Here is a 57,671-nt window from a genome sequence, read left to right as displayed (position 1 = left end):
GCGATCGATTATCTCTTAATCTCTAGCCTATCCTTCCACGATCAAAACTAACTAAATTTCTGTAATATTCGTTACATTTTTATCAGTTATCAGTTATCAGTTATCAGTTATCAGTTATCAGTTCATTCTGACTTACGACTTACGATTTACGACTTACGATTTACGACTTACGACTTACGAGCAGCTATTTGCTCCACATGTGCATCTAAAAAATGCTGCGATCGCATGACATCGTAAAGATTTGTCTCTGATTCGAGCAAGCAGGCGTGTCCGCTGTAGGGTAGGACAACTAAACGGGAATTTGGTAAAATTCCGAGCAATCGTTCGGCTTCTGTGATTGAGGGTAAAAGACGATCTTGAGCGCTGGCAATAATGAGTATTGGTTGTGTCAGTTGCTTTAACTGTGTTTCGTCTACATCAAAATCTCTGACTAAAGTAATTCGCCAGAGAACTGTTTCTGGGGGTACTGAACGAATGACTTTAAGCATTTCGCGACGATCGCTTTTAGTTACTCTCCCCAAGGAGGCAAGAAACGGTAACAATCCCACTGCCCCAAATCGGAAGAAACAAGACGGCACTAGATTTGCAAATTGCGAACCCCACGCCAAGAAAGGACGAAGTTGTACGGAAGAAGCAGGATTGACCAAAATAATGCGGCTAAATAGCTCTGGTGCTTTGACTGCTACTTTCATTGCTAGACAGCCACCGAATGACTCCCCGCACAAGTAAACTTCTCTTTGAGGATTTTTGGCAAGTTCTTTGTGAATCAGCTGAATCACTTGCGCGCTCAAAACATCCCAATCGGACACATCCTCTGGCGGAATCATCAAACAACGCACGTCAAAGGCAACTTCTAAACCTTCAGTTTGCGATCGCAATAACTGCCCCGTTCCATCCATTCCTGGTAAAAATACGAATAGCGGATACTCCGGCTGGAGTTTTTTCGGACTGAGGAAACAGGGACGGTTGGTCACTATTGGTGTTGTTGTAGGGAGTCGGGAGTCGGTAGGGGCGCGCTGCTGTGCGCCCCTACTAGGAAGTCGGGAGTCGGGGAATTTTGAATTTTGAATTTTGAATTTTGAATTTTGAATTTTGAATTGCTCCTCTGCTCCTTTATCATTCATAACTAGTAACATCCTTGACGTAACAGCGTCTCGATTTCTGTCTCGCAGCGCTCGGTCAATTCTGATACAACAGCTTTTGCTTGTTTGCCCTGATATTGTTTCACCTGCTGAGGCGTAATCCACAAGGGACGACCGACGAGAAGGGCAACGCGGCGATAAATTACCAATGGATGCCAGCCAGCGCGATCGAATAAAGGTTCTGAAGGGTCAAATACACTCAGCAGCCGTAGCGGTACGGCGGAGGTGTTAACTTCTTCTAAAGAGGCGATCGCCACTGGTAAAACTGCCAAGTCCTTGACTGGTTTATGAATCTCTCCGCCCGCAGCTGCGCGAATTGCTAAGTGAGCAAATCCGCGCTGAAACTTTTGCATCTGGTAAGGTTGACTAAATTGCACCATTGGCTTTGTCCCTTCAGGGAAGACTCCCACTACTTGCCGATGTTGCAGCAATTCAATCGCTTGATTAAAAAAGCTTTGTTGGCGATATTGGGGGGTCTCTAAAGGAAAACACCCTAATTGACCCGTGACAATCTCGCGCATGACTGGTACTTGTCCCATGTAATGATGGCAAGCAAAGCGGATTGGACGTTCCACTGCCTTCATCAATAGCGGTGCATCCATGAAGCTACGGTGATTGCTCACGACCAACACGGCACTATCGCGAGGAATACGGTCTTCGTAATAGAGAAACTGTTTGGTTCCCATCGAAGCCAGAAACCAATCGGAAATTTGCAGGGGGCTGTTTCCACTCATGCACTACATTTATATAGTTCTCTGATGAGATCGGCAGCCGGCGATCGCGCGAACGAGTTGCTGCTGTACTTAATCTATTTTTACATTTCTTTGCGAACCTGAGCGCATGTCTTTAGGAATAGGAGTGAGGAGCGAGGAGCGAGGGGAAAAGAGAGCTGAGGGAGCTGAGGTGAGTCGCGGGGCAACTACCAACTACCAACTACCAACTACCAACTACCAAATTCCGACTTATACAGTTTCTATCAGAAATTGAGCTAATTTTACAGGAATTAATTATTCGATCGCGATTGCAAGAGTCATAAATCAAGTATTTATGTAGTTGCGTTAAAAGCGATGAAAATATATAACTACCAAGGCTGATATATGATAGAGGGAGTTTTTTTAGATCCTCTGCTTAAGATTCATGAATTTTGCCGATCGCAGCAAAGACACATTCGCTGTTACAACGCCACTATATTACGTCAACGACTTACCTCATATCGGCAGTGCTTATCCAACGATGGCAGCAGATGCGCTGGCTCGGTTTGAGCGATTGTTGGGCAAGTCCGTACTCATGATTACAGGCACGGACGAACACGGGCAAAAAATTCAACGAGCGGCAGAGAGTCACGGGCGATCGCCTCAAGAATACTGCGATCGAATTTCATCTAGCTTTGTCTCTTTATGGGAGTTGTTGAATATACAATACGACCGCTTTAGTCGGACGACTGCAACTCAACATGAAGCCATAGTCAAAGAATTTTTTGGACGAGTTTGGGATGCAGGAGATATCTATAGCGATCGCCAGCAAGGATGGTATTGCGTTTCCTGCGAAGAATTTAAAGAGGAACGAGAATTATTAGAGGGAAATTACTGCCCGCTGCACCCAAATAAACAGGTAGAGTGGCGGGACGAACAAAATTACTTTTTTCGCTTGTCGCGCTACCAAGAACAACTAGAAGCACATTATCAAAAATATCCCGATTTTATTCAGCCAGTCAGCCGTCGCAACGAAGTGCTGAACTTTGTCAGTCAAGGCTTACAGGATTTTTCGATTTCGCGGGTGAATGTAGATTGGGGTTTTCCCGTTCCCGTCGCGCCAGAACAGACGCTCTATGTCTGGTTTGATGCATTGTTGGGATACGTGACGGCACTGCTCGATCCTGATAGCGAAGCAACTTTGGAAAATGCTTTAGCTCAGTGGTGGCCCATTAACATACATATTATTGGTAAAGATATTCTCCGCTTCCATGCTGTTTATTGGCCTGCGATGTTGATGTCTGCTGGTTTCCCATTACCAGGACGAGTTTTCGGACACGGCTTTTTAACCAAAGACGGGCAGAAAATGGGAAAAACGATGGGAAATACAATCGATCCCGTGGCTTTGGTGAAGCAATATGGTTCCGATGCCGTACGCTATTACTTCCTCAAAACGATTGAGTTTGGTAAAGATGGAGACTTTAGCGAAACTCGATTCATCAATACGGTCAACGCAGATTTAGCAGATAACTTAGGTAACTTGTTAAATCGCACCCTGAGCATGGTGCGTAAGTACTGCGCTGGCAAAGTACCGAGTGTAGGAGAACTAGCTGCCGAGCATCCTCTAAAGGCGATCGCTACCTCTTTAGGACAGGAAGTGAAACAATACTACGAAGTCCTAGCCTTCGATCGCGCTTGTGAAGCGATTCTCGATCTCGTCAGAGCAAGTAATAAATTTATTGATGAGCAAGCCCCGTGGAGTCTCTACAAACAAAAGAGACAGACAGAAGTGGAAGAAGTATTGTATGCTGTGTTGGAATCAGTTAGATTAGCAGCCTATTTACTAGCCCCAATTATCCCACATACTTGCACTGAAATTTACAAACAATTAGGATTTGCGGTTGATTTTAATCACAAAACTCAAACTTTCATTGCTACTCCATTCAGCAGTCACTCAAATTGGGGGATACTGAGCGATAAGCAACAATTGGGGGAGCCTAGACCAGTTTTTCAACGCATAGAATTAGCCCAAAAGGTTTAACTAATAAGTAAAGCTTACAGGGTCGATAGCTATTAATAAACATTTGAGCGATCGACCTCGTTATTTTATTTAGTTTAGTGTTAGCAGGGGCGTTTGCTAGAATCAAGGCAATAAGAACTTTCAAAAATAACAATTTTTCTTTTTTTAATAAAAGCTTGAGGTATAAAAATCATGTTGAGTAATAGAGATTTTGAAAATAGTTCGATCTTTACCCCCGAACAAGTTTTAGAAAATCGAGGTAAGGTAGCCATCTTTATTGATGGGTCAAATCTATTTTATGCAGCGTTACAGTTGGGAATTGAGATTGATTACACCAAGCTTTTATGTCGGCTAACGGCAGGATCGCGATTGTTGCGCTCGTTTTTCTATACAGGCGTAGACCGTACCAATGATAAACAGCAGGGGTTTCTGTTATGGATGCGGCGCAATGGCTACCGCGTGATTGCTAAAGATCTGGTTCAGCTACCAGATGGTTCTAAAAAAGCTAACCTAGATGTCGAGATTGCCGTTGATATGATGGCTTTAGTTGGTGCATATGATACAGCAGTATTAGTCAGCGGTGATGGAGATTTGGCTTATGCCGTAAACGCTGTCAGCTATCGTGGGGCGAGAGTTGAGGTTGTCAGCTTGCGATCGATGACCAGTGATAGTTTGATCAATGTTAGCGATCGCTATATCGATTTAGAAACGATCAAAGAAGATATTCAAAAAACACCACGTTCCGGTTATACCTATCGTCCTCTCTCCAGCCTAGATCTTGTCGAGCAACCATCCCCCGATGGTTTAGATACGATCGAAACTTCAGACACTTAACTAGGGAGCAGGGGGAAGAGAGAGTCGCCCAGCTGAGGGAGCTGAGGGAGCTGAGGGAGCAAAACAATTCAAAATTCACGCATTCAAAATTCAAAATTCTCTACACCCCACACCCTACACCCCGTTCATCACGCATCACGCTCTTGTTCGACTCCCGACTCCCTATTTTTTTGCCAAGATGGAGGCATGAAAAATAATATCTTTCATCAATTGTTCGTGTTGTATCGCTGCATGACAGCACCATTAATCGGTGTATTACTGACACTGTTACTATTTGGCTGCGAGCAGCGAACTCAGACAGCAGAAACAGTTGCTCAAGCTCCCTCCTCGCCTCCTCAGCAAGTGCAGCGTGACTTAACTTTTAATGATGTGATCTTAGAGCAGTCAGATAAGCAGGGACAATTGTTTTGGAAAGTTAAATCGAAGCAAGCAACGTATAGTAAAGATCGTAAAACCGCTCAAGTAGAAAACCCTGTTGGTCAACTGTTTCAAGACGGCAAACCCGTATACGATATTACGGCAAAAACAGGAGAGATCCAGCAAGATGGAGCAAAGTTATTGCTCAAGGGTGAAATTGTTGCTAAAGCTCCTGCATACAATTTGGTATTGCGCGGCAACGAGCTGGAGTGGCAACCAAACCAAGATTTATTAATCGTACGCGATCGCCTGACGGGAGAACATCCCCAAATGCAAACCGTTGCCAAAGAAGCTAAAGTCAGAAGCCGAGCGGGGATCGTTGAGTTTCTGGATGGAGTTCAGGCAACCGCAAAAGAATCAAACGTGCAAATGCAGACGGAACGGCTAACTTGGCAGTTTCGCGCCCAAAAGTTAATTGGCGATCGCCCGATAAAATTCGATCGCTACCAAAATAATAAAATTACCGATCGAGGGACGGCAGGTCGTGGCGAGTACGATCTGAAAACAAACATTGCTACCTTGGCGCAAAATGCTCAGATTTCTTTACTAGAGCCACCGCTACAAGTGAATGGCAATTCGCTCAAGTGGAACGTTGATACTAAAACTGTAATTGCAGACCAACCCGTGCGCGTCGTGCAGCGCCAGCAGCAAGTCACCGTAAGCGCCGATCGCGGTAGGCTAGAAACGGAAAAACAAGTTGCCTACATGAATGGCAATGTCAAAGGTGTAGGGCAAAAACAGCAGACTGTTACATCTGACGCGCTAACTTGGTACATTCCCACCCAACAAATGGAAGCAACGGGTAATGTCGTTTATCAACAATTCCAGCCGCCAGCGATTCTGAAAGGACAAAAAGCTGTAGGCAAGTTGGACGCGCAAAATTTTGTCGTTAGTGGGGGTAGGGTTTCGACACAATTCGTACCGCAACCGTAAAGCGATGACTGTAGGGGCGGGTTCACCAACAATCTCTGTACCGCACGAAATAACTCAATAAACCCGCCCTGACCAGATATAATCAGCGCGTCGTAGAGTTTTGGAGACGCACGTATGAGCAAAAAAAGCCCGCTTTCTAGCGGGCTTAAAAATACATAGCTTATGCGGATGAATCCGAACTAACTTGGAATCCCCTTGTCTTGGCAAGGGGAAATAGCATTAGAAGCGGAATGTCGTTCTCAGCGTACCTACATAAACCGTGTCGTTGTTGTCGTTATGCTCTGGATTAAAGATGACGATGACACCAGGAGTCACATCGATGTTATCGGTGAGCGGAAAGCGATAGAGTCCTTCTAAGTGATAAGAAGTATCTTGGTCGCGGCGACCGCCAAAATCATTTTTAGCTGTTCTTGGTGGCTGACCGAAGACTAAACCAAGTACGCTACCTTCTTTACCTACATCTTGTAAAGACAGAGTTGCCGCCCAGTTCCAGATGTCGGCAGTTTGTGAAGGGCTGTCTTCATTCAGCGCTACTGTATAACCGCCCCAGCCACCAACAGTAAAGCCGCCCAACTTAACGTTGGCTTGTACGGCGTACTGGTTGGTAGATGTTGACGCACCGCTGAAGGGGTTGTTAGAAAAGACACTACCAGTCGCGCCAGAAACGCTAATACCGTTAGAAGTCGTAATGTCGCTGACGGTGGAGTTGTCGTAGGTGTGAACGTAGGTCGCACCGATCGCAATGTTATCGTTAGGACGGAAGGCAATCTGTCCCAGAGCGGCATAATCACCGTTAAACAAACCAAAAGAATTTGTCGGATCGTTAGCATTCCGAGCTAAATAGCTTGCAGAAGCGCTAATTACACCTTTGGGATTAATGTTAACTGTTAAACCAGCACCATCACCTGCACGGTAAATGGGGTTGAAACGTCCGAACCGAGAAATAGCACCGCGACCGCTGCTTTCTAGTAGGGGGTTGAAGGTGAAAACGTTATCGTTGAACTCCCCGTTGTCAAAGTCAACTTTAATATCAGCAATTTCGCCGAGCGCGAACTTGTAATAGAAATCGTCAAGGACAACATCGTTACCTTCATCGCCATCGAAGCCCAGACGAGTCATATTCGTACCCGTCAGACCCGTGCCAAATGGTACAACGTTGCGAGCTTGCAGACGAGTTCTCAACTCATCTTTTCCGGTAAAGCTGGTGTTAAACGTCAGACGAGCGCGGTCTGCCAAAACAGTATTGACATCGTTGTCATCACCTGTAGGTTCGCCACTACCAGTTGCAGCCGCCTCGTTACCACCGAATACGTCAGAAACGGCAACAATCACTTCCCCACTCAGTTTTGTTGTGGTAGAGAACTGATTTGCTTCTAGTTCTGCCGTCCGCGCTTCTAGAGCATCAACGCGACCGCGCAGGGTAGCTAGTTCCGCCGAAAATTCTTCCTGTAGCCGCTGTAACGTTGCCAGGTCTTCTTTGTTGACCATATCGGCAGAAGCGGTCGCAATCAGTTCGTTCACGCGGTCTAAACAAGCGTTTAAACCTGCGGCAAACTCATAACGGGTCAAGGCACGATTGCCGCGATATGTTCCATCGGGATAACCAGCAATACAACCGTAGCGCTCGACTAAAGACTGCAACGCTTGAAAAGCCCAGTCGGTAGGCTGTACGTCAGATAACTGAGAAACGGATGTGACTTGGGCTAGAGTTTCTGGAGCTTTCTCTTCAGATAACTGGGTAACAGATGTTTGCTGTACTTCTTCCAGAGGTAGGGGTTCAGCAGCTTGAGTCCGAGTCGCTACAAACAGGGTTGCTGTTAGTAAAAGGGGACTTAGTTTGAGAGTATTCCAAATAAGTTTCGACATATATCTTCTCACTCACACCAATGCATAGTTGCTGTTGTCAACTCAAGAGAGATTTCAGCTATCGATCGCTCTTGGCTATCTATAATATTCTCACCAATTCACTGAAATTGGAACCGTGTATGCACTATCGTAAATTCACCGTAATTTCACTGCGATCGCCTCCTACTAGTTGACTAAATTAGAAGCGGATGAGAACCGGAATTAAACTTTTGCTGTTCCAATTGGTAAGCGTAGAATAATCCGCCGTTGGTGTCTTGTTAACAGCTCTTCTTCCTCGAATTGCTGTAGCATCCGCGTTACCGATACCCTAGTAGTATTTATAACTTCGGCTATTTCTTGATGGGTAACAGCAACGTCTATTAATCTTCCCAGATCGACATCGCGACCGAATTTTTGACCTAGCCAGATTAAAAACTGCCACAATCTATGTGAAACGGGTTTGCGGTGAATAATGCTCAGCAATTCCTCTGTTTGGCAAACGTGAGACATCATTGCCTCTACAGTCAAATGCCATAACTCAGGGGGAATTATAGTTGTTTCAACGCTGGTCAAACACTCAATTTGGTAGGGAATGACTCGCGATAAAGGTTGACCGACTAGATCTCCTGCTCCCCAGTAACCCAGAGTAATTAACGTGCCGCTTTCGCTCCAAGTGACAGTGCGCACGGCTCCGCGCTCAATCCGCCATAAAATATTTGGACGAGAGGGAATCAGATCGTGGCGAGCAAAGAGTCGTTGGGATGACTGAGGAACAAGGCTAGGAGTTGTAGTAGAGATTGTCATAAGACGAGAGGATCGGGGAGACTTGGGGACAAGGGGGACAAGGGGGAACTCGCTCTTCCCCGCGACCGTTCGGCAAAGCCGTTCCCGAAGGGTAGGGAGTGGGAAGAAGGGGGACAAGGGGGACAAGGGGGACAAGGGGGAGAGAAAACTGCTCTCCACTGCTTCATCCTGCTGAGGTTAGTGAGGAAATTTCTGTGGCTTGATCTTGTTGTGGTGTATGACAGAGGAGATTTATAGCTATTGCAAAGACTGATTGTCCGATTCCAAATTGCAATCGCATTGAGAAAAATAAAACTATTAGATGGTAGATCGGGCAAGATTTGCGATCGCGCTTGCCTTTGGCTAAACCATCGCCAAGACAACAATGGGAAAAATGACAGCGTGAAACTTGGCACTTCTGAAGCCATATTTTCAAGTGCAACCGCACTCGCTTTCCCTAGCAAAGACATTAGGGGATTTTGGCACTTGAGCTTCATCAGTCACATGCTCGCTCTTACCTACAACATCTCACCACTAAGCTCTATGGCTAAACGTCTCTAATTACTAAACTTTTATTATTACTACTTGTTAGCTAGATATTAAAACCCTTAGTTTAAGAAGTCAGTAAGTTTTCATTAAAAAGCGACTAGAAGTCTGAGTCAAAACTCAGCATTGATTAGTAATTGGTAATTGGTAGTTGGTAGTTGGTAGTTGAGTGGTGCGTGGTACGCGGTGCGTCGTGTGTGGCGCGTAAGAAGAGATTGCTGACAACTAGTCACTAGTCACTGGTCACTGCTAAGAGCGTTGTCCGGTAACGATGTAAGCGACTCGCTGACCGACGTTGGTAGCGTGGTCTGCCATCCTTTCTAAGTGACGAATTACCAAAGCTAACAACAACCAAGGTTCTAAAACTCCTTGGATATCTCTTTCTGTTGCTAGAGTGTGATAAAGATTTTCGTATGAGTCGTCTACAGCGTCGTCTAATTGCTTGACTGCTAACCCTGCTTGTGCATCTAGATCCGCTAGCGCCATCAAGCTAGCTGCTAACATAGCTTGGGCATGGTGAGACATAATCTCGATCTGGGGGATGCATTTGTGAGGAGGATAGGGAAATAGCTTGATCGCAATTTCTCCTAAGTCCTCAGCATAGTCTCCAATTCTTTCTAGGTCTCGTACGAGCTGCATAAAGGCACTTAGTAAGCGCAAATCCTTCGCTACTGGTGCTTCTAAAGTTAGCAGCGCCGCGCACTCAATCTCAACGTGGCGATAAAATTGGTCAATTTGCTTGTCGAGCAGCGGTAGTTCCTCGGCTGCTGATAGGTTACGGGCAAACAGTGCTTGATGACTGAGGCGAAATGAGTTTTCTACCAAAGCTCCCATGCGCAAAATATCTCGCTCTAGACGTTTGAGGCGACGCTCAAAGTGAGTGCGGCTAGGTTGGTGAGGTTGGAAAGGAACAGCATCTACGTTGAGCAATTCTGACACCGTAGTATAAAGGTAGGATTTTATTATTAGTTATAAATCTTGTTAACTGTATCTGTCACTGGCAGGAAAAGCAGATTGTGACGTAAATTACTAACTATATTCACTAGATATAAGCATCTACATTTACTATTATAAGCATCTGCTCTGTCGTCAATGAGTTGGCAACTCAACTTGCAGCCAAGCACCTTTAGTTTCAGGATGGTTCATGGCTTTTACCGTGCCACCATGTGCAGAGACAATTTGTTTGACGATCGCTAAGCCCAAACCACTACCATGAGTTGTAAAAGTAGAAATTTTCTTTGAGTCGGGTATTGTTTGTCTAGCTCTAGCTAGATCCCCACGATAAAGGCGTTCAAATACGTAAGGTAAATCGGTCGGTGGAAAGCCACAGCCAGAGTCAATAATATTTATCTGCACGTAATTAAGTTTAGTCTCTGAATTAATTAGCTCGACATTAACCCAAATCGTGCCTTGAAAAGGGCTAAATTTGATACTGTTATCGAGTAAATTTAATAACACTTGCGTTAGACGAGACTTGTCTGCCTCGATCCACAAAGTTTCTGCACCAGAATAGGATAAACGGATTTGCTGTCGCTGTGCTAAAGGTTCTATAGTGTGCCATACGGAATCAATCAGCGATCGCAATTCCACTGGTTTGCGGCTGAGCTGACGGCTGGGATCTAACTCCAGTTGGCTTAATTCCAGCCAATTTTGCACTAAACTAATCAATCGTTCCACTTCAGGCAAGAGGCGATCGACCCAAAGTTTATATGGTGGTTCGAGTTGTTGCTGTAAGGCTTCTACCACCAATAAAATTGAAGTCAATGGCGTTTTGAGTTCGTGTGCTAAATCGGAAACCCAGCGATCGCGAGTCCGCGCTAAATCGAGCAAAGGCTGGCGATTTTCCAAAAATACCCCCACCTGTCCGTTATGCAGAGGTAAGGTGGCTGCGTTCACTGTCAGCGCTCTCAATTCACTCAGCGCTGCGGCATCTGCACTCGTTCGATGAAACAACCACTCTTTAACCTGTGGCTGCTGTCTTTCTCGCGTTTGCTCGATTAACTGATCCAATTCGTAGGAACGCACCCACTCCAATAGTAAGCGCACTTGTCCTGGTTCCCATTTTTGCAAGCCTAGCAACTGCTGTGCCTGTTGGTTGCACCACAACAGCTGATTTTCTTCGTCTACTTGCAAGTATCCTACAGGAGCGACTCGCATCAGCTGCTCCCAGGTTTGAAGTTTAGCTTGCAACTCTTCCCGTTGCTGTCGCGCCGAAACAATTTCGTGCCGCAACCGAGGGATCGCTCCCAGGGAAGTTGCCATCTCACTATCATTAGATACTGTTCGCAGTAAACGCTGCAATCTAGCTTGCAATTGGGTATACTGCCACAACCACAAGCAAATTCCTATCCCTAGTCCCAGCAAAAACGCCAGCAGTACCATTAGAAAGGTGCAGGATCGAAAGTGAGTTAACTATCACTTTAACCCCTCCTTTCAGTTATCAGTTATCAGTTATCAGGGAGCAGAGGAAGTTGGGGGAGCAAAAAACAACCGTCAACTGTCAACCGTCAACTGTCAATGACCAATGACCAATATCCTATCCAAATCGATAGCCAAACCCCCGCACCGTCACCAAGTATTCTGGGTGGCTGGGGTCTTTTTCGAGTTTTTCCCGCAACCAACGAATGTGAACGTCTACAGTTTTGCTGTCTCCAACAAAATCTGCTCCCCAGACTTGATCGAGCAATTGCTCTCGCGACCAGACGCGGCGCGGATAAGTCATGAAGAGTTCTAGCAAGCGGAATTCTTTAGGGGAAAGGCTGACTTCTTGCGCTCTGACGGTCACGCGACACTCTTGCGGATAAAGGGTGACATCTTTAAATTGTAGAATCGGGACTTGTGGTAATACACCTATGCGCTGGCGGCGTAACAACGCACGACACCGCGCGACTAACTCCCGCATACTAAAAGGCTTAGTCAGATAGTCGTCTGCGCCAACTTCCAAACCCAAGACGCGATCGGTTTCGCTGCCTTTGGCGCTCAAAATCAAGATTGGGACTTGATTTCCTTGGTGGCGGAGCAAGCGACAGATATCTAAACCATTGATCTGAGGCAGCATTAGGTCTAAAATTACCAGATCGAAGGGAAAGTCTCCGAAGGTAGGTTCGCTACTCTGAAGTAAGGTCAGAGCTGTACGTCCGTCAGCAGCAGTAGCGATCGCAAAACCTTCCGCCTCCAAAGCCATTACGAGCATTTCCCGAATCAGGTTTTCGTCTTCTACCACCAGAATGCGGCTCATGTGCCCGATTTCCACCTTGGGGGAACTGTTGGTCAATTCGCGAGTAAACATCGTTTTTGTCGATCTGTTCTTGCACCATTATTATCCAATCGGAAGACATCCGAAATCCTTTCAACTGCAAATTCCCGGAAATCTATAGAACTCCAGATCTTGACAGTCTGCATTCACTACAGATATATTTTTTACAGTACACCTGTACTATAAACGGGCAGATTGCAGTTAGCGTTTAGCTTTGAGTTAATTGCTAAGCGCTATTTGCCAGTTCTTACAGTCATTTCAGCAATTTTACTGCTTTGCGATCGCCTTAAGGAAGGCTAGCTTAGGATCTATGTCCTAAGGTATAGCCACAGGTATTCGTTTTAACTTAAATCTCCCTTAAATTTAATTGCAGGAGTTGCAATATGAATCAATTCGCAGCAAAAGACAGCACAGATCGTTTGTCTGCATTTCAACGCATTCTGGCTGAAAGAAAGGATATGGCATTAAAAATTGCCACTAAACAAGAGGAGGCAGATAAAGAAAAGAATAAACAAATTCTGCAAACTGCTTCTAGCTATACAGTAGATAATATTGTAAAAGGCTTAGCCGAACTGCAACTAGAGTTTGGCGGAATTGTTAACGGACTATCTGAAAAATTATCCAAAGAAACTTCTAAGTTAGACGAACTCAAACGTGCAATTGAAGTAGAAGCTCAGAATTTACAAGAATTACAACAAATTAGAGTTGTTACCGATACTCTGTATATTTTAAATCAAGAGCATCAAGAGCAATTAAAATTAATTGAGCAAAACGCAACAATTCAACAGGAAAACTTAGAAAAAGAAATAACGCAAACGCGAAAGATTTGGCAGCAAGAACAAGCAGACTTTGAAACAAAGCTTCAAGAACAAAACGAATTGTTAACTAAAGAACGACAGCGAGAAGTAGAAGAATATCAATATCGACTCGAACAGACACAAAAAATTAACGCTGATACCTACCAATTGACAAAGCGTACGCTAGAAAGAGAAACACAAGAAACAACGCAATCTAAAGAAAAAGATTGGGCAGAACGGGAGAAAGTTTTAACCGAACAACAGTCATTGCTTGGAGAATACCAAAAGCAAATTGCTGCTTTCCCTACGGAATTGGAAGAAGTAGTTAAAAAAGCAAGAGAAGAAGCGATTAAAGATGTCGATCGGGATGCAAAAGTTAAAGCCGATCTATTTGAGAAAGAATGGCAAGCAGCAAAACAGAGTTACGAATTACAAGTGCAGTCTTTAGAGCAAGTTATTACTAAACAAATCGAGCAAATTGAAAACCTAACAACTCAAATGCAAGCCGCACAGCAACAAGCTCAAGAACTAGCATTGAGAGCCTTTCAAAATGGAGCTAGAGGTTAGGGGAAGAATGAAGAGATAAGGGAGACAAGTCACAAGTCAGGAACCCTCTTTCTTACCCTGCTCCCTGCTCCCTGCTCCCTACTCCCTGTTCGCTGATAACTGATAACTGAAAAGGAGATGATTTATGGTAGCAAGAAAACTAAGTGAAAAGAGTACGAAAGCTGAGATCCTAGCAGCTTATGAGGAGATGTCAAAAGAAAAAACTATTCTGAAATCTCAATTCGATAAATTAGCTAAGGAAACTCTCGTAGTTCAAGCAAAACCAGTATCCGAGCCAAAACTAGCTATGAATCAATCTGCAACCGTGCAACAAAGAATGAATTCTATTATCGATAACTTAGGCAAAATTCAACTAGGAGTTGGTAGTGCTGTCAGCGAATTATCGGAGCAACTCACTACAGAAGCTGCCAAATTACAAGAAATTCGTCGTAATGTGGCAACTGAGACAGAACAATTACAAATTCTACATAGTTTAAAAAAGATTGATGACAAGACTTTAGATAGCTCGATCGAGAGCTATGAAGACAATTCAAAAGCTTTTGGCGAGGAGTTTAGTCAGAGACGAGACACTTTAGAGCAGCAAGTAGAAACAAAAGTCAAAGCATGGAATAAAGAGCAAGAAGAATATAAAGTCAAGATTAAAGAACGAAATGAAACTCAAGCGAAAACTCGTCAAAGAGAAATTACAGAATATAAATATAATTTAGAATTGCAGCGTAAATTAGCGCTAGAGGAATATGAACAGACTCAAAAAAATATTTATCGGGAATTAGAGGAGTTTCAGCAAACACAAGAGAAACAATGGACAGAAAGAGAAAAAGCGATCGCGGAACGTGAAAATCAGTTTGCAGAAGCAAAAGCTAAAGTGGAAGTCTTTCCTAAAGAAAAAGAAGCGGCACTGAAAAAGGCAACAGAAGAAGGAAAAGGCATCGCTCATTATCAGGCAAAGATTAAATCGGATTTATATGCTAAAGAAGCCGAAGGACAAAAGCGATTTTACGAACAGCGCGTCCAATCTTTAGAACAACTTATTCAAAATCAAGAAGCGCGGCTTCAAAGCCTTGCTAAACAATTAGAGGCAACTTCCAAACAAGTACAAGACTTAGCTGTGAAAGCTATTGAAGGGGCAGCGAATGTAAATTCTTATCAAACGGTTAAAGAAATTGCTTTGGAGCAAGCTAAGAACGCCCAGAAAAATAAGTAAGTGCATTCCTCAATAACTTAAGCTTGTTGCTCGCCCTGAAGCAACAAGCTATCATTGTTTTGGTGAGATAAAGGCGAGCGGTTATAGCTAGTCGAGCATACCAATTTAGCCTGCATGGAAGTAGAAAGAACAGATGCAAGATCGACAATGCAGAGAAATTGATGAGATCTACGAAAGCTTAATGGTACTCAGCAACAATGCTTTAACGAGCAATCATTATGAAGCTGCTTACCATATGCTAACAGCCGCCATGCACTGCGCTAGCGATCTGGGCGACGAACAGTATCTTACCAGAGTGGAACAGGAAGCGAAAGCACAACGTGACTGGATTGACTCCCATACACCAGAACATCGAATGTCCACGCAGTCAACCAACAAGCATCATGGGAAGAACTTGTATGACATGTTGGCACGACAGGCAACAGCGCAGATTGCGATCGCTAAACAAAGGAATCGGCTCAATCACAATCGGCATTTTCTCAGCCAGGAAGTGCAATTAGGAAAATCTTCTTAAGATAAAGAGTTGAACTCGATTCGGTTTCCAGCAGCTGATTCTACTAGCGGTACTGCCAAATCTAGAAAACTGCCAAATTGCTTCAGGTCACTTAATTAAAAAACCATTAAATATTGACATTTAACGGTAGATCAAAGGGCAGAAATCAGATTTGGTGTAAACAACATTACAAATCTCTACAATCTGAATCGGTAAGCTGTTGAAAACCCTCCGATTGCTCAACAACCGCCATCTCCTGGCGGTTTTTTATTTGTGAGTGAGCGATCGCCGTATAGAAACGTTACATGTAACGTCTTTACACTGAAGATCGGCGACGACGACAGCGTTCGGAACAATATTTCACCTCATCCCAACAATCTGCCCATTTTTTCCGCCAGGTGAAGGGGCGTTGACACACTGGACAAATTTTTGTTGGTAGGTCAGATTTAGATCGAGTGCGTGCCATATACAGTTGTTGAGAGAGTATCTAAATTTTACGGAATTGTGAATGAGCCTACTTCCCCCTCATACAGTAAAAATGGGCTGGCAGCCCCCGGCTACCCCTTGGCAGCGGTGAGAATTGTGCTGGTGGAACCAGCGGGTTCGCTGAATGTGGGAGCGATCGCCCGCGTCATGAAAAATATGGGTTTGCAGCAGTTGGTGTTAGTCAATCCCCAGTGCGATCCGCTGTCGCTAGAAGCCCAACAAATGGCAGTCCATGCCTTCGATATCTTGCAAGCCGCCCAAGTTGTAGAAACGCTACCAGCCGCCTTGCAGGGGTGTACGAGGGCGATCGCTACGACTGCTCGTCCTCGTACCTTAGACATTCAATTAGAGCAGCCTCAAGATGCTTTACCTTGGTTAATTTCAACCTCAGAACAAGCAACGGCTTTGATCTTTGGTCCCGAGTCGCGAGGATTGAGTAATGAGGAAATGTACTACGCTCAGCGCTTTATCCGCATTCCCTCCAACCCTGCCTATCCTTCATTGAACCTAGCTCAGGCTGTGGCGATTTGCTGTTATGAACTGGCGAAATACAGCCAATTGGGAGTTGATGATGAAAAGAGCGCGATCGCGGTTGACTACGCCTCTGTAGAAGCTTTAGAAGGGTTTTACCAACAACTCGAAGCGCTACTACTCAAAATTGGCTATCTTTATCCCCATACTGCTACTAGCCGCATGGAAAAATTTCGTCAACTATTTAACCGCACTCAGTTAGAAAATACTGAAGTCGCAATGTTGCGGGGAATATTAACTCAGATGGAGTGGGCTATGAGGAAGTCGGAATTCGGCAGTCGGAATTCGGAAGCGATCGGTGATTAGTAACCAGTTATCAGTTATCAGCAACCAGTTATCAGTGAAGAATAGGGCGTGGGGTGTAGCGTGGGAAGTGTGGGGTTGACTTGCGACTTACGAGTTGCGACTTGTGGCTCAATATGGGTAGTAGGGTGCGTTACGCCAAAGGCTAACGCACCTACGTAGATTTCAAAAAATCAATGTGAGTTTTATAGTTGGAGATTTGTTCAGCTTGTCTCTGTATTTTTCCAATTTCTTGTTTTATAGGCTATATTTCACCTGAAGCTTTATCGCCATTCCAAATTGGTTGAGATAAACTTTGACCCAATACTACTTGCTTTTACAACTCATGCAAGCAGTGGTAGGTTATTGTTCAAGTCCAGTTCGCCCTTGTTGTTTTCTGTAAGCCAATGGTATTAGAAAGCGGGTCGTCAAATTCAGGTAAGCGGTCAAACGCTGGGCATAAAAAAGGTCTAAGCAGTTCGCAACAGCGCGAACAGGCTAAAAAGCACAACCCGCGTGGGCGATTCTCACCACAAGATGGTCGTCTACTGTCTTCGGAACCTAGAAACAGTGACAGGAAAAACCGCAGCCAAACAGTGGCTTCCTCTGGGGCTAATGGTAGCAGAATCACGGGAGAGACACTGCCAACACCAACCAGAAAACAGAGTAAGCAAAGACAACATCCGCAGCGCCAGAATAAATTGATTGTATACGCCTTGCGGTTGTTAATTTTGGGAATTGGCATCAGCGCGATCGCGGGTACGGTGCTATCGGCTTTAGATCCCACCACGCGCATCACCTCTGAAGAAATACCAATTACGGCAATGGAAGTGATGCCGCAGCTACAAGCTAGAGAAACTGTTGCCCATGCTGCACCACTCCAGCCAACCCAAGAAATTACGGCACTGAAAACGCTGATGCAACAGTTGGCAACGAGCAACGCTAAATTGTTTCCTGGGATGTTTTTTATCGATCCCGAGACAGGAGCTTATCTAGATTGGAATGGAGATACAACTTTTGCTGCTGCAAGTACGATTAAATTTCCCATCCTGGTTGCTTTTTTTCAAGATGTAGACGCGGGAAAGATTCGATTAGACGAGAAGTTAACTCTAAAAAAAGAATTAGTTGGTGGTGGCGCGGGAGGCTTTCAATACAAGCCGTTGGGGAGTCAGTTTACTGCCCTAGAGACGGCAACTCAGATGATTATTGTCAGCGATAACACGGCAACTAATTTACTGATAGAACGTTTGGGTGGCATCGCTGCTTTGAATCAGCGGTTCAGAAACTGGGGGTTGACCGTAACAGAATTGCGGAACTTGCTACCAGATTTGGAAGGGACAAACACGACTAGCCCTAAAGAGTTGGCTCAATTAATGGTAGCAGTGCAAAAAGGAGATCTAATTTCTGTCAAATCGCACGATCGCCTACTCAATATCATGCGCCGCACGCATACAGCTACGCTATTACCAAAAGGGTTGGGACCAGGGGCAACAATTGCTCACAAAACCGGAGATATTGGTTCAATGGTAGGGGATGTCGGTTTAGTCGATCTGCCCAGTGGTAAACGCTATATTGCCGTTGCTATGGTCAAGCGCCCCCACAATAACGCACAAGCAAAAGAATTGATCCGGCAAGTCTCCCGTGCTGCTTACCAGGAGTTTAGTAAGTGAGCGGTAATTGGTAGTTGGTGTGTCTTCAATTCCGAATTCGGAATTCCGAATTCTCATCAATCTGCTGCTAGTTTTTGAGCATTTGCTAACTAAGTCTCTAATTCTGCACGGGGAAATCCTAAATCGATCGCCTGTTGATAGGAATCCAATATTTTTTAGTTAAGGCAAGATCCCCCAACCCCCTTAAAAAGGGGGCTTTAAGTTCCCCCCTTAAAAAGGAAGGTTAGGGGGATCTTCCAAGATATTTGCATCACTAACCGAGATGTATTGGATAGGAATCCCGTGCTTCTCGATATCTTTTTAGTTCTGTTAAAGTATCTCCTCGATTCGCCCAAATAAAAGGATCTTGTGGTTGCCGTTTAATTGCTTGGTCAAAGGCTGCGAGGACTGGCTGATAGCGTGCTATTTCTGTTAAAGCGATACCTTTTCCCAGCCAAGCAGGATGAAAGTTATCTCTGAGTTGTATGGCTTTGTCAAAAGATTCGATCGCTTCTCCTTGACGTTTTAAGTGTTGCGATAGAAGTATCCCGCGATTGTACCAAACTTGATAATCTTTAGGGCGAATTTTACTTGCTTGATTGTAGGCTATTAGTGCATCTAAATAATTATTTTTTCCTAACAAAACTAGCGTATTACCTTTACCCATTAAAGCTTCATAGAAATTGAAATCAATTGCTGGCTGACGGCGATCGAGTAAACTATTACTTGATATAAATAATATAAAGGTCGAATAAACGGGTAAATCAAAAACTCTACGCCAATGATTATAGTACTTAATGCAGTCAGTCCAACTACAATACAAGGATAAATCTTTTCTTGTTTAAATCTAGATTATTTTTCACCGGAGTTTATTCCTACTGTTCTTGCAACTTTTACCGAACTATTTGCCGCTGAAATTTTCTGTAAATCTTGCAGAACCTCTGTAACAGATTGATAGCGTCGCTCGGGATGAGTGTGTACCATCTTAACTAACATAGCGGCTAACAGATCGCAAGTGCGATCGCCTCGGTTAAAACTAACCTATCTTTATCGTCTCGTTTAAATTCGCTGCGATGACTTCCCGTCAAGAATTGAGCTGCTGTAATTCCCAACGCATAAATGTCGCTGTTGAAGCTGAGTTTTCCCGCCCATTGTTCTAGAGGTAGGTATTCGGATGTAATAATTTTAGTCTGAGTTGGTTGTTCGGGGAATTGAGAATTAGTATCTAATTGTTTGACTGCACCAAAATCAATTAAAACAAATTGATTATCGCATTCTCTTTTAATGATGTTAGATGGTTTGATGTCACGATGAATAATGTTTTGTTGATGTAGCGTGTTTAAAACCACTAAAATCTGTTGTACAAATTGATTTTCAAGAAAATGGTTGGTATTTTTCGGTAAATTACAGTCCTTTTTATAGCAATTCTCGATTGCGTGCGTGACATCTGTAGGGGCGCACAGCCTTGCGCCCCTAGATCGTGTGTTTTATCCAATTGAAAACTGCTATTAGTTCTGAAACCCTTACACAGTGGGAGTTTTTTATTTTGCCAATTTCAAAATGACAAAAGAGCAAATCCTAGATATAGCAAGGCTTCTAGCTTTTTCTTCCGTTAAGGTGACAGAAGAAAGAGTATGACAAAATACGACAATTTTCTCTACAGAAATCGGGCGATCGCGTCATACTAGAGAATGACATCAAGCGATTTTACCGTTTTATAGCGGTTTTCAATTGGGTGAAATATATGATTGGTAGGAGCGCACAGCTGTGCGCCCCTACCAACGTCATCTACGCAATCGAGAATTGCTATTATACAAGTTTGATAAAAATTTTATAAAAGCGAATGGAATTCGCGACTACACAGACAAAACCCGGATGGTGTGCGGGTTTGAAGACTTAGTTTTCTGTAAGTCCGCGCCGGCGGACTTTGTTTGTCTAGCTGCGAATTCTATATGCCTTTAGAGATTTTAGACAGTTGCCTGACTAGTTGCTACATTTCCATTAGTCGCAACGGTATTCAAATTTGAATTATCCGAGGTTAAATTTTCCAGAATTGGCTTACGAGTTTTCAGATCGAATTTGTAACCGTGGGGCAAAATGTGCAGTCTTGAGCCACATATTGCCAGCGGTTCATCTTTTAAGATCTCGCTCACGTTAGTGTAAGTTGCTTCTGATTCATCAACTATGGTGACAGAACCTTGCCCAATCACTTCAAATTGATTATCGGTTACTACCATAGCGGTATTTTCATCAATCCCAAAACCCAAAACGGCAGGTTGCTGCGCTAAGGCAGAAATTAAGCGTCCCAACCGTCCCCGCTGAGAAAAATGCTGGTCTATTACCACTCCTGGTAAAAATGCCATTCCTGGTCCCAATTCCACCGTATCCATGCGGGGATGAGTTTCTCCGTCTCCTTCGACAATCATCACATCTGGCATCACCGCTGCACCCGCACTCGTACCTCCTACGACCACTCCTTCCCCAAAGCGTTTGTGAATGAGTGCATCTATGTCTGTATCTTTGAGAATATCGGTGATCCGGGCTTGATCGCCGCCAGTAAAAAAGATTCCTGTAGCTTTTTCGATCGCTTCTAGGGCAGTAGAAGATCTAGCATCTTCGCGGGTTTCGGTATCAACTATACGGGCATCTTCCGCGCCCAGACGCTCAAATACTCTGATATAGTTTTCTCCTACATCTCTCGGTAATTCCGTGGCTGCCGTCATAATAACAATTCGTGCTTTTGTTCCTCCAGCACGGCGTACGAATTCCCGCAAAACCTGACATTCACCTTCTTTATCTTCTGCACCGCCAATAATGACTAGCGCCCCCCGATTGTTACTCATATTCGTATCCATACCATACTTTAAGTGAGTATTCTCAAGAAAACATAACAAATATTCTAGTTAAAACCGTCTTCTGGTAGATTCCGATACAGAATCATAAAAATTAACATAGTAAGCAGATTCGGTTGCGATCGCCACGGACAAAAAAAGACCCCTAGTAAAGGGTCTACGTCCAGTAATGTAATGTAATTCTTAGTTTTAATTGCGATCGCGCTGATAAACTAAATCGCTCAGAAAAGAGCGCGCTTGTGCCAGAGAAAGATGTCGGGGCTTACCATTAAATACAATTTGGTACTCTTTTTCATTCGCACCGTCACCGTAGCCGGAAATCAGTTTGCGGTGAAAAGCTTCCTGCGCCAGATATCGGACTTCGTTTCTTAGATCGGTTACTGTACCTTTCATATGTCAACGATTCCAAACAATTTATTTATTCTTTAAGTTATATATAATTTTCGCTTGTTCTTACACCTTTCCAAAGTTGTATTTTTCGCTACCGTATTATTTGCTATAACTAGCAAGTGGGAATATACCAATCGGATGATATTGCGATTATTTGTCATTCGTCATTAGTTTTTCCAAAGTTCGAATATCTATAGAAAGTGCGTAGCGAGTAGAGGGTTGACAGTTGACAGTTATCAGCAAGAGAGTGGTGCATCCGGTTTCTCCGCGTCGGAAACTGCATCGTGGTGCGTGGTGGGTGAGAGGAAGTAGCAAGTATTATTCTCTATTCTCTTCCTCTGCGCCTGAAGCTCCTCTGCTCTCTTTCTTCACAGATAACTGACAACTGATAACTGATAACTGATAACTGAAAAAAGGAGGATAAAAATGGTAATAGATACAAGTACTGATGTCGTGCGCGTTAATGCTAGAAAGACCGATATATTCGATTTATTTAACTTCAAACATTACATTGGTTCTAATCCCGATTTAAACACGGCAGCATGTACTTTTGATTTTGCTTTGACGGGATATCGAGAACCACTAGAAATCGCAGATTACGTAGAAAAAATTAGCGATCGCTATCCTCACCTGCGCGAGGAAAAATATGAATCTCACGCTCATTTGTTTGCATGGACATTATCAGAAGTTAGCAAACTTGATATGGGTTTGCACTTCCACTGTTGGAACGTAAAACCGTTAGAACGAGGGACAAGAATTAGCGTTCAGTCTCTCCATACTAGAACGACGCGATCGGTTATTTACTTCGTCTGGGACTGGTTTGAAGCTATGACATTAGACGAAGAAATTGCCTTTGACGAACAGATGCGGAATCTACAAAATATCTTTCGTCGGTCTGTTTATGGTGGTCCTACCGTCTACTCGCTCTTGCGCAAAGCTAACGAAAAAGGTATTCCTACTTTTTATTTGTGGGATGAAGGACTGATGCAATACGGCTACGGTCGCAAGCAAGTGCGTGGCATAGCAACCACATTTGACGGCGACAGCCATATAGACTCGGACTTTACCACCCGTAAAGATGACTGTAAAGCTTTTCTAGCTACCCTTGGCTTTCCAGTTCCAGGCGGAGAAATCGTCACTAGTCGCGAGGGAGCTTTAGATGCAGCGGAGGATATTGGCTATCCCGTCGCTATCAAACCTGTTGTCGGTCATAAAGGGATTGGCGTAACCGCCGATGTCAGAGACTCTGAGGAGCTAAGAGCCGCTTTTAATCGCGCTGTCAAAGCAGTTCCAGAAGAACAGCCAATTCGGATCATTGTTGAAAAAAGCATTTCTGGTGCTGATTTCCGCTTGCTGTGCGTCAACGGTCGATTTGTCGCGGCAACCGAACGCCGTCCCGCTTCAGTAGTTGGGGATGGATATTCAACGATTTCAGAACTGATCGATCGCGAAAACCGTTCCGATGCACGTAGAGACACGCCAACTTCTGCCATGAGTAAAATCCAGCTCGATGAAGCAATGGATATGTATTTGGAGGAGCAAGGCTTATCTCTTGACAGCGTTATTAAAGAAGGACGGAGAGTGTATTTGCGTAAAGTTGCCAACCTTTCCTCTGGTGGTGTAAGTATTGACGCAACACCTACAGTTCATCCCGATAATATGATTCTGGCGCAGGATGTCGCCCAGCATTTTCGCCTCACTTGTTTGGGAATTGATGTCATTTCTGAAGATTTAGCAAAATCTTGGAAAGATAGCAGCTTTAGCATTCTTGAAATTAATGCTGCGCCTGGAATTTTTATGCATCTTAACCCCGCCGTAGGCGAGAGTGTGGACGTACCCGAAAAGATTTTAGAAACCTTTTTTGACGGAGGAACTGAAGCTAGGATACCGATAGTTACCTTTAACCGGATTAGGGTGGCAGAACTACAAACAACTATCGACCAAATTTTATCTCACCACCCCGATTGGGTCATTGGTGCTGTGTGTCGAAATGGCGTTTATATCAACCGTGCAGAAAAGATTTTACATCGAGATTACAATACAAACGTTCAAAATTTGTTGCGCAATCCCAAACTCGATTTACTAATAGTCGAGTATGAGGAAGATGTTTTAGCTGCTCAAGGAATGTTTTATTACGGCAGTAATATGGTTGTTTTAGATAATCCTACAGAAATTGAAATGATGTTGGCGCGAGATGTTTTTGAGGACTCTACTATAATCATCAAGCAGGGAGATAATGTTTCAATTCGCCGTCAGGGATTACTCGAACAATATACTTTGGGTGTAGATGAACCATTTAGCCGAGTTTATTTGAAGGAAATCCCGACAATTTTGTAGTCGATCGCTGATGCTAATTTACTTTTTGACTGCGATAGAGAAGATCCCCAACCCCCTTAAAAAGGGGGCATTAGTTCCCTCCCTTAAAAAAGAAAGTTGGGAGACTATTCTGAACTGAAAAGTTTTATACTGGAAGCGATCGCCCGCTAATTCGGGAGCATAAATGAAATATATCGTCATTACAGGAGTTTCTACAGGAATTGGGTTTGGTGCAGCAAAAGAATTTGTGAATCATGGCTATCACGTATTTGGTAGCGTGCGACGAGAAGCTGATGCTAGAAGGTTACAAGCTGACTTAGGGGATAATTTCACGCCGCTGATTTTTGATATTACAGATAGTAAGGCTGTACGATCTGCGGCTTGCCAAGTAGAAAAAATTCTTGGCGATCGCAATTTGAGTGGATTAATTAATAATGCAGGAATGGCTACGAGTGGTACTTTAATGCATCAACCACTCGAAGAAATTCGATTGCAGCTTGAAGTGAATGTTGTCGGGCAAATTGCCGTAACTCAAGCCTTTTTACCTTTATTGGGAGCCAGGGCAAATAACAATGGCAAACAACCAGGTAGAATTATTAATATCAGTTCCGTCGTGGGAAAATTAGCTGTTCCTTTTCTTGGTGCTTATGTTGGTAGCAAACACGCCTTTGAAGGAATTTCCCACAGCTTACGCCGAGAATTACAATTATATGGTATAGACGTAATTATTATTGCGCCTGGAGCAGTTAGCACGGCAATTTGGGATAAAGAATCAGCTCAAGATGTTAGCAAATATCTGACTACTGACTATGCGGAATCAGTAACGACTTTTCAAAAGCATTTCGTCCAACAAGGTAAAAAAGGTTATCCTCCAGAGGTTTTTGGCAAATTTATTCGGAAAGTGTTTGAAACTCCCAAACCGAAAACTAAATATGCGATCGTCCCTAATCTTTTACTAGATTGGATAATTCCTACCGCTTTACCCGAGCGATGGCTGGATAGAATCATTGGCAAAAAATTGGGCTTTTTTCAGAAATAAAGTCAGTACAACTATCTTTGTAAAACTTTAATTAGTACGTTGTCGATTAATTTGTTGAATCTGTTGGGTAAAATAATCTTGTTGATATTTCAACTGTTGTGCCAGTTCTAAACCTTGTTGAAATGCGGTTAAAGCTCGATCGTAATTACCGCGAGCGAGATTAATTTGCCCAATTTGGTCGTAAGTATTTATCATGCCATAAAAATTAGCAGCAAGGCGATCGCTTTCTAAAAGAATCTGACTAGTTTGCAAAGCAGCATCAATTTGTTGTTGAGAGCGATAAAGTCGAATCATTTGACGTAGTGCATCGCTAGCTTGAGCATACTGTTGCAATTCCCAGGCAGCAGTATAAGCTTGTTGATAAGTCGTAAAAGCTTGTTTCAACTGCCCGATTGCTTCATAGTTTGCACCAATATCTAACTGTAAAGCGGGTAATAGATCGTTTTGTTGTTGTTCCTGGTAGATTGCTCCTAACCTTTTTTGAACTGCCAGTGCTTGCTGGTATTGTCTGGCTTGTTCGTAAATATAATTCAACTGTTGTAAGTAATTAATCACCTCTAGGCGATCGCCCCGCTGGGTGGCATTTTGTAATAGTTGTTCGTATGCAGCTGCGGCTGGAGGGTAGTTAAACCAGCTCAGATGTAATTCGGCGATCGTTCTTAGTGTCGTTTCTACTGCAATAGCATCTTTCTGTTGACGATGAATAGCCAAAATCCTCTCATAAACCGCGATCGCACTTTTTGGTTCGCGCACCTGTTGGAACGCTATCCCTAAACTATTCAATACTTCTAAGTTAGGTGCAATGAAAACTTGAGATTCTTGCCGATCTTCCTTTTTCTTTTTATCAGGTGGTAAAACTTGAATTTGCTGCCCAATTTCCTGCAATCTTCGCGTAATTGCATTCAACTCTAAACGGCGGTTTTCTCGCCAAGCAATCTCTCCTACTCTCCCCAAAGCTGGAATTTCTTCTGTAATCCCCAAAAATCTTCTCAGCCTTAGCTCTCGACTCCAAATCGCAAATGCTTTTTCCGTATTCCCTGCAGCAAAGCTAGCAGTTGCTTGCTGGTTTAGTTTATCCAATGCCGCTCTGAGTCTCAGCTTTTCTGGAGTTGATAGGGGACGGATAAGTTGAGGTAGTAGCGGATCTGGGGTCGTAATCTCTAGAGGATTGTAGAATTCTTGTGGCAGTTCCGGTTTGCGACTCTGTGCCAAACTAGGCACGCTGCTACATAACCAAAGGATACAGGCAAGGAGAGGGAGCAGTGACCAGTGACCAGTGACCAGTGACCAGTGACCAGTGACCAGTGACCAGCGATCGATTAATTCCGAATTCCGAATTCCGAATTCCGAATTCTCCCCACGCACCACTCTCTTTTCTGGCTCCTGTTTTGACTTTTGACTTCTGACTTTTAACTTTTGAGACATAGGAAGTTTTAAAATACTGGCAATAGTAAGTCGTTGGCTTTCGAGTAATTTCTACTAATGACCCATTCTACGGATATTGAGACACTAGCTCGCTGGATGGCAGCTGATTTTAGCAATCAAGCGCAAGCTTTTGAAAATCCTCCTTTTTTTGCCCATATTCGCGTTTGTATGCGTCCCCTTCCCCTGAATCTATTATCCGGGGTTAGCTTTTACGTAGAACAAGCCTATGATTACATGCTCGGCAACCCATATCGGGTACGAGTATTAAAGTTATTGCAGGCAAGCGATCGCATTGAAATTGAAAATTACACCATTAAGCAAGAAGAAGAGTTTCACGGTGCATCCCGCGATCTCAAACGTCTGCAAGCATTATCAGCCGATCGCCTGGAAAAGCTACCAGGGTGTAACATGATCGTCCAATGGGTAGACAATGGCTTCAAAGGTACAGTTGAACCTGGCAAGTGTTGTATGGTCGTGCGTAAAGGCAAAACCACCTATCTCGACAGCGAATTTGAAATTGATGGCGATAAATTTATCAGTCGCGATCGCGGACGCGACCCCGAAACTGACGAACACGTATGGGGTTCAGTGGCGGGACCATTTTACTTTGTTCGCTGGCACAGCTATGCCGATGAGGTAAAAATTGCCTAAATTCAAAATTGCGTCAAAAGTTGCGTAAGCATCGAGCCTTACGGTAAGGTAGGACGAGGTTGATGCGGCGGCTCTTGCTTGCCCGACTGAGATCTCGTCACTTTCTGGCACAATACCAAACCGCCAGTAGATCCAAAGTTCTAAAAAGTGATATAATATATTGCCTGCAAAGATGTCGGCGACATAGCCAAGTGGTAAGGCAGAGGTCTGCAAAACCTTTATCCCCCAGTTCGAATCTGGGTGTCGCCTTAAGAAGTCCAGCCCATAACGGCGTTCTCTAGGTTCATTATACTAGGACGCTCGTACTATTTTTAGAAGGAGAAGTCTGGTTGCTGCATAACGGATACAGTCAGGCTGAGGTAGTTGCTAATCTAGATAAAGTACCGGAAACAGGAGCGCTAGTCGCGATCGGCTATCCTAAATTTCAAGGTGGTACGGGAGGCTATGCCCGCTACATTGCCATTTGTCTGCCAGATTGGAAATATGGCATATCTGTAGGGCAAGTTCCAGAAGCACCTTTACCCAGAGCCAGCAAACCGCTACAGTGGGATGAAAAGCTAGGCGTGCGAGTGAGAAAGTAGAGGGAGCAGGGAGCAGGGAGCAGGGAGTAGGGGGAAGAGTGCTGAGGGAGAGTCGCCCAGCTGAGGGAGAAAGAGCAACTGTCAACCGTCAACAACCAACAACCAACTACCAACTACCAACTACCAATTATCAATGACCCCTCTCACAGATTTAGAAATAACTCCATATATTGATGCAGACGGTCAATTACCAGCACAGTATCAAGGTAAAGTAGGAGTCTATGCAATTTTTGACTCGGACAAGGTACTGCAATATATCGGGTATTCTCGCGATGTTTATCTCAGTTTGCAACAGCATCTCGTTCGCCAGCTACAAAAATGTTATTGGCTGAAGATAGAAACTATCGACCGTCCTAACCGGACAGTTTTGGAAAATATTCGCCAAGAGTGGATTGAGGAAAATGGCTCGCTTCCGCCTGGAAATGGCGCTGACGAAACGGTATGGACTCAGCCAATTGATGCTAAATTATCGCTAACATCTGAAGAACAAAAAAGTTTAGCAGATGGCGATGAATTGACTCAAATGAAGATCTTAAAAACTGCGGCAAGACGAGTTGAAGCAGAAATTTTATCTCAATTACAAACTCGCGGTTTGCAAATGCAATTACGGTTTAATCCTAAGCTCAAAGAACAAGGATTATTGGACTTGAAGTAATTGCTCGCGTAGCCGATCGCCGCGATCGCGCCTATATTGAAAAAAGTGCGATGGCGTATGCAGAACAGGCAGAATGGAAACAACAACAGCAGTTAATCCCTTTCTTGAGGGTAACTTTGCGCCCGTGCGCGAAGAAATTACCTCCGATCCGCTCAAAGTTATTGGCGAACTTCCTACCGATTTATCGGGGATGTTCGTGCGCAATGGTCCCAATCCTCAGTGGACACCCATCGGACAGTATCACTGGTTTGATGGAGATGGGATGTTGCACGGAGTCGAAATTCGTCATGGCAAAGCTAGCTATCGCAACCGCTACGTCAGAACGCGAGGCTTTGAAATCGAGCAAAAAGCGGGTAAAGCGGTTTGGGGTGGCATATTAGAACCACCTCAGCCTGACAGCGACGGCTACAAAAACGCTGCGAATACTGCCTTGGTATGGCACGCAGGGCAACTTCTAGCCACTTGGGAAGGAGGTGCGCCCCATGCGATCGAGGTTCCCCAGTTAGAGACGAAGGGCGAGTCTACCTATAACGGTAAGTTAGCTTCTGCTTTTACTGCCCATCCTAAAGTCGATCCGGTGACGGGCGAGATGATGTTTTTTGGTTACTCGTTTGCTCCGCCATTTGTCAAATACAGTATTGTTTCTCCACAAGGCGAGTTATTGCGCACGATACCCATAGATTTGCCGATGGGGGTGATGATGCATGACTTTGCCATCACTGCCAATTACACGATATTTATGGATCTGCCGATGACGTTTAACCCCGCACGGATGCAGCGTGGCGAACCTGGGTTAATGTTTGAACGCGATCGCCCCAGCCGTTTTGGTATTCTCCCCCGTCACGGCGACAGTAACAGTATTCGTTGGTTTGAGTCTCCTTCCTGCTATGTCTTTCATACCTTCAATGCTTACGAAGAGGGAGACGAAGTTGTACTAGTTGCCTGTCGCATGAGTTCTACCACTATTGTGACTCCGCAACTCAAACCAACCGATCCAGATAGCGATATTCCCCGTTTGCATAGTTGGCGGTTCAATCTCAGCACCGGAACAGTGCGAGAGGAAATGCTAGATGACGTACCTATAGAGTTTCCCCGCGTTAACGAAAATTTGTTAGGACGCAAAACTCGCTTCGGTTATGCAGGGAAAATAGTTCCTACCCCTCTACCTTTGTTTGATGGTTCGATCAAATACGACCTTCAAGCAGGTTATGCTCAAACCTACGAGTACGGTAAGGGACGCTATGGTGGTGAGACTGTATTCGTTCCGCGTCCTGATGCAACTGTAGAGGATGATGGGTGGTTAGTTACCTTTGTCTACGATACTGATGCAGATACTTCTGAATTATTGGTGCTAAATGCCCAAGATTTGAGTAGCGATCCTGTGGCGCGGGTATTAATTCCTCAGCGCGTACCTTATGGCTTTCACGGAACTTGGGTATCTCAACAGCAGTTGGATGCTTCCGTGTAGTAGGGCAAATCCAAATAGATCTCGGTTAGGAATGACAAGATCTTACCGATCTCCCAGCCGCCTTAATAAGGGGGTTTTGTCCCAACACTTCTCGGTTAAAATTCGTCCCCCCTAGCCCCCTTTAATAAGGGGGGTTGGGGGGATCTCCAAGGGCTATGTGATCTAACCGAGAAGTATTGATTGGGTTTTGTCCTCTCTTGTATAAAATCATCCTGCCTTTAAAAAGGAGTTGGGAAGAGATCGACTGCCTAACTCTCGATAGATTTGATTTTTCCTCTGCCTGTAGTCAGGTTTTCTACTTCTATCTTCAGTAGGTTTAAGCAAGTTAATAATCTTTGTTACTGTGCAAAAGGTTAGCCATAATCTGCTGACGACAAAGATAAAATCAGCCGAAGAAGTTTAGAAGGAGTTAATATGACATTTACTCAAAGCAACGACCAGAATCTTAGTCAATTTGTTGCTTCAATTCAGAAATTAAATGTAGACGATCAATTAGCTTTGTTCTACTTCATTTACAAGAAAATGGGTGATTCTGTTACCCCAGCCGCACCAGGAGCTAGTACTGCATCTGCGGATGTAGCTGAAGGTTTATTTAACCAAATTAAAGAAAAGTCTCACGAAGAACAACTACAATTTCAACGGGACTTAATTAATAAGGCTGATAACGAGTACACGCGGATGTATGGTTCGATGAGCGATACTACTAAACTACTATTTTGGTATCGTCTAGCTCAAGGAATGGACAGCAACGTTATCAGTCCTATGCCTCCAAACTACGAGCTTTCCAGTGAATCAAAAGAGATATTAAACCAGCTCGAAGGGATAGATTTCGAGCAACAAATTACTCTATTCCGCGACTATGTATCGCCGATGGGCGCTGAACCTAAGCAAGGTGCGGAAGTATAGAGATGCAAGGGCGCGAAATTTCGCGCCTCGAAAGATTCTGGAACGAAGTTACAAACCAAAATTAACAGTAAAGAGGCAAATATGGCATCTACAAACGTTAACGATCTGAAGCCACTAGCAAAACAATTTACGAGCCTAGATATCGATGACCAGCTAGGAGTAATGGCTTTAATCTACATAGAAATTGCTAGTTCGATTCCATCTGATAGTTTACCAACAAGCTCTAGTGATGTTCAAAGCATCGTCGGAAGCGTACAAAAAATGTCCTCTGAAGAGCAGATAAATGCTCTACGCGATTTGTTGCCAGCCAACAAAACAGATCAAGACGAAACTATGCTCGATCCTAATCCTGCTAAGGCACTACCTGAATTACTCCAAGGTAAATCAGAAGTTCCTACAGGGGAATATGGCAAGCTAAATCCTGAATCTAAGTTGGCGGTTTGGTATCTTTTTGCACAAAAACTAGGAAATGGAATCGTTGCCATTCCCAGCGATTACAGCCCCTCAGCGGAAGCAATGCAAGTCTTCAATTCCCTCAAATCTATGGGACAAGAGCAAATGGCTAATTTCGTAGTCAAAGGTATGGAAGAGTTGAGTTCCAACATCACAGAACCACCTAAGAATGCCGAATAAGCGGATCGCCCAACTCAGATACAGCTAGATAATCTTCATTGCTACCAGGCTAAGTCTGATAGCATTTTTTTATCCTCGATTAGGATTGCGTTTATCCACAACAAATGACCAATGACAAATGACCAATGACTGACCAATGACCCAACTTTTCCCGCTATTATGGTGGATTAGTGGTGGCTGTTTAACCGCCATTATCGGTGTCTTCGTAATTCTATATTTTCGAGGCACATTTCGCGATCGCATTGAATACAAAGTTGAAAATGTTCCCGCGCCTCAAGATGCACGCTTTTCCCTTGCCCTAGCTAGCTTATCCAACTCTGTCGTTACCAGCGGACGTTCGACAGATTTTTGGCTGGAAGCAGAAGAAATCAATGCTGCACGACTAGAAGCCGTCCGCAGTGCCAAACATACGATTCACTTCGAGACATTTTTCATGACTCCTGGGCGCAGGGCGAACGATTTCGCCGCCGCGATCGCCGAAAAAGCCCAAGCGGGTGTTAAAGTACAGGTCATTGTCGATAAGTATGGGGTCAAAACTTTACCGCAGCGTTACTGGAGACGACTGAAAGCTGCTGGAGTCGAAGTTAGGTTCTTCAATGATTTTAACTGGCGATCGCCCATCGATTATTTTGCCCGCAGTCACCGCAAGTTGCTAATTATTGATGGCGAATTTGCCTTAATTGGTGGTGCAGGTGTCTCCGATTATTGGGATGGCAGAGATAATATTCGCGGGACTCATCCTTGGTACGACTTTGAAACGCGGCTAGAAGGCGAAGTTGTCGCGGTGTTAGAAGGTATGTTCATGCAACACTGGACTTACGTGCATGGTACTGCTGACTTATCGACTACAGTTTCCCATCTGGGAGCGTCGAGCAACCCAACAATTCTCGTTACCGCAGGCGACGATCCTTCCTATCGTTCTGCATCAGTTAAAGCTTTATTTCAAGTTAGCATTCACGCCGCTAGACAGCAGGTTTGGATTGCCAGCCCCTATTTTCTTGCCGATAAAAATATCCGCATTGCGCTAGTTGATGCTAGAAAGCGGGGGGTTGATGTCAAAATATTCACGAATGGAATTCGCTCGGACAAGAGGTTTGTTTATTTTGCTTCCTGCGAACAATATCGCGATCTCCTCGCTGCTGGCGTAGAAATTTATGAATATCAACCCAGTATGATGCACGCTAAAGCATTATTGTTAGACAATCGCTGGCTCAGTACTGGTAGTGCTAATTTCGATCCGCGTAGTTTTTTTCATAATGACGAGTTAGATATTTCTACTTCTGATATTCGCTTAGTTAAGCACGTTGAGAAAATATTTTTACAAGGATTCGCTAAGTCTAAACAAGTCAGCTTCAGTGAATGGAAAAAACGCCCTTTATGGCAAAGAGCGTTAGCTAAAATTGTTCTCTTTTTTGAATCGCAACTGTAGAAATACAAAATTTTGTGTCTCTACTAAATATTTCGTGCTACTCCAACGTCATTGACTTTTGCAGGTAAAATAATGCCGTAATATAAAGCCGCAACTGCTGTTAAACCGTTCAGCAAAACGTTGCCACCAAAAATTGGCATCAACCCAAATACTGTGTTGGTTGCAGGAATGACTCCTAAAAGAGCGATTAAGATGTAAGAGACAGCAAAAAAGCGGTTAAATACCCGCGCGCTGCTAGCACTGGTATAGGAAGCAATCCCAAAAATTCCTACAGCACAATGGACTAAATTGTGTAAGAAATTGGTAGGAAATATCCCAAATAAATAACCAAATCCGGCAGAATATGCTCCAGGCGCAATATCTGCTGGAACGTATGAGGCATTCGTTCCAGGTAAGTTAACTAAAGCTGGAATAAACCCAGCAATACCGAGAATCAAAAAAGTAATTCCAAGAACTAGAGCGCAATAACGCTCTGCCATGTTCGTTCTCTCCATTTTCATGGCATCCATACTCGCTATTTCTCCCGTCACTAAGTACAAATTCTTGTTATTGAAAAAGTCAACCTCTATATTCTCTAATTCAACTTATATAACTGCGATCGCACTCTATCCAAAGATAGGGATGGGAGAATTCGGAATTCGGAATTCGGAATTCAGAGATAACGTTAAAAATATTTTTAATGCCGCACTTATAATGTCTGCACAAAGGAAGACGATCTTATGGTGACTACAGAGGTAGCTGTTTTGTCATTACTCAAACGTACAGTTTTAAATTCCCGCACCAAAACCCATAATTCGTTCTACAGTCAAATCTAATAGCGATTCTCGATTGCGTACATGACATTGGTAGGGGCGCACAGAGAAAGCGCCCCTACAGCCTACGTATTTCATCCAATTAAAAACGGCTCGTAAAGCGGTATTCGGTTTCAACCAGAATAGAGAGACTAATAACCCAGTGCGAAGATTTTCATGCTTTCCAGAAGGTTGTGCCATCGGTACTAGTATCCCATTAATCAGCTCGTACTCCCCGTCTTCTAGCAAATCCAGCTCTAGAAACTCTTCAAGCGTGTAGGTTTGCAATTGGCGATCTGTAAGCATAGGACAACCCTGCGCAGGAGATACTTTATTTTGGCATTGGTCACTGATAACTGATAACTGATAACTGATAACTGATAACTGATAACTGATAACTGATAACTGACTAATGTAAAATCTAAACAGCCTGCATCCACAGCTGATTGTGCCTTATCAGCCTAGCGTTACTCTCTGTATCAATCCTAGTGACCCCCAGCATCCACACGTCCAAGCAGGGGGAAACAAGTTTTGTACTACGTGCGGCGCGGCGATCGCGTTGCGAGAGCGTTATATTGCACTCAAAAAATTAGGGACGGGTGGATTTTCTGTAATTTACACCGTTTGGGATCTGCAAACTCAGACCGAACGAGTGTTAAAGATTTTGTTAGAAAATGGCGCTAAAGCAAGACAATTGTTTCAGCAGGAAGCGGCAATTTTGATCGGTCTCAAGCATCCTGGCGTTCCTAGAGTCGAGCCAGACGGCTATTTTCACCTACCCGCCAGCAATTCCAAGCGGGATCTATTTTGTCTGGTCATGGAAAAAATTGACGGTCAGACTTTAGAGGCTATCCTCGACAAGTACGACCGAGGTTGTCCTGAAGAAATGGTGCGAGATTGGTTCGGACAAGCTTTAGAAATTCTTCAGGTATTGCACAGCAGGCAAATTATCCATCGCGACCTGAAACCCTCAAATTTAATGTTACGCCAAGAAACAAATCGACTAGTCTTGATCGATTTTGGTGGAGCTAAAAAAAGGCGATCGCGTCAGCATTCCGTGTCAGCCGTAGAAAGCTCAACTCGTCTCTATTCCCCTGGCTATAGCCCTCCAGAACAATCTTCGGGACGGGATGTGGAACCGGCTGCCGATTTCTATGCTTTGGGTAGAACGACAATTGAATTACTCACTGGTCAGCCTCCCTCTGAGTTGGAAGACCCCGTAACCAAAGAGCTGAGTTGGCGACATTTAGTCCAAGTTAGCCCAGCATTTGCCGATCTCCTGGATGAATTAGTGCAGGAAGATGCCCGCCTGCGTCCATCTAATGCTACGGCGATCGAACAAAGGTTATTACAAAGTCCGTCGATCGAAACGCAACCATCGGTATATCAAGCGATTCATCAACTGAGTTTGAATGGCTGGAAGCGATCGCAACTCATAGCTACCTACTTAACTCACCGCTTAGCGCAAATTAGCAAACAGCGATCGCCCCAACTTGTGAATCAAATGCATCAGATTGCTGTGCGAACGACGAATTTTTTCGCTGAAACCATTAGGAAGCAATCGCCGCCATCAACCTTTCAAACTCACAATACCACCCCCCAGGGATCGCAGACTCTACGACAAGCAACCCAGCGCAGACCATCGACCAGCCGCTTTGCGTCCATACCTGTTGTTACCAAGATCGGTAGCAGCCTAGCGAATATAACTCGTTCTCTATGGCGATTGACTACCCAGGTAGGACAAGCTGGAATAGATACTATCCGAGCTATTGTGTGGAGCGCGATCGCGGCTGTTGTCGGCACTAGTATCGGCTTTATGTTTGGTTATTTTTCTCCCCTGGGAATCGCAGTCAATAGCTTCCTAGTAGAATACCTACCCCAACTGATGACAAACTCGCAAATTGCCACAGAAGTAGAATCGATTGTGTTTGCATCGGCGGGGTTATTTACAGCCGTAGGATTGACTGCATTGGGAGCTTTTGACCAACGACGACGCTACTTAATTTCTGCCTTGCTAGGTGCTAGTGGTTATGTTTTGGGCTGGTTGTGTTGGACTTTAATTACACCTTACATTGGAATTTGGAGCTTCCCTGCAACTGTCGGCGTGGCGATCGCCTTTCTCGTCTCCGGCTTGGGTTTGCGCCGTCATCGCTTTTTTCATGCCACCGTTGCTGCTGTTAGTACGGCGATCGTCTTTACTATTCTGATTCGGCTCAATCTTTTCCCAGCCCTAATTTTTCATCTTAGCCCGCAACCAAGTTGGCTTGAGCTTCAGGTGTATGCTATCTTTTTTAGCGCGATCGCCGCGATCTCTAGTTGCTGTCTGGGGATTAGCCACTACATCTTTGTTTCTTGCTGGCGTTGGTTGAAGCGGTAAAGAGAGCAAGAGGCAGAATCTGAAAAAGATTTCTTCTGTCTCCTGCCCTTTACAATTACAAATCTAGACGCAAGCCTTACCGCACGCTACTATTGCTGGCATTCACGAAATTGTCGCGCGCCGCCTCCAGTTGGACTATTTACCGGATTGGATTCGCAAAATATTGCAGCTCTATCGGTATTAGAGTCAGGAGTTGAGGTTTGCGACTCAGGGGTAGACGTATCGCTAGCATCGGGGCTAGTCGTAGCATCAGGACTCGTGGTTTCGGGCGTACCTGCATCAGGAGTTACGTCAGGCGTAGTCGTATCCGGTGTAGTCGTATCCGGTGTAGTTGCATCAGGTACAGTCGTATCCGGTGTAGTCGTATCCGGTGTAGTTGCATCAGGTACAGTCGTATCCGGTGTAGTCGTTCCTTCTGGGCTTGTACCAGGATCAAGTGTCCCTGCCGGTGGAGTTGTTTGAGTATCGGGAGTAGTAGGTACTTCCTGGGTTTGAGCTTGTAATAAGACTGATGTTTGTGGCTTTGCTTGAGCTGAGAAACCGCCTACGAGCAATAGGGCGAGAACAGAACCACCTGTCAAAAACTGTTTGAGCATATTTTACTGTCTCCTTTGCTTTAGCTGTCGTGCCAGAAATATAGAAATTCCTAGCCCAGCTTGGCATTTCTGAGTTTATTGCCACCTGTACCATAATGTAGATTTGGTATTTTTGGCTACCGATGTAATCGAAACAAAAATTTCTGTAATAAAAATCACTTTTTCCTGTCAAAGTCTGTCTTTCAGCGCCAACGACCTGCAAACTTTAGTATAAAAAATCACTTCAAACTTACTTGCAGACAAAGTGACATAAGTAATAACTAGCTAACTAAATAAAGGTATTATTGTACTTTATAGAGAAACGTAGTTCCGCATCACAGCTAGGAGCCAGAAGTTAGAAGTATTTCACGCACCACGCAAGAGCGCACCACAGTTTATGACATCTCAGAAGACGAATTCGCCAGATCCAGCAACGACAACTCAAGAAACAAAAACATCAGAAACATCTGGATTGTTGCGACTATGGCGATCGCAACAGGAAAATATTCGCCTAGTTGCGATCGCTCTAGTGATGGCGCTGATAATCCGCATTTTTGTGGCGGAACCGCGCTATATTCCCTCAGATTCGATGATACCCACCTTACATACAGGCGATCGCTTGGTAGTCGAAAAAGTCTCATACTGGTTTCACCCGGCTGAAACAGGCGATATTGTAGTGTTTGAACCACCCGCACAGTTGCAAAGCATGGGTTATCACAAAAACCAAGTTTTTATCAAACGAGTTATCGGTCAACCTGGGGATACAGTCAGCGTGAAGAACGGTCTAGTTTATCTCAACGGGCGATCGCTCTCGGAAGATTATATTGCCGAACCACCCGCCTATCAACTCAACTCAGTCCAAGTTCCAGCAGAATCTTACTTCGTCATGGGAGACAACCGCAACGATAGTAACGATTCTCACGTTTGGGGCTTTTTACCTCAAGAAAATATCATCGGTCGCGCCGTATTCCGTTTCTTCCCCCTCGATCGCATGGGATTTATCTCAAACTAGCGCGATTTTCAGGCAAAACAAAGCAGCTAGTCTCTTGGCGTGGAATGCTGGATCTTCAAGCTTTTAGACTCTGGCGAAAGCTAGAAGGAGTGGTCGCAGTATGTTTTTTAAAGAAGCGAGAAAAGTATGCTGCGTCATTAAAGCCAAGTCGAAAGGCAATTTCCTGCACGGATTCAGTCGATCTCGACAGCATTGCTTGGGCTTCGGCTAGCGTTTTTTCAATCATCCAGGCATTGACAGATTTACCTGTTTTGCTTTTAATCACCGTACTGAAATAACCAGGGTGAAGATGCTGCGCTTGGGCAAAGTCTTGCACTCGATATGGGCGATCGAGTTTTCCCATCGCAAGATCGCGAAAATGAGCTTCCAAGTTGCGCTTGAATGTCATGACAATCTCTGAACCCATTTGCGATTCAGCCAAAGGATTATAAGTATTCCAAAACTGCTCTTTAATTTTGAACAGTAGTACAACTGTCAAACTGCCGATGATTTTGAATTTGTAAGCAGAATTTGATTGGTATTCCTGTAAAAGTTGCGTTCCCAAGTCGTCAAAAATTTGAAAGACTTCGCGATCGGGATAGTGCGGTGGCACAATCTCGGCAATTAAAAACGGAAAATCATCGAAAATATTTTCATGGACGTATTGCTTCAGAAATGATTCTGAAAACGTAATTACGTAGCCATGCGATAGTTCGTAAATCTTAAATCCCTTAACGTGACCGGGATTAGTAAAGTAAATCGTCCTGTCCTTGATTTCATAAGATTGACCATCAAGAATGTAGCAACCCCGCCCTTTACGAATGAGCAAGATCGAGTAATAGTTAGCGCGAAATAGGGGAGACTCGATCGGCACATTGCTATGAACTAGCTCAAGCTGATGAATCGTAAAATCAACGTCTTGTTTTAGGGTTCCACCCATTGATGCATAAAACTCAGACATGGAGTTGTAAGCTTTAATCGCATCAGACATTGGCATACTCTACTATTTCAAAGTCTGCCTTAATTGTACTTTGTCAGGTATAGGTTGATACGAATAAGCAAACAAAGTCCGCTGGTGCGGACTCTTGATAGCAATTTTCGATTGTATGCGTGACACGGGTAGGAGCGCACAGCCGTGCGCCCCTACGGACGTGTATTTTACCCAATTGAAAACCGCTTTGAAACATTAAGGATTTTGAACCTGGATTCTTGTCAAGTCAGGTTTTTTGTCTGAACCAGGCGATCGCACCAATGCTAACGGCGATCTGCGGGATACGTACTCGATGCATATACAATTAACAGAACGCACAAGAAAAAAGCTACTAATAAACCAAATAAAACTCCAGTTGCAGTTGAAGCGAATTGCCCTTCACCGTAGGCAAAATAATAGATGTGATTCATGAAACTACCTCAAAGTCAACATTTTGATGCGATCGCAGCAAGGCGATCTATCCGAGTTTCTACCAACCTACATGAATACCTCGAACCATGAGCGAGGCGTTGGCAAGCTCCAAAATGATTAATAAAAACAAGAAAAACAACACCATTAAAGCCACCATTAACGGTGTTGTACCCCAACCAGGGGCAACCTTACCAGCTTCTGAATTGAAATTTCTGAAAAAGTACTGCACGGGGGCAGTTTTTTTAGGTTGATATTTTGGTTGTTGCATAAATGAGGGGTGAGGAGTGAGGGGTTAGGGGGGATCTAGTAGAGACGTTACACGTAACGTCTCTACTAGATCCCCCCTAACCCCCTTTTGAAGGCAGGGCTGATCTATTGACCAGAGAAAATCAATAATGGAGGAGTAGTTAAATCGCATCCTTGGTCTAATGAGCCTGCTACTCGCATCTTCAACAAGTCAAAGATTTGCGCGCTCAGCCGCGATATCCCTTATGGGTGGTGTTAGTGTTAATCACAATGGGAAAGATGAGTGGTTGCAATGGATATCGCCCTTTAGCCGACTGTGTGTCACGCCATCAAGCGGTATTGTTAGAGTTGTTGGGGTTGCCGAACCGACGACTGCCCAGCTTATCGACGATTCGCCGAATCATGGTCAGGGTAGATTTTGAGTCATTAACCGAAGCATTTAATGCATGGATGCAAGAGACGTTTGTGCCGATGCCCCATGAGCAAATTGCCACCGATGGCAAGAGCATCAAAGCCAGTTTGAGCGACTACGACTCCTGCTATCAAGATTTTGTCAGTGTGGTATCTGCTTTTAGTGTCGCTCAAGGTGTGGTGATAGGTTTAGAATCGATGCGAAATCATCAAACCAGTGAAAGAAAAACAGTTGAGCTGTTGTTGAACAAGCTACAACTGGAGGGTGTTTGCTTCAGTTTGGATGCGCTACACACCCAAAAAAACAGTCGGGCAAATCATCGCTAGTGGCAATCACTATGTCATCGCCGTTAAAGCCAACCAACCGAAATTACTGGCGTATTTGAGGACTCAGTTTGAGCAAATGCCGCCTCTGAGTGTAGACATCCAAACCGAACAGTGCCGCGACCGATGCACTCAAAGGACAGTCAGTATTTTGGACACGATGGCTGGTATCGAACCGCATTGGTTGGGAGTACAACGGATGATTCGGGTCGAACGTGCTGGCACCAGAGCAAACCAGCCGTTGAGCGAAACGATGTTTTATCTCAGTTCTTTGGCAGTTGATGCGGCTGATTTTGCACAACTAATTCGTTCTCGCGTTGCAGATTGAAAATCGCCTCCATTGGATTAAAGATGTGTTACTTCAGGAAGATTACTCTCCCTGATGTGATGGTCATGCCACTGTCAATTTTGCGATTGTGCGAACCATTGCGCTCAATCTTTTGCGCTTCAATGGCTTTGACTCGATTACCCAAGGGATACGTCATTTAGCTCACGATATGCGCCGTCTATTTTCCTTTTTTCCATAGATCAGCCCTGCCCTTAAAAAGGGGGAATCTCTCGCCTCCTTTTTAACTCCGTTGTGGGAGCTTGTTTTAATTGCATATAGAATAGTTATGCGATCGCTCCTATCTTTCCTCTTCTATATAGCGAGTCTAAGCCAATCGTGAACAGAAGTTAGAGATAAACAGGTAAAATGAAAATGTTGATATCAAAACCTGTTAAAAACTTACATGAAGCTAAACCATCTATCCAAAGAGCAACAAATTCAGCTTTTAAAAGATTTCATTAAAAGTCATCCAGATGAAAAAGAGATGGGGAGAGCTTTAGCTGTTAAACTAGCTATAGAAGGCTATAAATATCGACAGATAAGCAAAATTTTAGAAGTTTCTGGAGGATTTATTACTAAATGGAATCAAGCTTTTAAGTCAGGAGGATTGACCGCTTTAAAGTCTTCCTATCAAGGAGGAAAAGGTTATTTAACTCAAATTGAAAGACAAGCGGTAATTGACTGGTTAATCGAGCAAAAAGCTTGGGATATTTCAGATTTAGAAATTCATCTAATTGAACAGTATGATGTAGTTTTCCAATCCCGACAGAGTTATTATCAAATCTTGAAAGAAGCGCGAATAACTTGGCAAAAAGGAGAACAAACTCATCCGCGTCAAGATCCAGAAGCCATCTCAAAAAAAACCGAGAAATTGCGGAGTTACTAGAGAAGCATCGAACCCAGATTCAATCTGGAGAGCTAGTTGTGTATATTATAGATGAATGCCATCTTCTTTGGAACGATCTAGTCGGCTATATTTGGAATTTGATAAAAAATCCTCAAAAAATTCCTATTCTCAATCCCAAAGAACGACAAACTTATTATGGCGCGTTAGAATTCACTCAAGAGTTTATTCTGGTTTCTGAATCAACAGCTAATGGAGAATTAACAGTAGAATTTGTCAAAAAATTAATAGCGAAACATCCCAGCTCTAGAATTTTATTGATTTGGGATGGAGCTAGTTATCATCGAGGGCAAGTAATGAGAGATTTTCTCGCTGAACAAAATGAAGGAGTTTCTCCTGAAAATTGGAAAATTACCTGGATTCGATTTGCTCCTTATGCACCTCAAGAAAATCCAGTTGAAGCTATTTGGTTACAACTGAAAACTCTGCTCAGAAGATTTTATCGTTTTGGGAAAAGTTTTAAGAGCGTTAAACGTCTGTTTCAGCTCTAAGTATTTGCGGTCGGAGTACTCCGCCGCAAAACTTAGCTTTTTGTTGACTTAAAACTCTTTAATCTTCCTGATTTTAAAAACTACGATGCTTGATCGCGATTCACTTAGACTCGCTATATCAGTCCTATTTGATTTACAAATTTTTTCCTGTAGAGACGTTCCATGGAACGTCTCTACAGGAAAACCGATTTTTAGTTAGTAGTTGTGAGATCGGAGTTAAAAGAGGCGAGAAAATTCTCGCTATTGAAGAGGTTGCCTTCTGTGGTTTGAGTCAATTCTGTTTGCCCAGAAGGGGAACCGCTACCAAGCGACGTGAGTAAATCTTGTTTGATTTGTTCGGCTAAAGAGTTAATGCTAATATCTAGTTCGGTATTAGCTGGGCGATCGCTAAAAATGCTTTCATTCATGTCAATACTTGGAGTCGTTGTTGATGGATCGGCAGTCCAACCACTACCGAGTAAACTCAAAAAGTCTTTACCGACTCGATCGATCAGCGAGTCAATACCTTGACTAATTTGGTTATTATCGGCATCGCTACTATAGAAATTTCCCAAACTACTCGTTAGCAAGCTGTCAACCTCATCGCTAATAGCATTGCGATCGGTAACAAACGTCCAATCGCTGTTACCAATGACTAGCTTCCTGTCACCAATATCCTTGAAGCCATTCGCTAAAGGATTACCAATAACTAAGTTATCGTTACCACTGAACCTGTTGCCATTGCCAATCGTTGCATTACCGCTGCCGAAATACCAGTTGCCATTGCCAATCGTTGCATTGTCGCTACCGAAATGCCAGTTGCCATTTCCAACGGTTTTATTAGCATCATCAAAGTACCAGTTACCGTTACCAATAGTTTCGTTGACATCAGCAAAAAGCCAATTACCGTTACCAATGGTTGCATTCTCCCCGCCAAAGTACCAGTTACCATTGCCAACAGTTGCGTTATCGTCAGCGTAATACCAGTTGCCGTTACCAAGCAGATCGTTATAACTAGCAAAAAGCCAGTTACCGTTACCAACAACTTCATTACCACTACCATAATGCCAGTTGCCATTGCCAATAGTTCTATTATTAGTAGCACTAGCCGCACTTTCAGGATCGGCTAAATCGGTAAGACTCTTCAGCCAGTCACTATTATTAATAGGTATGGGTAGATTGTTAAAGGCAAGGTTGCTATGACTATCGCTAGAAGACGATGTATCATCAGGGGTTGAGCCGTTACCTTTGAAGTATGCGATCGCACCCTGAAGGGTGGGGTCGTTACCAAAAGGCGAGTTACCCTCACTAGAGGAATTAGGATCGATTAATTGCTGCCAGTCTCCATTAGCAAATATCCAATTACCGCTACCAGTAATAGTGTTGTTATTGTCATGGTACGTGCTACTACCACTGGTACTCAGGCTATCAGTATTGATAAAAGGATTGCTACCTCCAGCAAGCGGGTTGCTATCTCCGCTACCTGTAGGTGGATTGTTGCTGTCAGTAGAGGAATCGGTACTGCCTTCAGGAGGAGTACCAATACCGCTAAAGATGGTTGTAAGACCTTCATCGCCTAGAACTTCACTTAAAGGACCAAATGGCGACTGTTGCAGTAGGTTATTTAAATCGGTAGAGGAAAGATCGTTTTGAGTAGGGACGAGATTATCGCTACTAGTAGTATTGTCTTCGCTAACTAGAGGACTTTCAGCACTAGTAAATGGATTATCCCCTGCACCTGGATTAACACCACCAGCGAAGATATTCCAAAAGTTATCACCAGCAAAAGGATTGCCACCGTAAGCTAAATCGCTTTCTGAATTGGGGTTATCACCAGCAAATGGATTCTCTGCGTTACTGCTATCAGCAGCATCACCAACACCACTAAAAATATTGGCAAGATCCTCAACATCTAAGACTTCACTTAAGCGACCAAAAGGTGATTGTAGTAGTAAATCGTTTGCGTCGCCAGAGGAACCATCATTCTCTGGTTCAAAAGAGTTAGACTCAGAGGTGGACATGAAACTACTTCTCCTAATTACTAGTACAGAGTTCTAAATGGCAAAAATATTCTATATGTCCAGAAATTAACTAGTATTAATTGCTGACTTTTCGCGCGTTGTCTTTGCAAAAAATACTTCTTTTGCTATCAGAACTGATTTGCTAAGAGTTGGTAATTGAAATACGAGTATAATTGCAGTATTAATTAATACTGTATTCGATCCTAAAATAGTCTATACTTCGTAAGACATGATTGTCAGTGACGAATCTTTCGAGTAATTTGTTATTTATTTTTTTCTAATCGATCTAAAACCAATAAACCGCAAGTCATGATGCAGCTTATTGGTTATTTCAAATTACGTCTTGCAACGTCTCTAATATGGTTATAGCCAAATTACCGAATCTGAATTTGTGTTGAGACTGGCTTGAGCTTGAGATGCATTTAGCAATAAATTATTGTACTCATCGCTATGAGGAACTACGATCGCGTCATTACTAATAGTTAAGATTTGACTCGGAGTAGCTGCACCACTGAAATTCCACTCGCTGCCAATCGGATCGGGAAAATTGCCACTATTCGGATTGTTCTCGTCAGCAAAGATATTCCAAAAATTGTCACCAGCAAAAGGATTGCCACCATAGAGTAAATCGTTACTCATAGGAGAAATATCTTCATCATTGGCATTGCGATCGAACGAATCGCTACTACCAAAAATGTCACTCGAACCGTCTAGTTCGAGAGATTCACTGAAGCGGTCGAAAGGCGAACCTAGCAAAGTATCGCTGTTATTACCAGTGTCATCACTAGCAGCACTGCTGTTGTCAAGCATACTATGTTATTCGTTTACAAGTGGCAGATTATTACTAAGTTTTTGCTTGCTTTTTTGACTACCTTTGACTGTATTGGCAGTACCGCGCCAAACCATTAGGAAAAAAGCTCCAGCAATTAAGGTTCCCAAGCCAGTTTTTATGACATTTTTTGTCAAGTTAAGACTATTGGCTGTATTTTGTGCTGCTTGTGCTTGGAATTTCTTCTCAGAATTAACAATTCCAGCAAGAATTTGACTTTTTAATTGCTGAGGATTTTGAGCTTTCGGTGCATTAATTCGTAGATTAAACCGAGACAATGTATCTGTAATTTCTCTATCTGTTTGAGCTTGACTGAGTTGTTGCTTGATACTTTGAAGCTGTGCTGATTGTTGGGCAATTTGGCGATCGCCTCCTTCGTGTATTCGCCAAGCAGAACTGACAATTAGAGGTAGTAGCAATAGAAACAATATGCCAGCTACCAAAGCCGCTCTAGACAAAAACTTGAAGATTTTAAAGTTTTTCTCGCCAATCAAGAGAAAAACTAATCCAATTAATGGCACAGGCGATCGCTCAACTAGATGGCTTGCCATTTGAAATTCCCATGCAGGATTGGTAAAACCTGGAGGAATAAAAACACTAATAATATCTAAAAGCGACAAAGCCAATAAAACATAACCAGCTATGCGGAAAAGCGGACTAAACCAAAAATCTTCACTATTAGATTGAGCCATGAAAACTTACCTCTTTTCAGTTATCAGTTATCAGTTATCAGTGGCTAGTAACTAGAATTGAATCGAAATCCTAGCCGCCAGCCACTAAATAGCTAATTGCTTAGCCATGACGAACTCGCGAAACTGGAGAAAAAATGTCTTGGCAGTACTATCAATCAATACATTTCTGATAGTACGAATTGCTGATTCTACATCGTAATTTTTATCTACTAGGCACAGTGCAAAGGCTGCATTTAAGGTTACAAGATCGACTAGCGATTTTCGTCCCTGTCCACTAAGAATAGCGAGAAATTCTGCGGCGTTATCTGTAGCATTGCCTCCAGCTAACTCCAATTCTGGGACAGTTTCCATACCGAACTCTTCAGGTACGATTTGTTTTACACTGATGCGATCGCCCCGTACTTCTATAACTTGAGAAGCACCTGCTAAGGTGATTTCATCTAGTCCATCTGAACCGGTAACAACTAAAGCCTCTATCCCCAACTCCATCAAAGTTTCCGCAATAATTTGCGCTACTGCTGGATCGCCACAACCGACAAGTTGATGTTTGGGTTGGCTGGGATTGAGTAATGGTCCTAATAGATTAAACACAGTAGGATAACCGACTTCAGCTCTAGCAGCTGCGATCGCCTTAAAAGCTGGATGCCAATCCCGCGCAAATAGAAAACTCAACCCAGTGGTTGCCAAACTTTCAACAGCACGCGCTGTCATCGTTGTTAAAGAAATTCCCAAAACTTCCAGCAGATCGCAGGAACCATTAGGTTTAACCGAGCCTCGATTACCATGCTTAGCAACTCGAATCCCCAAAGCAGCGACAATAAATGCTGCCGTGGTAGAAACGTTATAGCGCGGTCGGCGTACCCCGCCAGTACCAACAATATCAATATCGACATGCCCAAAGTTCGCCCGTCGCCTTCTATCCCAAAGGACATCGCGATATCCCAGTAGTTCTTGAGTTTGAGCATCCGCTACTGGTCGAGTTTGTAAAAAGCTGATAATTTCATTTAATTCAGCTTCACCCGACAAGAGATATTCCATCACCTGACGTGCTTGTTCTCGCGATCGCGGTATTTGCATCATATGAGGGGCTAGGGGATCGATTTACAATTGACAATGCACATTCTGTACGGGCGGGTTTTGAGCGAAGATTGATTGCTGGAACCGTAATTTTTTTGCTAAACCCGCCCCTACGACTACTCACTTTCCACTGACCACTGGTAACTGATAATTGTTAACTGATTTTTGCGTCCAGCGATTCATGGCTTTACCGACAACGGCGAGTTCTTGCATCAAGGAATCGAACCGTTCGGGAGTGAGTGATTGAGGTCCATCGGATAAAGCTTTGGCGGGATTGGGATGGACTTCGATCATGAGTGAGTCAGTACCTGCTGCGATCGCTGCCATTGCCATTGAGGGGACGTACTCGGCTTTACCCGTACCGTGGCTGGGATCGATCGCGATTGGTAGATGGGTGAGCGATCGCAACACGGGAATAACTGATAAATCGAGTGTATTGCGTGCGTACTGGCGATCGAAACCGCGAATACCCCGTTCGCAGAGAATTACATTCGGGTTGCCTGCTGCCATAATATATTCGGCTGCCATCAGCCACTCTTCAATCGTGGCTGACATTCCCCGCTTGAGGAAGACTGGTTTATCTTGCGCTCCTACCTTCTTGAGGAGGGGAAAATTCTGCATATTTCTCGCCCCAACCTGTACGATATCAGCCACGGCTGCAACTTTGTCTAGATCGGCAGTGTCCATGACTTCAGTGATAATTCCTAAACCCGTTGCATCGCGGGCTGCAATAAGTAAATTTAAAGCACTCTCGCCATGACCTTGAAATGCATAAGGGGATGTACGAGGTTTGTAAGCACCACCGCGCAGGAACTTTGCGCCCGCTGCCTTGACTCTTTGTGCGGTATACACGATCATCTCTTCGTTTTCTACCGAGCAAGGACCTGCGATCGTTACGAGCGGGTGGTGTTCTCCAAAAGGGACGAAACCATTTGGAGTTGATACAACGACTTCACTGGGTTCGCCGTGGCGAAACTCGCGGCTGACGCGCTTGAATGGTTGTTCGACCCGCACGACTTGTTCGATCCAAGGGCTGAGTTCTTGGACTCGAAACGGATCTAATTCAACTGTGTTCCCAACTAAACCGAGGACAATTTTGTGTTTGCCAACACTTTTTTCTACTTTCAAACCCCAACTACTCAACTCGTCGCTGAGGTGAGTAATTTCCATTTCTGGCGTACCATTTTTTAATACTACGATCATGTGAATTTTCCTACTAAATTGGTAATTGATAACTGCTCCCTACTCCCTGCTCCCTGCTCCCTAATAACTGGTCACTCGTCACTGATAACTGTCCCTAACTTCACGACAGTTTGTACGTCCTTATCGCCACGTCCAGAGCAGTTGATGACAATACGCGGACTGCCACTTAATTGCGGACAGAGAATATCTAAATAAGCGATCGCGTGGGCAGTTTCTAAAGCTGGAATAATCCCTTCTAATTGAGCCAAATTCTTGAATGCATCTAATGCTTGTGCGTCCGTGACGCTGTAATATTCGCCGCGTCCGATATCCTTTAAATAGCTGTGTTCGGGACCCACTCCTGGATAGTCTAGTCCAGCACTAATTGAATGTGCTTCTACAACTTGACCGTCTTCGTCTTGAAGTAAGTAGCTCATTGCACCATGCAACACGCCAATTCGTCCTTGCGTGAGAGTTGCTGCGTGTTTTGCCGTGCTGACTCCTTCCCCTGCTGCTTCAACTCCAATTAACCGGACTGTTGGTTCGTTGACAAATTCGTAAAACATTCCAATTGCGTTAGAACCTCCCCCGACGCAGGCTAAGAGAATATCTGGCAACCCGCCCCATTTTTGCTGACATTGGGCGCGAGTTTCTGTACCAATAACGGCATGAAAGTCTCGTACCATCATCGGATAGGGATGAGGACCAGCGACAGAACCCAAAATATAATGAGTTGATTCTACGTTTGTGACCCAATCTCGAATTGCCTCCGAAGTTGCATCTTTTAAAGTTCCCGTACCTGCCTCTACTGGGCGCACCTCCGTCCCCATCAGCCGCATCCGAAATACGTTCAGGGCTTGCCGTTCCATATCGTGGATGCCCATGTAGACGATGCACTGCAAGCCAAAGCGAGCGCAAACAGTAGCAGTTGCAACTCCATGCTGACCCGCTCCCGTCTCGGCAATAATTCTTTGCTTGCCCATCCGTTTTGCTAATAAAACTTGAGCGAGAGCATTGTTAATTTTGTGAGCGCCTGTATGGTTTAAGTCTTCCCGCTTTAAATAAATCTGCGCTCCCGTGCCATCGGGTCGCTGGTAGTGTTGAGTCAGACGCTCGGCAAAATACAAAGGGGTAGGTCTGCCAACATAATCATGCAGTAGTTGTTGCAACTCAGCCTGAAAGCTGGGATCGACCCGATATTGCGCGTAGGCTGCTTCTAGCTCGGTTAATGCAGGCATTAATGTTTCCGGCACGTACTTACCACCGAAACGCCCAAACCGACCCAGGGAATCGGGTTGTACTTGTGCTGAAAGATTATGAGTTTCTCTGATGCTAACCACGGTTTTTATTGGTAATAGGTTGACGGTAAACGCGCTCGCTACGCTCCGTGAAAACAGTTGACGGTTGACGGTTAACTGTCAACTGTTAACTGTTAACCATGAGCGAAGTAGTTGTAACTGCCGCTTTTAGTTCTCGACACAATTGAGCGATCGCCTGCAATCCTTCAGTTGAGTTTGCGGCTGCTAAATGTTTGACAAATGCACTACCGACGATCGCCGCATCTGCGCCCCAATCTTTGACCTGACGCGCTTGTTCGGCTCCAGAAATCCCAAAACCAACACCAATCGGTTTATCGGTAATGCGGCGCATATCTGTTAGCAAAGTTTTGACCCGTTCTTGTAGGTGCGATCGCACCCCCGTTACACCCGTAACGCTGACCAGGTAGATAAAACCTTGCGATTGACGAGCGATCGCGGCTATCCTTTCGGGAGAGCTGGTAGGTGCTACGAGTAAGGTGGTCTCAATGCCAGAATCAGCCGCAGCTTGAATTAACTCTGTCGCTTCTTCTAGAGGTAAATCTGGCACGACTAACCCCCGCACCCCAGCGCTGGCAATTTGTTGGCAAAAGGCACGAACGCCTCGGTTTAAAATCGGGTTGTAGTAGGTAAATAAAATCAACGGTGCTTTGAGGTTAGGGCTGACAGTTGCTACCATTTCTAGCACCTGCTCTAAGCGCGTACCTCTTTGCAACGCACGGGTCGCCGCTGCTTGAATGACGGGTCCATCAGCCAGTGGATCGGCATAGGGAACGCCCAACTCGATGAAATCTGCGCCGTGGCGATCGAGAATATATAAAGCTTCAGCCGTCGTTTCTAAGTAAGGATCGCCAGCTGTAATAAAAGGAATCAAAGCGCACTCTTGGCGGCTGCGTAAAGATTGGAAGCGATCGGAGATCATAAGAGGGGCTAGGGAAAGAATTAGGGGACAAGGGGACAAGGGGACAAGGGGACAAGGAGACAAGGGAGAGAAAATTTACTCATCTCTGCTCCCTGCTCCCTACTCCCTGCTCCCTGTTTTCAACAGTTTCCGTACAGCTTGTTCGATATCGGGTTGTTTAACGAGCGACTCTCCGACTAAGACTGCACGAACGCCAGCGTTGGCAACCAGGGATAAATCTTCAGATGTATGTAAACCAGACTCGCTGACAACGGTAATGCCCAAATCGCTAATTTGTTGCCGACGCTGTGCCATCAGTAGCCGTGTTGTTTCCAAATCGACGTGAAAGTTTTCTAGATTGCGATTGTTAATTCCAATCAGGCGCACATCGGATAGTGCTAGCACGCGATCGAGTTCGCCAAGTGTGTGTACTTCAACTAGAGCAGTCATGCCCAATTCATGAGCTATTTTTAAAAAGTTTTGCAAACTGCTATCTGATAAAATGGCTGCAATTAGCAATACTGCATCTGCTCCAGCAGCCCGCGCCAAATAAATTTGATACGGATCGATAACGAACTCTTTGCATAAGAGCGGTAGTGCCATGCTTTGCCGAATTTTCCGCAGATTGTCAAAACTGCCTTGAAAGAATTTGCGATCGGTCAAAACTGAAATACAGGTTGCGCCGCTTTGTTGGTATGCTTGGGCAATTTTTACCGGGTCGAAGTCAGCACAGATAACTCCTTTACTTGGCGATGCTTTTTTGACTTCGGCAATCAAACTTGGTTGGCGATCGCTTTGCTCGATCGCCATCAAAAAGTCTTCTGCCCACGGTGTATCGCTGACCTGTTTTTGTAACTCAGCTAATGGCATATCTGCCTGCATTTGCGCGACTTCTTGCTGTTTATGCCACACAATTTCAGTCAAAATATGACGCGATTTACTGTTAGATGCAACCTGATGATTGATTTCAATAGTAGCCATTGAAAATTCGGGTGTGAGAGGTAAGTCAAAAGTCAAAAGTCAAAAATCGTAGGGGCGGGTTCACCCGCAATCTTTGTCGAAGTCATAGTTTTTTGGTAAACCCGCCCGTACAAAAGTCAAAATTAGTTACTAACTACTTGTAATTACCAATTACCAATTACCTAACAACAGATTTTGATGCTTGCAGTTTTGCATAATTGCCAACAATATTTGTGACAATTTTTAAACCAATGTCTCCGGTTAGGGTCATGATTGATTCGGGGTGAAATTGAACTGCGGCAATTGGCATTTCTCTATGTTCGATGCCCATAATTACGTCGTCATGAGAAATTGCTGTAACTTTTAAATCTGAAGGTAAAAGTTTTGGTAGCGCAAATAATGAATGGTATCTACCCACTTCAAATGATGTTGGTAAGTCCTCGAACAAATGAGACTCTGAATCCGTAACAAACACGCGAGAAACTTTGCCGTGTTGAGGGTAATTCAAGACTCCTAGTTCTCCGCCAAAAGCTTCGACAATTCCTTGCAGTCCTAGACAAACACCAAAGATCGGAAGTTGCCGCTTGACACAGGCTAAAACTGTTTCTGGAACGCGAAAATCACTCGGTCTGCCAGGACCCGGCGAAAACACTACCAAATCTGGACGCTCGGTGTCGAAAACTGTTTCGCTAAAGCCGTGGCGTAGCGTTTTGACGATCGCCCCAGTTTGGCGAATGTAGTTCGCGAGGGTGTGAACGAAGGAGTCTTCGTAGTCAATCAGCAGCACGTATGGACGCTGTTGAGGGCGATCGCTTGTTAATTTTTTTGTTTTACTTGACAAATCGTCGCCGATCTGATGAGCGCGGTTGATGGTTTCAAACATGGCAGCAGCTTTCGTAATAGTTTCTTGCGCTTCTGCCTCTGGAATTGAGTCATACAAGACGGTAGCGCCAACTCTGACTTCGGCGATCGCATCTTGCAATCTAATCGTGCGTAAAATCAGCCCTGTATTTAAGTTACCGTTGAAGTTTAACCAGCCAACTGCACCGCCATACCAACGCCGAGAACTCGGTTCGTGCCGCTCGATAAACTGCATTGCAGCGCGTTTGGGTGCGCCTGTCACCGTTACTGCCCAAGTGTGTGTTAAAAAGGCATCTAAAGCATCGAACTCCGGTCGCAGTTGTCCTTCTACGTGATCGACTGTATGAATCAGGTGACTGTACAATTCGATCTGGCGGCGACCGATCACTTGTACCGATCCGGGTTCGCAAATCCGCGATTTATCGTTGCGATCGACATCAGTACACATCGTTAGTTCGGCTTCATCTTTGCGGGAGTTGAGCAACTGACGAATTTGTTCCGCATCTTCGATCGCATCCTGTCCGCGCTCGATTGTGCCGCTAATCGGGCAGGTTTCAATATGCTTACCTTCCACCCGCACGAACATTTCTGGAGACGAACCAATTAAATATTCGTGACCTAAGTTAAAAATAAACCCGTAGGGACTGGGATTGACTTGCTGTAATGTTTGAAATAATTGCGAGGGAGACGCTTCGCAAGCAGCAAAAAAAGTTTGGCTGGGAACAACTTCAAATAGATCGCCTCTTTGAAAGTAGCCTAGTGCTTCTCGTACTAGTTGAGCATATTCACCAGGGGCGCGATCGCAATCTTGAGTTGGAGTTAAATGTTGACCCTGATAATCCATAGATTCACCTGTACGCGGTAAACCTCTGGTGCTGCTGTTGTCTATCTCAAACTCGTACTGATAGCGAAACGCACTTTGTTGATAGCGATCGACAACGACCAGTTCGTCCGGCAAATATAATACTAAGTCTCGTTGGTCGGTGGGACGAGAATGCAACTTCGGCATCGACTCAAACTGAAATACTAAGTCGTAGCCGAAAGCACCATACAAGCCTAAGCGATCGTCTTCGCTACTGTGAAAAGTATGTAACAACTGACGAATTACGGTGAAGACAGATGGTTGTCTGCTGCGTTCTTCCTCAGAATATAATCTTTCAGCTAATTTAACCGTGCCAACAATACAACTGTTTTCTAGCTGAACTGTTTCTAATTGTGCGTCTTCAGATAAACGCGCCGCCAAATATGGCAATAAAACCGCACCGCGATCGTTATGCGCCGTCAGAGTAAAAGCATTCTCACGGGTAGCAAGTTCCAAGGGTGGATTGACAAAGCCAATCGCCCATCGCTTGTAACGCCCAGGATACTCATAGCTACTCGTCAATACCCCTCCCCGCTGAGAATTGAGTTGCAATAACACCTCTGCGATCGCAGAATCGACTGGAATCTCAGTGGTAGAGTAAGAAACGCGAATACCGCCTTCGGTTATATAGCAGTGGGAATCAGGGATCATACGGAGAGCTAAAAGATATTTGGGATGCAAACAGGGATTGATGGAGTGGTGCGTGGTAATTGGTAGTTGACGGTTAACGGTTGACGGTTGACGGTTAACAGGTCACTGATAACTGGTTACTGGTTACTAGTCGCAAGTCGCAAGTCAGAATTAACTGGTCACTGATAACTGATAACTGTCAACTGATAACTGACTTTTATTTTGTCCGCTAGAGAAAAGCTTATAAAAATCCAGCAAGCCTTACTATGAGAATTGTTTCGATAGGCTTGCGATTTTTTTCGATCTTGCTAAAACAGGACTTTCACTAGAAGAAATCAGGCATCCAAGGCGATGAATTAGCAAATAGAGCGGTTGCAGTGGCGATCGCTATCTCAGTAGCCTGGAGATATCCCGATTGCTGTAGTTGTTGGGGAGTGAATAAGTTTGTATACAACGGTGCTAAACCGCGCACATCTAACTTCATCTCACCTCTACCACCTCTTGTCACCTCACCCCGTCCGTTTGCTACAGACAGAATAAACTTGCCCCGATTTGCTTCTAACAAATCGTCATGCACTTCTAAATGCAGTTCTGATTCGATACCAGAAGGATAACCCCGTGCAGATAAAGCCTTTTCTACACTCACAATTCGTAGTAGCCAACGCTGAACAAACTCAGGTTTGAGACTTTGCTCTGGTAGCAATAAACTCAAAGATTCAACTACTGAACTCCGCCATTGCACCTGATCGATTTGCGAACGGTGTTTGGCAAGAAAAGCCCAAAAACTTTTTGCTGCTGCTGTGGTAAGAATAGCCCAATCTTTCACCACCAAATAGGACTTATTTTCTCCTCTACGTTGACGAAAAATAATGTAGCCTTGGGGTCGATCTAATGAACCTAGTAAATAAGCATAAACGGTTTCTTCTTTATCTGAATCAATAAGCCTTTGCCAAATCGACTGGTGACGTTCGAGATTACCGTTGTTTAACTTTGCCTGCTGCTGATATAGCTTTTGCCATTCAAAATTATCTAGTTCCACACGTATAGCAGGTAGCGGCTGCTCTTTTACCTGAATACTCTGAGTCGGAATTTCCCAGCCGCAATGACTTCCACCTTGTTCGTAACCAGCTTTTCTGTATAAATGTTGCGTAGCTGGATAAAGTACCGAGAGCGGTATTCCACTCGAATGCAGTTCCCGTACTACATTTTGCATCAAGGCGATCGCCGCCCCCGAACCCCGATATTCTGGCGCGATCCCCACAGCTGCAATTCCTGTCATCGGCACGCAGACACCACCATACCACTGTCCCATCGGCAGCAGCCCCAAACCTCCTACAACTTCTTTGGCTTGCCGGATAACGCGAATATTTTCTACCCCAATACCGTTAATATATGACTCAGTATCGCTGGGAGAGCCGATAAAGCATTGTTCGAGAATCTGCCCCAGTTGCCGCTTCTCTGTCTCATCTGTCAGCTTGCCGTAGGTGAATTCGTGAATCATGGGTTTGTTACTAGTCCGCAACAAACTACAATTATACTACAAGTGAGATTTGTGTTAAATTTTTTCTCGCAATAGCGTACTCTAGCACTCGATCGCCCAACTTAACTTATTAAAATACTTTTATAAGCATTTATATATTCTCGCTTCATTGCTGCATACATCTGCTCTGATTTCCTTTCTCCTGATGTATGAGCATTAATCGCTACATTTACAACCTCGGCTAAATCTTTTTCCAATCCCAACTCATCGAGTGATAATACGAGTGTATATTGGCTCAAGAGTTGCATAACTCCTACGATTTTTTGTTTGTAATAACTTCCAGAATAAATTCCCACAGTCGGGATATTAGACAGAGCTAGAATTATATTAAAGTGGTAAGCACAACCAATTCCTACACGAGCAGTAGCCAAGTGACTTAAAAAACTGTGCCATCCCTCTTCATAAGGATCGCGGATCACTAAACTATCTCGATAATAGCGCTCGAAGATTTCGAGCAAATTGCGATCGCCTGGACCAGGTTCTCTCCCAAAACAAAAATATTCCGATCGAGAACTTCGATTGTCTAGCAACTGTTTGAGATAGTTTTCTAGTCCTGCCTTAATTAAAGCGTAGTTATAGTCTGGAAAAGATTTTAGATTAATAGCTGTAATGGAATTTGAACTGCGCCTGTACTTGCCTGGCTCGAATTTTAGCTGATTCAGTGTAGGCAAAAGCAAAATAACATCGTCGCCTAAAACTTTAGTATTTACGTCAATTTTTAAATTTTTAACTATCGATAAAGATGTTGCTTCTCTCACAAATAAATAATTGAATTTTTTAGCAAAAAGCTTAAAGATCACGAGACTTGTTTTACTTTTAAAAGGTCCTAAACCCAATCCCGTGCCAATAACTTTTAAACTTGGATTAAAACTGCGTGCTAAGCTAATAGTTATGTATTCGTAAATAATAACTTCTAGCCACCGTTCGTTAAGGTAGCCTCCACCCATGTAGTGAATGACATTTAGTTGCTTTAAAAAATTAATATATTCTTTGGTAAACAGAGCTTTTTGAAATAATTTATATAAAATAATGTCGGTAAAAATAATAATTGCGATCGCCACTAATTGACAGAAACTTAAAAAGCGCGATTGTTCTAACCACTCTCCTCTTAAAACATGTCCGAGAAGTTGGTGTACGACTAAGGGAAATTTAATTGGTATCTTTAAATTTTCTAGTTTTAAGTTAATTCGATAAATTATATCCGACCATTCTACTGAGTGTTTTAACTCTAAATCGCTGTTAAATTTGAGTTGTGATAGTGATTCAAAGTTTTTCGAGCCATATAATTCTAAATTTTCTCTGGTTAGTTTCAGATGTTTGCTAAAAAATTCTATACTTGATATTAGTAACAGATCGTCTCCAAAGTTATATAAATTGTATGCACCTCTTAGATAGATTTTTTTCTTTTGATTCATGCAAAATATCTTTTCTAAGTTTGTAGAGGGTATAAAGGAACGAAGAATACAAACCTTAAAAGATATTTTTCTTAATAAATTTACCCAATGGCTTATCTTTAATTCCTTGCCACAAGGCTGTATTTTTGAGCTTGGTACGCAACTCCAAACTTCTATCTTGACTCACTTTACGAATCACCGCCATTCCGAAATTAAAGGGACTAGTTTTGACTTCCATTAACTCGAAATGAGGAGAGGTTTTAATATATTTATCAATAACATATCGAGGTCCATCCCAGTTGCAATATTCTGGATAAATATCATGCAATACGATATATCCACCAACTGATACGTGAGGATAAAAAAGCAAGAAATCTTGTTCGCACCCTTCTTTAGTATGATCTCCGTCAATATAGATAAAATCTATAGGTTCGCTCAGAATTTCGTGAATTCTTTCTCCTACGGCTACAGAGTTCGATTTATGAAACTTAACTCGATGCGCTAGTTGGGCATTTTCTATAGAATTTTGAGCGTATTCTAGTGGATTAGGTAAGTAGGCACGATGATAGGGGGGAGCGGGTATGATATCCTCAAATAGATCGATTGAATTAATATTTCCCACGCCTCCGGCTTGCTCTAAACCAGCAGCTAGCCAAATTGTAGAAATTCCCGTAAAACAACCAATTTCTACCACATTTCTTGGCGCAATATTGCAAGTGAGAGATTTTAAAAACTCACCTTGCGATGGCGAAACAGAAGCAGGATAAGTAAATTTTTCCCGATACATTTTAACTACAGTTTTTGCCCATGCATCAGGACTATTTTGTAAGTACTCTGGTATTTCGTAACCGCGACTTTTATCGTTAATATCTAGAAATAACTCCTCAATTAACTGCTGAACTTCATTTTTTTGTAAATACAATTGACCGCTAATTTGATGTTGCTTTAAATTTCTTCCTGTAGCAATTTGAGCGATTCGCTCTGGCGTAACTTGAAATCTATGGGATAAGTGTTCGAGCGAGTACAAATCTTCCGTTACCGATTCTACAGCCATAGTTGATACCTAAGTAAGTCAAAGAAAGAAGCCAAAAGTCAAAAGATAGAATTAAATCGATTGCGTGTAAGAGTTGGAATTAGCCGCAGTTGTAGACCAATCAGCATTAACTAAAAACTTGCAGAGGTTAGGAATACCAGGATTACCCGTACCAAAGAAATCGCCTCCATCAACGCTAACATTCGCAGCGTCTTCTATGTGGTCGAGTACTTCTCGGTCAGCATGAGCTAGATGTAACGTTACTCGATACATACCTTGAACTAAAGGAAAGTTCTTGACGCGACATAAAATATACCCTCGGTCGGCATTCAGCGTGAGGTTATGATTGGTAAAAGTACTTTTTAATAAAATGACTCTGACTCCGCGCTCGTCAATCAAATCTACACAAACAACAACATTATTTAAACGCTCTCCCGTATTATTTGAATAGCCAATTGCAAAATCATAGTTTTTTCCCGATTGTAATGCTGGTTCTTCTTCGCCTTGTTCGTTTAAAAGCTTGAAACTAGAAACTCTTATTCTTCCCGAACCACTGCGATCTCTTCTTTGACTTAAGGCAAGTTCTTTAGCTGTACCGTAAGCTTTTTCGAGGTAAGCTCTAACAACTTCTTCAGAACTAGCATTTAAACTGACAATACCAGATTCAAGTAAAACACCTCGATTGCAGAGAGATTCTACCGTACTCATGCTATGACTGACAAATAAAATTGT

General features: G+C 43.8%; 56 protein-coding genes, 1 tRNA gene and 1 pseudogene. 25 read left to right on the top strand and 33 right to left on the bottom strand.

What is annotated here, in order from left to right:
• Positions 1–167 precede the first annotated feature (167 nt).
• Both QH73_RS17785 and QH73_RS17775 read right to left on the bottom strand, forming a co-directional pair.
• The gene (locus tag QH73_RS17785; RefSeq protein WP_201278210.1) at positions 168–1,124 is read right to left on the bottom strand and encodes an alpha/beta fold hydrolase; all 957 of its coding nucleotides are present in this window, start codon (positions 1,122–1,124) and stop codon (positions 168–170) included.
• Positions 1,125–1,126: 2 nt separating this feature from the next.
• A complete protein-coding gene (locus QH73_RS17775) occupies positions 1,127–1,876 on the bottom strand; it encodes a lysophospholipid acyltransferase family protein (RefSeq protein ID WP_039716076.1) in 750 nt (249 codons plus the stop codon).
• A gap of 106 nt (positions 1,877–1,982) precedes the next feature.
• Here QH73_RS17775 and QH73_RS17770 point away from each other — a divergent pair, with 106 nt between their 5' ends.
• The 4 genes from QH73_RS17770 (at position 1,983) to lptC (ending at position 6,038) form a co-directional block, all read left to right on the top strand.
• Positions 1,983–2,129 carry a hypothetical protein gene (locus QH73_RS17770; RefSeq protein WP_165587727.1) on the top strand — a complete coding sequence of 49 codons (147 nt, stop codon included), beginning with the start codon at positions 1,983–1,985 and terminating at the stop codon, positions 2,127–2,129.
• Positions 2,130–2,279: 150 nt separating this feature from the next.
• Positions 2,280–3,875, top strand: a complete 1,596-nt coding sequence (gene metG, locus QH73_RS17765) for a methionine--tRNA ligase (RefSeq protein WP_039716077.1) — start codon at positions 2,280–2,282, stop codon at positions 3,873–3,875.
• Positions 3,876–4,046: 171 nt separating this feature from the next.
• Positions 4,047–4,688, top strand: a complete 642-nt coding sequence (locus QH73_RS17760; protein ID WP_015153513.1) for a LabA-like NYN domain-containing protein — start codon at positions 4,047–4,049, stop codon at positions 4,686–4,688.
• Positions 4,689–4,874: 186 nt separating this feature from the next.
• Entirely contained in the window at positions 4,875–6,038 is a 1,164-nt protein-coding gene (gene lptC, locus QH73_RS17755) for an LPS export ABC transporter periplasmic protein LptC (RefSeq protein ID WP_201278209.1), read from the top strand.
• Positions 6,039–6,257: 219 nt separating this feature from the next.
• Here the strand turns inward: lptC and QH73_RS17750 are convergent, their stop codons facing one another.
• From QH73_RS17750 to QH73_RS17725, 6 genes are all read right to left on the bottom strand, one after another.
• Complete coding sequence (locus QH73_RS17750) at positions 6,258–7,904, bottom strand: iron uptake porin (RefSeq protein ID WP_039716078.1); 1,647 nt, start codon at positions 7,902–7,904, stop codon at positions 6,258–6,260.
• A 201-nt stretch (positions 7,905–8,105) separates the two neighbouring features.
• Positions 8,106–8,687 carry a Crp/Fnr family transcriptional regulator gene (locus QH73_RS17745; protein ID WP_039716079.1) on the bottom strand — a complete coding sequence of 194 codons (582 nt, stop codon included), beginning with the start codon at positions 8,685–8,687 and terminating at the stop codon, positions 8,106–8,108.
• On the bottom strand, positions 8,684–9,163 hold the full coding sequence (locus QH73_RS17740; protein ID WP_132867343.1) for a hypothetical protein: 480 nt from the start codon (positions 9,161–9,163) through the stop codon (positions 8,684–8,686). The genes QH73_RS17745 and QH73_RS17740 overlap by 4 nt, the downstream gene beginning before the upstream one ends.
• Before the next feature lie 298 nt (positions 9,164–9,461).
• Positions 9,462–10,151: a phosphate signaling complex protein PhoU gene (gene phoU / locus QH73_RS17735; protein ID WP_039716080.1), complete on the bottom strand. Its 690-nt coding sequence runs from the start codon at positions 10,149–10,151 to the stop codon at positions 9,462–9,464.
• Positions 10,152–10,301: 150 nt separating this feature from the next.
• Complete coding sequence (locus QH73_RS17730; RefSeq protein ID WP_039716081.1) at positions 10,302–11,594, bottom strand: sensor histidine kinase; 1,293 nt, start codon at positions 11,592–11,594, stop codon at positions 10,302–10,304.
• A gap of 154 nt (positions 11,595–11,748) precedes the next feature.
• Positions 11,749–12,501 (bottom strand): response regulator transcription factor, encoded by a 753-nt coding sequence (locus QH73_RS17725; RefSeq protein ID WP_039716082.1) that lies wholly within the window; start codon positions 12,499–12,501, stop codon positions 11,749–11,751.
• Between the two features lie 350 nt (positions 12,502–12,851).
• Here QH73_RS17725 and QH73_RS17720 point away from each other — a divergent pair, with 350 nt between their 5' ends.
• From QH73_RS17720 to QH73_RS17710, 3 genes are all read left to right on the top strand, one after another.
• Entirely contained in the window at positions 12,852–13,832 is a 981-nt protein-coding gene (locus tag QH73_RS17720; protein ID WP_039716083.1) for a coiled-coil domain-containing protein, read from the top strand.
• 124 nt (positions 13,833–13,956) lie between these two features.
• Positions 13,957–15,036: a coiled-coil domain-containing protein gene (locus QH73_RS17715; protein WP_039716084.1), complete on the top strand. Its 1,080-nt coding sequence runs from the start codon at positions 13,957–13,959 to the stop codon at positions 15,034–15,036.
• A 133-nt stretch (positions 15,037–15,169) separates the two neighbouring features.
• The gene (locus QH73_RS17710) at positions 15,170–15,550 is read left to right on the top strand and encodes a hypothetical protein (RefSeq protein WP_052290108.1); all 381 of its coding nucleotides are present in this window, start codon (positions 15,170–15,172) and stop codon (positions 15,548–15,550) included.
• A 295-nt stretch (positions 15,551–15,845) separates the two neighbouring features.
• Here QH73_RS17710 and QH73_RS17705 read toward each other — a convergent pair whose 3' ends face one another.
• A complete protein-coding gene (locus QH73_RS17705) occupies positions 15,846–15,995 on the bottom strand; it encodes a DUF2256 domain-containing protein (protein WP_015153501.1) in 150 nt (49 codons plus the stop codon).
• 38 nt (positions 15,996–16,033) lie between these two features.
• On the opposite strand from QH73_RS17705, the gene QH73_RS17700 reads away from it, so the two are divergent.
• A complete protein-coding gene (locus tag QH73_RS17700) occupies positions 16,034–16,852 on the top strand; it encodes an RNA methyltransferase (protein WP_309476505.1) in 819 nt (272 codons plus the stop codon).
• A gap of 572 nt (positions 16,853–17,424) precedes the next feature.
• Entirely contained in the window at positions 17,425–18,498 is a 1,074-nt protein-coding gene (locus tag QH73_RS17695) for a serine hydrolase (RefSeq protein ID WP_309476504.1), read from the top strand.
• Between the two features lie 253 nt (positions 18,499–18,751).
• On the opposite strand, the gene QH73_RS17690 is transcribed toward QH73_RS17695, so the two are convergent.
• From QH73_RS17690 to QH73_RS17675, 4 genes are all read right to left on the bottom strand, one after another.
• The gene (locus QH73_RS17690) at positions 18,752–19,144 is read right to left on the bottom strand and encodes a tetratricopeptide repeat protein (protein WP_039716087.1); all 393 of its coding nucleotides are present in this window, start codon (positions 19,142–19,144) and stop codon (positions 18,752–18,754) included.
• A 334-nt stretch (positions 19,145–19,478) separates the two neighbouring features.
• Entirely contained in the window at positions 19,479–19,910 is a 432-nt protein-coding gene (locus QH73_RS17685; protein ID WP_309476511.1) for a protein kinase domain-containing protein, read from the bottom strand.
• Between the two features lie 534 nt (positions 19,911–20,444).
• Positions 20,445–21,320: a cyanophycinase gene (locus QH73_RS17680; RefSeq protein ID WP_039717569.1), complete on the bottom strand. Its 876-nt coding sequence runs from the start codon at positions 21,318–21,320 to the stop codon at positions 20,445–20,447.
• Positions 21,321–21,518: 198 nt separating this feature from the next.
• On the bottom strand, positions 21,519–21,722 hold the full coding sequence (locus QH73_RS17675) for a hypothetical protein (RefSeq protein WP_039716089.1): 204 nt from the start codon (positions 21,720–21,722) through the stop codon (positions 21,519–21,521).
• Between the two features lie 423 nt (positions 21,723–22,145).
• Between QH73_RS17675 and QH73_RS17670 the strand changes: the two genes are divergently transcribed.
• Positions 22,146–24,056 carry an ATP-binding protein gene (locus QH73_RS17670; RefSeq protein WP_039716090.1) on the top strand — a complete coding sequence of 637 codons (1,911 nt, stop codon included), beginning with the start codon at positions 22,146–22,148 and terminating at the stop codon, positions 24,054–24,056.
• 163 nt (positions 24,057–24,219) lie between these two features.
• Positions 24,220–25,074: an SDR family oxidoreductase gene (locus tag QH73_RS17665; protein WP_039716091.1), complete on the top strand. Its 855-nt coding sequence runs from the start codon at positions 24,220–24,222 to the stop codon at positions 25,072–25,074.
• 27 nt (positions 25,075–25,101) lie between these two features.
• Here the strand turns inward: QH73_RS17665 and QH73_RS17660 are convergent, their stop codons facing one another.
• A complete protein-coding gene (locus QH73_RS17660) occupies positions 25,102–26,295 on the bottom strand; it encodes a tetratricopeptide repeat protein (protein ID WP_309476503.1) in 1,194 nt (397 codons plus the stop codon).
• A 261-nt stretch (positions 26,296–26,556) separates the two neighbouring features.
• Between QH73_RS17660 and QH73_RS17655 the strand changes: the two genes are divergently transcribed.
• From QH73_RS17655 to QH73_RS17620, 8 genes are all read left to right on the top strand, one after another.
• Positions 26,557–27,150 carry a chromophore lyase CpcT/CpeT gene (locus QH73_RS17655; RefSeq protein WP_039716092.1) on the top strand — a complete coding sequence of 198 codons (594 nt, stop codon included), beginning with the start codon at positions 26,557–26,559 and terminating at the stop codon, positions 27,148–27,150.
• Between the two features lie 177 nt (positions 27,151–27,327).
• Positions 27,328–27,399 (top strand) — tRNA-Cys (locus tag QH73_RS17650).
• 80 nt (positions 27,400–27,479) lie between these two features.
• Positions 27,480–27,731: a cyclase family protein gene (locus QH73_RS17645; RefSeq protein WP_039716093.1), complete on the top strand. Its 252-nt coding sequence runs from the start codon at positions 27,480–27,482 to the stop codon at positions 27,729–27,731.
• Positions 27,732–27,864: 133 nt separating this feature from the next.
• Positions 27,865–28,386 carry a GIY-YIG nuclease family protein gene (locus QH73_RS17640; RefSeq protein ID WP_039716094.1) on the top strand — a complete coding sequence of 174 codons (522 nt, stop codon included), beginning with the start codon at positions 27,865–27,867 and terminating at the stop codon, positions 28,384–28,386.
• 73 nt (positions 28,387–28,459) lie between these two features.
• Positions 28,460–29,854 (top strand): carotenoid oxygenase family protein, encoded by a 1,395-nt coding sequence (locus QH73_RS17635; RefSeq protein WP_039716095.1) that lies wholly within the window; start codon positions 28,460–28,462, stop codon positions 29,852–29,854.
• A gap of 414 nt (positions 29,855–30,268) precedes the next feature.
• Positions 30,269–30,760: an orange carotenoid protein N-terminal domain-containing protein gene (locus tag QH73_RS17630; protein ID WP_039716096.1), complete on the top strand. Its 492-nt coding sequence runs from the start codon at positions 30,269–30,271 to the stop codon at positions 30,758–30,760.
• A gap of 81 nt (positions 30,761–30,841) precedes the next feature.
• Complete coding sequence (locus QH73_RS17625) at positions 30,842–31,393, top strand: orange carotenoid protein N-terminal domain-containing protein (protein ID WP_039716097.1); 552 nt, start codon at positions 30,842–30,844, stop codon at positions 31,391–31,393.
• Between the two features lie 136 nt (positions 31,394–31,529).
• A complete protein-coding gene (locus QH73_RS17620) occupies positions 31,530–32,822 on the top strand; it encodes a phospholipase D-like domain-containing protein (RefSeq protein ID WP_039716098.1) in 1,293 nt (430 codons plus the stop codon).
• Between the two features lie 23 nt (positions 32,823–32,845).
• Here QH73_RS17620 and QH73_RS17615 read toward each other — a convergent pair whose 3' ends face one another.
• Positions 32,846–33,316, bottom strand: coding sequence for a DUF4383 domain-containing protein (locus QH73_RS17615; RefSeq protein WP_039716099.1), 471 nt, complete (start codon positions 33,314–33,316; stop codon positions 32,846–32,848).
• 273 nt (positions 33,317–33,589) lie between these two features.
• Positions 33,590–33,919 (bottom strand): PDDEXK family nuclease, encoded by a 330-nt coding sequence (locus QH73_RS17610; protein WP_039716101.1) that lies wholly within the window; start codon positions 33,917–33,919, stop codon positions 33,590–33,592.
• 142 nt (positions 33,920–34,061) lie between these two features.
• On the opposite strand from QH73_RS17610, the gene QH73_RS17605 reads away from it, so the two are divergent.
• Entirely contained in the window at positions 34,062–35,990 is a 1,929-nt protein-coding gene (locus tag QH73_RS17605; protein ID WP_132867338.1) for a serine/threonine protein kinase, read from the top strand.
• An 89-nt stretch (positions 35,991–36,079) separates the two neighbouring features.
• Here the strand turns inward: QH73_RS17605 and QH73_RS17600 are convergent, their stop codons facing one another.
• Positions 36,080–36,586 (bottom strand): hypothetical protein, encoded by a 507-nt coding sequence (locus QH73_RS17600; RefSeq protein WP_132867336.1) that lies wholly within the window; start codon positions 36,584–36,586, stop codon positions 36,080–36,082.
• Positions 36,587–36,962: 376 nt separating this feature from the next.
• Here QH73_RS17600 and lepB point away from each other — a divergent pair, with 376 nt between their 5' ends.
• Positions 36,963–37,577 (top strand): signal peptidase I, encoded by a 615-nt coding sequence (lepB, locus tag QH73_RS17595; RefSeq protein WP_039716103.1) that lies wholly within the window; start codon positions 36,963–36,965, stop codon positions 37,575–37,577.
• 55 nt (positions 37,578–37,632) lie between these two features.
• Here the strand turns inward: lepB and QH73_RS17590 are convergent, their stop codons facing one another.
• From QH73_RS17590 to psbH, 3 genes are all read right to left on the bottom strand, one after another.
• Positions 37,633–38,547 (bottom strand): helix-turn-helix domain-containing protein, encoded by a 915-nt coding sequence (locus tag QH73_RS17590; RefSeq protein WP_039717571.1) that lies wholly within the window; start codon positions 38,545–38,547, stop codon positions 37,633–37,635.
• A 263-nt stretch (positions 38,548–38,810) separates the two neighbouring features.
• Entirely contained in the window at positions 38,811–38,957 is a 147-nt protein-coding gene (locus QH73_RS17585) for a hypothetical protein (protein WP_165587726.1), read from the bottom strand.
• Between the two features lie 59 nt (positions 38,958–39,016).
• On the bottom strand, positions 39,017–39,226 hold the full coding sequence (gene psbH, locus QH73_RS17580) for a photosystem II reaction center phosphoprotein PsbH (RefSeq protein ID WP_039716104.1): 210 nt from the start codon (positions 39,224–39,226) through the stop codon (positions 39,017–39,019).
• A 185-nt stretch (positions 39,227–39,411) separates the two neighbouring features.
• On the opposite strand from psbH, the pseudogene QH73_RS17575 reads away from it, so the two are divergent.
• From QH73_RS17575 to QH73_RS27855, 4 genes and pseudogenes are all read left to right on the top strand, one after another.
• Positions 39,412–39,942 (top strand): annotated as a pseudogene (locus QH73_RS17575) (ISAs1 family transposase); the annotation flags it as partial.
• Positions 39,899–40,267 carry a hypothetical protein gene (locus QH73_RS17570; protein ID WP_052290110.1) on the top strand — a complete coding sequence of 123 codons (369 nt, stop codon included), beginning with the start codon at positions 39,899–39,901 and terminating at the stop codon, positions 40,265–40,267. The pseudogene QH73_RS17575 and the gene QH73_RS17570, both read left to right, overlap by 44 nt.
• 403 nt (positions 40,268–40,670) lie before the next feature.
• The gene (locus QH73_RS27860) at positions 40,671–41,153 is read left to right on the top strand and encodes a helix-turn-helix domain-containing protein (RefSeq protein WP_201278123.1); all 483 of its coding nucleotides are present in this window, start codon (positions 40,671–40,673) and stop codon (positions 41,151–41,153) included.
• Positions 41,154–41,191: 38 nt separating this feature from the next.
• The gene (locus QH73_RS27855; protein ID WP_201278122.1) at positions 41,192–41,662 is read left to right on the top strand and encodes a transposase; all 471 of its coding nucleotides are present in this window, start codon (positions 41,192–41,194) and stop codon (positions 41,660–41,662) included.
• Positions 41,663–41,853: 191 nt separating this feature from the next.
• Here QH73_RS27855 and QH73_RS17560 read toward each other — a convergent pair whose 3' ends face one another.
• The 13 genes from QH73_RS17560 to QH73_RS17500 all read right to left on the bottom strand — a co-directional run.
• The gene (locus tag QH73_RS17560; RefSeq protein ID WP_052290112.1) at positions 41,854–43,662 is read right to left on the bottom strand and encodes a hypothetical protein; all 1,809 of its coding nucleotides are present in this window, start codon (positions 43,660–43,662) and stop codon (positions 41,854–41,856) included.
• Between the two features lie 363 nt (positions 43,663–44,025).
• Positions 44,026–44,472 (bottom strand): hypothetical protein, encoded by a 447-nt coding sequence (locus QH73_RS17555; RefSeq protein ID WP_039716105.1) that lies wholly within the window; start codon positions 44,470–44,472, stop codon positions 44,026–44,028.
• 6 nt (positions 44,473–44,478) lie between these two features.
• Positions 44,479–45,183 (bottom strand): HpsJ-like protein, cyanoexosortase A-associated, encoded by a 705-nt coding sequence (gene hpsJ-A, locus QH73_RS17550; protein ID WP_052290113.1) that lies wholly within the window; start codon positions 45,181–45,183, stop codon positions 44,479–44,481.
• Between the two features lie 84 nt (positions 45,184–45,267).
• A complete protein-coding gene (gene trpD / locus QH73_RS17545; protein WP_052290114.1) occupies positions 45,268–46,263 on the bottom strand; it encodes an anthranilate phosphoribosyltransferase in 996 nt (331 codons plus the stop codon).
• Between the two features lie 117 nt (positions 46,264–46,380).
• Entirely contained in the window at positions 46,381–47,463 is a 1,083-nt protein-coding gene (aroF, locus tag QH73_RS17540; RefSeq protein ID WP_039716106.1) for a 3-deoxy-7-phosphoheptulonate synthase, read from the bottom strand.
• A 71-nt stretch (positions 47,464–47,534) separates the two neighbouring features.
• A complete protein-coding gene (trpB, locus tag QH73_RS17535) occupies positions 47,535–48,782 on the bottom strand; it encodes a tryptophan synthase subunit beta (protein WP_052290115.1) in 1,248 nt (415 codons plus the stop codon).
• 85 nt (positions 48,783–48,867) lie between these two features.
• On the bottom strand, positions 48,868–49,680 hold the full coding sequence (gene trpA, locus QH73_RS17530; protein WP_039716107.1) for a tryptophan synthase subunit alpha: 813 nt from the start codon (positions 49,678–49,680) through the stop codon (positions 48,868–48,870).
• Between the two features lie 99 nt (positions 49,681–49,779).
• A complete protein-coding gene (gene trpC / locus QH73_RS17525; RefSeq protein ID WP_039716108.1) occupies positions 49,780–50,640 on the bottom strand; it encodes an indole-3-glycerol phosphate synthase TrpC in 861 nt (286 codons plus the stop codon).
• A gap of 157 nt (positions 50,641–50,797) precedes the next feature.
• A complete protein-coding gene (locus QH73_RS17520) occupies positions 50,798–52,993 on the bottom strand; it encodes an anthranilate synthase (protein ID WP_039716109.1) in 2,196 nt (731 codons plus the stop codon).
• 304 nt (positions 52,994–53,297) lie between these two features.
• Positions 53,298–54,473: a GNAT family N-acetyltransferase gene (locus tag QH73_RS17515; RefSeq protein ID WP_039716110.1), complete on the bottom strand. Its 1,176-nt coding sequence runs from the start codon at positions 54,471–54,473 to the stop codon at positions 53,298–53,300.
• A gap of 101 nt (positions 54,474–54,574) precedes the next feature.
• On the bottom strand, positions 54,575–55,927 hold the full coding sequence (locus QH73_RS17510) for a polysaccharide pyruvyl transferase family protein (protein WP_039716111.1): 1,353 nt from the start codon (positions 55,925–55,927) through the stop codon (positions 54,575–54,577).
• Between the two features lie 55 nt (positions 55,928–55,982).
• On the bottom strand, positions 55,983–56,960 hold the full coding sequence (locus tag QH73_RS17505; RefSeq protein WP_039716112.1) for an O-methyltransferase: 978 nt from the start codon (positions 56,958–56,960) through the stop codon (positions 55,983–55,985).
• A 51-nt stretch (positions 56,961–57,011) separates the two neighbouring features.
• Positions 57,012–57,671: Wzt carbohydrate-binding domain-containing protein (locus tag QH73_RS17500; RefSeq protein ID WP_201278208.1), on the bottom strand; the 660-nt coding region annotated here is incomplete at its 5' end.

It is taken from the genome of Scytonema millei VB511283 (assembly GCF_000817735.3).
GTDB classification, from domain to species: domain Bacteria; phylum Cyanobacteriota; class Cyanobacteriia; order Cyanobacteriales; family Chroococcidiopsidaceae; genus Chroococcidiopsis; species Chroococcidiopsis millei_B.
This window is presented reverse-complemented; position numbering and strand designations above follow the sequence as displayed.

Coding starts and splice junctions, on each gene's coding strand:
- QH73_RS17785 (WP_201278210.1), bottom strand. CDS start 1,124: ATGAATGATAAAGGAGCAGAGGAGCAATTCAAAATTCAAAATTCAAAA.
- QH73_RS17775 (WP_039716076.1), bottom strand. CDS start 1,876: ATGAGTGGAAACAGCCCCCTGCAAATTTCCGATTGGTTTCTGGCTTCG.
- QH73_RS17770 (WP_165587727.1), top strand. CDS start 1,983: ATGTCTTTAGGAATAGGAGTGAGGAGCGAGGAGCGAGGGGAAAAGAGA.
- metG (WP_039716077.1), top strand. CDS start 2,280: ATGAATTTTGCCGATCGCAGCAAAGACACATTCGCTGTTACAACGCCA.
- QH73_RS17760 (WP_015153513.1), top strand. CDS start 4,047: ATGTTGAGTAATAGAGATTTTGAAAATAGTTCGATCTTTACCCCCGAA.
- lptC (WP_201278209.1), top strand. CDS start 4,875: ATGAAAAATAATATCTTTCATCAATTGTTCGTGTTGTATCGCTGCATG.
- QH73_RS17750 (WP_039716078.1), bottom strand. CDS start 7,904: ATGTCGAAACTTATTTGGAATACTCTCAAACTAAGTCCCCTTTTACTA.
- QH73_RS17745 (WP_039716079.1), bottom strand. CDS start 8,687: ATGACAATCTCTACTACAACTCCTAGCCTTGTTCCTCAGTCATCCCAA.
- QH73_RS17740 (WP_132867343.1), bottom strand. CDS start 9,163: ATGAAGCTCAAGTGCCAAAATCCCCTAATGTCTTTGCTAGGGAAAGCG.
- QH73_RS17730 (WP_039716081.1), bottom strand. CDS start 11,594: ATGGTACTGCTGGCGTTTTTGCTGGGACTAGGGATAGGAATTTGCTTG.
- QH73_RS17725 (WP_039716082.1), bottom strand. CDS start 12,501: ATGTTTACTCGCGAATTGACCAACAGTTCCCCCAAGGTGGAAATCGGG.
- QH73_RS17720 (WP_039716083.1), top strand. CDS start 12,852: ATGAATCAATTCGCAGCAAAAGACAGCACAGATCGTTTGTCTGCATTT.
- QH73_RS17715 (WP_039716084.1), top strand. CDS start 13,957: ATGGTAGCAAGAAAACTAAGTGAAAAGAGTACGAAAGCTGAGATCCTA.
- QH73_RS17710 (WP_052290108.1), top strand. CDS start 15,170: ATGCAAGATCGACAATGCAGAGAAATTGATGAGATCTACGAAAGCTTA.
- QH73_RS17705 (WP_015153501.1), bottom strand. CDS start 15,995: ATGGCACGCACTCGATCTAAATCTGACCTACCAACAAAAATTTGTCCA.
- QH73_RS17690 (WP_039716087.1), bottom strand. CDS start 19,144: ATGGGTAAAGGTAATACGCTAGTTTTGTTAGGAAAAAATAATTATTTA.
- QH73_RS17680 (WP_039717569.1), bottom strand. CDS start 21,320: ATGAGTAACAATCGGGGGGCGCTAGTCATTATTGGCGGTGCAGAAGAT.
- QH73_RS17675 (WP_039716089.1), bottom strand. CDS start 21,722: ATGAAAGGTACAGTAACCGATCTAAGAAACGAAGTCCGATATCTGGCG.
- QH73_RS17670 (WP_039716090.1), top strand. CDS start 22,146: ATGGTAATAGATACAAGTACTGATGTCGTGCGCGTTAATGCTAGAAAG.
- QH73_RS17665 (WP_039716091.1), top strand. CDS start 24,220: ATGAAATATATCGTCATTACAGGAGTTTCTACAGGAATTGGGTTTGGT.
- QH73_RS17655 (WP_039716092.1), top strand. CDS start 26,557: ATGACCCATTCTACGGATATTGAGACACTAGCTCGCTGGATGGCAGCT.
- QH73_RS17640 (WP_039716094.1), top strand. CDS start 27,865: ATGACCCCTCTCACAGATTTAGAAATAACTCCATATATTGATGCAGAC.
- QH73_RS17635 (WP_039716095.1), top strand. CDS start 28,460: ATGGAAACAACAACAGCAGTTAATCCCTTTCTTGAGGGTAACTTTGCG.
- QH73_RS17630 (WP_039716096.1), top strand. CDS start 30,269: ATGACATTTACTCAAAGCAACGACCAGAATCTTAGTCAATTTGTTGCT.
- QH73_RS17625 (WP_039716097.1), top strand. CDS start 30,842: ATGGCATCTACAAACGTTAACGATCTGAAGCCACTAGCAAAACAATTT.
- QH73_RS17620 (WP_039716098.1), top strand. CDS start 31,530: ATGACCCAACTTTTCCCGCTATTATGGTGGATTAGTGGTGGCTGTTTA.
- QH73_RS17615 (WP_039716099.1), bottom strand. CDS start 33,316: ATGGAGAGAACGAACATGGCAGAGCGTTATTGCGCTCTAGTTCTTGGA.
- QH73_RS17610 (WP_039716101.1), bottom strand. CDS start 33,919: ATGCTTACAGATCGCCAATTGCAAACCTACACGCTTGAAGAGTTTCTA.
- QH73_RS17600 (WP_132867336.1), bottom strand. CDS start 36,586: ATGCTCAAACAGTTTTTGACAGGTGGTTCTGTTCTCGCCCTATTGCTC.
- lepB (WP_039716103.1), top strand. CDS start 36,963: ATGACATCTCAGAAGACGAATTCGCCAGATCCAGCAACGACAACTCAA.
- QH73_RS17590 (WP_039717571.1), bottom strand. CDS start 38,547: ATGTCTGATGCGATTAAAGCTTACAACTCCATGTCTGAGTTTTATGCA.
- QH73_RS17585 (WP_165587726.1), bottom strand. CDS start 38,957: ATGAATCACATCTATTATTTTGCCTACGGTGAAGGGCAATTCGCTTCA.
- psbH (WP_039716104.1), bottom strand. CDS start 39,226: ATGCAACAACCAAAATATCAACCTAAAAAAACTGCCCCCGTGCAGTAC.
- QH73_RS17570 (WP_052290110.1), top strand. CDS start 39,899: ATGCGCTACACACCCAAAAAAACAGTCGGGCAAATCATCGCTAGTGGC.
- QH73_RS27860 (WP_201278123.1), top strand. CDS start 40,671: ATGAAGCTAAACCATCTATCCAAAGAGCAACAAATTCAGCTTTTAAAA.
- QH73_RS17560 (WP_052290112.1), bottom strand. CDS start 43,662: ATGTCCACCTCTGAGTCTAACTCTTTTGAACCAGAGAATGATGGTTCC.
- QH73_RS17555 (WP_039716105.1), bottom strand. CDS start 44,472: ATGCTTGACAACAGCAGTGCTGCTAGTGATGACACTGGTAATAACAGC.
- hpsJ-A (WP_052290113.1), bottom strand. CDS start 45,183: ATGGCTCAATCTAATAGTGAAGATTTTTGGTTTAGTCCGCTTTTCCGC.
- trpD (WP_052290114.1), bottom strand. CDS start 46,263: ATGATGCAAATACCGCGATCGCGAGAACAAGCACGTCAGGTGATGGAA.
- aroF (WP_039716106.1), bottom strand. CDS start 47,463: ATGATCGTAGTATTAAAAAATGGTACGCCAGAAATGGAAATTACTCAC.
- trpA (WP_039716107.1), bottom strand. CDS start 49,680: ATGATCTCCGATCGCTTCCAATCTTTACGCAGCCGCCAAGAGTGCGCT.
- trpC (WP_039716108.1), bottom strand. CDS start 50,640: ATGGCTACTATTGAAATCAATCATCAGGTTGCATCTAACAGTAAATCG.
- QH73_RS17520 (WP_039716109.1), bottom strand. CDS start 52,993: ATGATCCCTGATTCCCACTGCTATATAACCGAAGGCGGTATTCGCGTT.
- QH73_RS17515 (WP_039716110.1), bottom strand. CDS start 54,473: ATGATTCACGAATTCACCTACGGCAAGCTGACAGATGAGACAGAGAAG.
- QH73_RS17510 (WP_039716111.1), bottom strand. CDS start 55,927: ATGAATCAAAAGAAAAAAATCTATCTAAGAGGTGCATACAATTTATAT.
- QH73_RS17505 (WP_039716112.1), bottom strand. CDS start 56,960: ATGGCTGTAGAATCGGTAACGGAAGATTTGTACTCGCTCGAACACTTA.